Origin of the sequence: Terribium retamae (assembly GCF_022347545.1) — a bacterium.
GTDB classification, from domain to species: Bacteria; Pseudomonadota; Alphaproteobacteria; order Rhizobiales; family Rhizobiaceae; genus Mesorhizobium; species Mesorhizobium retamae.
Genome location: NZ_JAKREW010000023.1, coordinates 1 through 56,240, shown reverse-complemented (window position 1 = coordinate 56,240; position 56,240 = coordinate 1). Strand labels below are relative to the sequence as shown.

Sequence of the window (56,240 nt, the reverse complement as noted above, 5' to 3'; positions counted from 1 at the left end):
ACATAACAGAGATCGAAAGCTTTCACGCAGCGGCCAAGGCAGCAGGCGTACCATTCACGGCAGCGCCAGCCATGGTGCACCATGACGTCAACGGCCTATTCGGAGCCGCCGGCGAAAGCGAATGGATGGCCTTCCTGAAGGATCCGGCCGGTAACACCATCGGCTTGGTGGAACGCAAGACAAGCTAGCTGCCATCGGCTACGGTTTCCCCGTTTAGATAAATGCGTGGCAACAGTTCGATCCCAATCGAAACATTGCATAGTTGGAACGGGCTAGAGGACGGTGAAACGTCACAGGGAACCGCCACCACCGCTATGCCCGTCAAGACCGCTCCCGTCACCGAACTTGCACTGCTTATGCTCCTTTCGACGCTGTGGGGCGCCTCATACACCTTCATCAAGGTGGGCGTGGAGACGATCCCGCCGATAACGCTGATTGCGACGCGAACCTTGATCGCCGGGTTAATCCTTCTGGGCGTGCTCCATTTGCGAGGCCTGAAACTGCCAATGAATGTCGTTATGTGGGGCCGCTTCGTGCTGCAGGCGGTTCTGAACAGCGCTGTGCCCTTCACATTGATCGCCTGGGCCGAACGCTCGATCGATGCAGGGCTCGCCGTCATCCTCAACTCATTGACGCCGATCTTCGCATTCCTTCTCACGGCGCTGGTCACCAGGCACGAACGGGTAACGAGCCGCAAGCTGTTTGGCGTGACAGCTGGCCTTGCCGGGGCATGCCTGATCATCGGAATACAGGCACTCGATGGGCTGGGCGCACAATTGTGGGCGCAGCTTGCCATGGTGGCGGCAACAGTCTGTTACGGCGCCGCCGCCATTACCGGCAAAGGTTTCAAAGGAATGGACCCGATGGTTCCAGCTGCCGGTTCGCTGATCGCGGGAGCGATGATGCTCATGCCGTTCAGCGTCATCGTCGATCGCCCTTGGACGCTGACGCCCTCGACGCAGTCCTTGCTGGCGCTTCTCGGCCTCTCGGCCTTTTCAACCGCGCTTGCCTTCGCAATCTACTTCCGGCTGCTGCAAACACTGGGTTCCGTCGGCGCCACAGCCCAAGCCTATCTCAGGGTTCCCATCGGTGTGGCGATCGGCGTCATCTTCCTCGGCGAGACCGTCACCCCAACCGCAGCTACCGGCCTGATTGCCGTCATCGCCGGCGTGATTGCAATGACGCTGCCAGGACGAAAAGCGGTAGCGAGTGTATGACGCGGCTGAAAACGCAACGCGGAACGGTCTGCCCCGGCGTCTTAATTGGGTATTCGCTGTCCCATCTGTGGGCCGCGCCGGCCGAGATAGGTGATCAACGGATCTTCCGACGCATTGCTTGCCAATGCTACCGCATCGATGAACAGTGAAAACAGCGCGGTCTGGGAAGAAATATCGAGTTTCGCGTATAGATTGCGGCGATGCAGCTTCACCGTGGCAGGCGAAATGCCGAGCCGTGCCGCAGCGCCCTTCACCGAAAAGCCCCGCAGGATCAGTTGAGCGATTTCGCATTCACGCGCAGTAAGCACGCTGCGCCCGAAATTTTTCAACGCATGCGCCAGGGTGCTCTGCAGCAATGATCCTTGATCTTCAATAGCTTCAGGCCGCAAGTCGCGGTAGTGCCTGAGCACGGCCTGACTCAATAACGGTGCGGCCGTCTGCAGGAACTTGGCATCCGCGCCACTGAAGATTTCATGCGACCTGCGGCGAGCCAACGAGATCGCCACCTTGGTATCGGTATCAAGAGTGACGAAAATGTTGAACTCGTCATGCAGTCCGGAATGCCGATAATATTCGCGATAATATTGTGAGCGGTCGAGCGACGGCTCGATCTGGTTCAGCCGGTAGAGCCCGTCATCGCCATTATCCAGCGCAAGCCGATAGAACGGATCCAACCTATAGGAACCCTGCAGATAGTTGCGGATGTCCGACAGGCCTTTGTCGGTGCACCAGTCGTTGAAGAGTATTTTCGGTGCCGTATCCCGCCGATAAAGCAGGATCAGGCCGGCGTCGACTTTGACGTGCCGTTTGAGCGATAGCGCAAGCCGTTCCTGGAAATCCCTTGCGCCGACCCCTGCCAACAATGACAGCGCAAGGTCTGCTGTCGCCGATGCTCTACGATCGCTCTGCGCGGCGACGCCGTCCATTTGAAATCTCCTGTACCACGCGCAGGGTATGACAACGGCAAAATGGCAGCAAGCAATCGAGAACGGTCGCGCGAGCGATCAGGCCACAACAGCACCCTAGCCCGAAGGCGTATTTTGCATTTCCCAGCACAGCCCCAAGATGCCGATGCACCGGCGCCGCCGAGTTGCGCCCAAAGCTGCAATCGAGGGGATCCATGAAAAACGAATATCCGGGGAAACTGCTTTTGACGTCATGCCTGGTGGCATTCGTCTCAACCGTCTGCTCGGCCAACGCGGCCGCGGATCTCATCATCGTCAATGGCGACGTGCGCACGGTCGATCTTAAAAAGCCCAAAGTGCAAGCCTTCGCCATAGACGACGGCAAATTCGCCGCCATCGGCAGCAATGACGAGATCAGGGCGCTGGCTGACAGCGAAACCAAGATCATCGACGCCGGCGGCAAGACGGTGACGCCGGGTTTCATCGACGGACATACACACTTAACTTCCGGCACCGACATGGTCGTCGGGGTCGATCTCTCCTACATTCCCGACAAGAAGACCTGGCTCGAAAAGATCAAGGAAGCCGACGCGCGTCTTCCGAAAGGCGCGTGGTTGACCGGCGGCGGCTGGGATTACACGCTGGGCGAAGGAAAGCTGCCCACCAAGGAAGACCTCGACGCCGTGGTTCCGGACCGGGTGGTCATCTTGCGCGACATCGATTTTCATTCGGTCTGGGTCAACTCCAAAGCGCTCGAAGTGGGCGCTGTCACTGCCAAGTCGAAGGTGAAGGAAGGTGGCCAGGTCCTCCTCAACGACAAAGGCGAGCCGAGCGGCATTCTGCTGGAAGGCGCGGGAGACTTGGTCGAAAAGCACCGACCGGTTGCCACCGACAGCGAACGGCGTGAAGGCCTCCTGGAGACGCTGAAATTCGCGAACAGTGTCGGCATTACAGCCGTCAACGACATGTCCGATCTTGGCGCTGTGCATGACTATGCGGCACTGGTCGCGGACAAGAAGATGTCGCTGCGTGTCTGGTACGGCTTCTTCGAAGGCGATCCCAAGAAGATTGCCGCGGCTGTCGCTGATCGAGACACCGTGGACAAGATCTCCGCCGATTCAGGCGAGCAGGAGAAAAAAGGGCCGCTGCTGAAGCTCGGCTACACCAAATCGGTGATGGACGGCGTTCTTTCCACCCGCACCGCTTACCTGCATGAAGATTATTCAGACCAGAAGGGTTGGAAAGGCAAACCGTTCGAGACCAAGGAGCAGCTCGCCGCGGCCATCCGCGCTTCGAACGAAAACGGCTTCCCGACCGCCGTGCATGCCATCGGAGACGGCAGCGTCGGCTTGGTGCTCGACGCCTTTGCTGAGGCCTCGGTTGCACGTGCGCAGCCGAACCGGATAGAGCATATCGAAGTCGTGGAGACCTCTGACATCAAGCGCTTCAAGGATCTCGGCGTCGTCGCCTCCATGCAGCCAAACCACGCCACCGGCACGATCGGCAAATACATCACCGAGCGTATCGGCGAAAACCGCGAACCCAGAGCTTATGTCTGGCACTCCATGCTGCAGGCCGGCGTGCCGCTGGTGTTCGGCTCGGACTGGCCGACCTCGCCGCTGAGCCCCCTCACCCAGATCAACGACGCCGTCTTCCGCGAAAGTCCCTTTGGGCTCGGCAACGGATCGTGGCACCCGGAACAGGCCGTGAGTTTCGATCAGGCGTTGTTTTCCTACACCCAGGCTGGCGCCAATATGACGCCGTGGGGCGATCAGATCGGGTCGATCAGCGTCGGCAAATGGGCTGACTTCGTTATTGTCGACGGCACGCTGCCGGACCCGCTCGATCGCTCAATCCGCCAGCGCAAGGTCGAGGCGACCTATCTCGCCGGTAAAGAGGTGTATCGCAAACCCTGACGACAGATGATCCTCCCGATCCAGCACATCGGGAGGATCGCTGGCGAAAAAGCGGCCAGCCGCTACTTTGCTACCCGCGGCAGCTTCAAGATCTGTTCGGTCGTGAGGATGTCGCCGAACGTATCGTCGATCGAGGCAAGCGCAGCGCGATGCAGCGTATCGTGACCGATGGTCTGACCATTGCCGATATCGAGATCGCGTGTCGCGCAGGCATCCTCCGCCACGATCACATTGTAACCCAGCGGAACCGCATCACGCGCGGCGCCGGCAACGCAGGCATGCGTCATGAGGCCGGTGATGATCAGCGTATCGACCCCGGACTGTTTCAGGCGCTGATCGATATCCGTCGTCGGAAACACGCTCACCGACGATTTGCGCAGAATCGCGTGATGCGCCGCAGGCTGGCTGCCGCGGTGGAAGGCTGAGGTCTCGCTGTCTTCAGCGAAAACCGGGCTACCTGCCGGTGTGACATGTTGAATGTGGTAGACCTTGGAGCCTTCTGCATCAGCGCGCTCGATCAGGCGGTTGGCGTTGACCAGTGCCCTTTCTCCATTGGGGATCGGCATCCTGCCGCCAAAATACTCGTTCTGGAAATCGATCACCAGCAGGGCCGTCCTGGCAGGATCGAGGTGCTGAGGTGCCGGGGCACCTGCTATGGCGCGGATGGTTGGGTGCTGTGCCATGGGAACTTCCTTGTTTGCATTTTCCGATGACACTTGGTCACAAGATCGGCAGGACGGCGAAAGTGGCCTGAATGACAATATGTGATAGGTTCTGGCCAACCCTGTCACTTGAAGTCATCCTGCATGCACACAATTGCCGTCATCGCCTTCGAAGGCATCAGTCCTTTTCACCTCTCGGTGCCGTGCATCGTATTCGGAGACGATCTGCTAAAGCTGGGCGCACCGCGCTATCGCTTGCTGATCTGCGGCGAGCATATCGGACCGGTTGCTACCATGTCCGGCTTCCGGATCGATGTAGAGTACGATCTGACCAGCCTGGCGAAGGCAGATACGGTGATTATCCCCGCCTGGCGCGATCCAAACGAGCGACCATCCGAAGCCCTCTTGCAAGCTCTCCGGGCGGCGCATGAGCGCGGGGCGCGCGTGGTCGGCCTGTGCCTTGGCACGTTCGTCCTCGCTGAAGCGGGTCTGCTCGATGGGCGCACGGTGTCCACGCATTGGGCCTGGGCCGACGAATTCGAGCGAAGTCATCCCCATGTCGCCTTGAACCAGAACGCACTCTACATCGATGACGGCGATATCCTGACATCGGCCGGGACGGCCGCCGCTCTCGATTGCTGCCTGCATATCGTGCGCCGCGATCACGGTGCGGAGATCGCCAACCGTGTCGCCCGACGTCTGGTGGTCGCGCCGCATCGCCATGGCGGCCAGGCGCAATACATCGAAAAGCCGTTAACGAGGGGCGGCGACAAGGATCAGATCGGCGCGGCAATCGGCTGGGCGATCGAACATCTCGACGAGCCTTTGAGCCTCGATCAGCTCGCTGCACGAGCAGGCATGAGCCTGCGCAGCTTTACCCGGCATTTCCGCAACAAGACCGGCACGACCTTCACGCAATGGCTGCTAAACCATCGCCTTGCCACAGCTCAGCGCCTGCTGGAGACCGGATCCTGTTCGATCGACCATATCGCTGAAATGGCGGGCTTTGGTTCGACCGTTTCACTGCGGCAGCATTTCACGCGAGCCTTTTCGGTATCGCCAGCCAGCTATCGCCGTCAGTTCCAGAAGAAACCAGCCCTGGAAGACGCACGATAGGAACGGTCTGCGGCACTTCGTAGATCTGTCTTTCGCCGCGACGCGCCGGCACCATCCTCTGGCTGCTCCGCCGGTCTAGACTGGCGCCTTGACTTGGATAGCTCTGTCGTTTGTTGATGCGGACGGGCGGATTTTAAGACGAAATCGACGGGAGGTATGCGCTTCAAATGAAACGTTTCATCACAATCTTCTTGGCCGCCGCGGGCTCTTTCATGGTGTCCCTCGCCAATGCCGCGCCGGAGAAAGTCATAATCGACACCGACTTCAGTACCATCGGCGACGATGGCCAGACGCTCATCATGGCGGCGCAACTCCAGAAGGACGGCGTTATCGACCTTCTCGGCCTCACGATCGTGACCGGCAACAACTGGCTCAAACAAGAAGTCGCAGACGCTTTGCGCGCGGTCGAACGCCTGGGGATCGAGGAAAAAGTTGGAGTGTATGCGGGAGCAAACCTCCCCTTGGTCCATGATCCGCGCAGCTTCGAACATGAGCGTGCCCTGTTCGGCTTCGGGGAAAGCTACAAGACCTCGTTCCATCGCCCGCAACCGACCGACAAGGGCCTTATCGCTCCGCCGGATGGCTTCGCTACCAAGGCAAAACTGCGCCAGGAAAACGCAGTCGACTTCATCATCGATACCGTTAAGGCAAACCCCGGCGAAGTATCGCTGCTGGTCATTGGTCCGGCCACAAATATTGCTCTTGCCATTCGCAAAAATCCGGAGATCGTGCCTTTGATCAAGCGGATCGTCTACATGGCGGGCGCGGTGGACGTTAAGGGCAACACCACCCCCGCTGCCGAGATGAATGTCTGGATCGATCCGGAGGCCGCCCGTATCGTCATGCGCGAGCCGATTCCGCAAGCCCTCATCCCGCTCGACGTCACCGACATCACCCAGATCGGAAAGGCGGAATTCGACCGTATCGTCGCCAAGGAAGGTCCGGTGCAGAAACTGCTCAGCGAGAGCTGGATGGCCGAGCGCTTCGCCAAGGATGCCAAGGCCAAGGCAAGCGTGTTCGATACGTTGGCTCTTGCCTATCTCGTCGACCCGACATTCGCGACCAGGGTTGAAGACCTCTATATCGATGTGGATGTCACCTTCGGTCCCGGCTACGGCCGCACCCTCGGCTATTGGCAAGACCAGCCGACACCACTGTTGCAGAAGATGAAGGTGGTCAAGGAATTCGACAACAAACGTTTCAACGACTTCTATGTCGATATGCTGACCAGACCGGTGCCGGTAGCGAAGGACTAGCCCCTTAAGTCCGACGGAAGGCCGCTGTCCAGGCGGCCTTTTAGCGCCGGGTTGCATCCACAGTCAGGAGGGATTTGGCAAGATGATGTCCCCATCGTCGGTCATATAGGGGCGTTCGGGTTCCCTTCCTGCGATGGATAATGCAGGATCGAATCGAAACATGAATTGCCTATTCTTGATTGCTTGAACTCGTCGCGGGACTTTCATGAAAATCGTCACCTGGAACATCAACGGCGTGCGCGCTCGTATCGAGAATCTCATCCATTGGCTGCGCGAGAGCCAGCCCGACATCGTCTGCCTGCAGGAGATCAAGACCGTAGACGACCAGTTCCCTCGTTTCGAGGTGGAGGCGCTCGGCTACCATGTGGAGACGCACGGCCAAAAAGGCTTCAACGGCGTCGCCATCCTGTCGAAGCTGCGTTTCGACGAAGTCAATCGCGGCTTGCCCGGCGATGCTGCCGACGAGCAAGCCCGTTTCATCGAAGGGGTGTTCTCCACCGACAAAGGCGCATTGCGTGTCGTGTCGCTCTATCTGCCGAACGGCAATCCAATCCATGATCCGGTGAAGTTTCCTTACAAACTCTCCTGGATGGCGCGGCTGGAGCGGTGGGCTAAGGCGCGACTGGCACTGGAAGAGGCGCTCATCCTGGCTGGCGACTACAACGTCATCCCCGACCCCATCGACGCCAGATATCCGGAAGCCTGGCTGGGCGACGCCCTGTTCCAGCCTGAAACCCGGCAGGCTTTTCGGCGCTTGGAGAATCTGGGCTTCACCGAAGCCGTGCGCTCCGTCAGCGACGCCCCGGATGTCTATACCTTCTGGGACTACCAGGCCGGCGCGTGGCAGAAAAACAACGGCATCCGTATCGACCACCTGCTGTTATCGCCTGAAGCGGCCAACCGCTTCACAGCCGCGTCGATCGAAAAGCACGTGCGGGCATGGGAAAAGCCGTCCGATCACGTACCGGTCGCGGTGGAACTCGCTCTCGAAGCCGCCTGATGGTGGCGGTGAGAGGGGCTTGCGGCTATTACTGCTCTGCGCCGGTGACGCCTTTGGCCAACATGTCGTCAGCCAGCGAAATCGCGGTGCGGCGGTCGGCTTCGCCTGAGACAGCGAAGGCCTCTTCCTGCATGGATCGTATCCACGGTTGATCGGCCGGCGTAGCGCGCGAAAGCGCGGCGGTCATCATGGCTAGCCCGCGAACCACTTTTCCGCTTTGGAACAAAAGGTTGCCAAGCGTAGCTTGCGCCCCTGCATGACCCTTTTCGGCGGCAAGCTGCAGCCAGCGGCCGGCCTGCCTGACGCTGGCCTTCACACCGCCCTCGCCTTTCAGGAACATCTTGCCCATCTCATACTGGGCGTTCGGATTGCGGTAATTGGCGGCCGCGCGCATGAAGTATTCCTGCGCGGCGACCGGGTCGGCGTTTACCGGACTGCCGGGAATGCCCTGCTTGAGGTAATCACCCAACGCAACAAGCGCGTCAGAGACATAGCTTTCCTCCGGAGAACCCGGCTCCACATCCTGGTCGGCAATTTCGGAGAAGAACTTGTAGGCGGCATAATCATCCTGGGCTACGCCATCGCCTTCAGCATACATGCGTGCCAGCTTCCAGGTCGCACCGATCTGGCCATTCTCGGCAGCATATTTATAAGCCTCGACGGCCTGTTCCTTGTGACCGTTCTTGTAGGCCGAGAAACCGAACTGGAAAACTTCCCATGGGCTAGACTTCGGCTTCACGCCGGTCTTGTCGTCGAAGATTTTTTCATCGAAGGCAAAAGCTTGGCCTGCGGCACCCAGGGTCGCTACCGCGACCAGGACCGTCAAAACCGATGACCGTGCCAACTCACCGACCCGCATGGCAGTGCATTTCTTCCGCATCGTCCATGCGGACGATCAAACCCTTACAAGCCAACGATCTCGCGGTTGCGCTTTTGCGCGATGCGTTACGCAGCGACTCACATTTCAACGAATTCTGCCACGCATTTCCGGCCAAACTACGGTTGAAACCGCGCGGCGATATGGCAATCGCGCTGCGTTTCCCCTGGCTGGCATTGATAAACACGTTAGCGTTCATTTCGGTTCCTGCCGCGGCCTTGCGGCCCACCCCTCGCCTGACCTGCTGAGGTCTTGCCGGGGCCCTACCGAGGTGCTCCGGGTTTATGGCGGGAAATGGGCATCGCGCCCGCTGCCGCTTCTTAGCCGATGGCTTGTTTCGAAACTGTTGCCGAAACGTCACAATTATGAATGAGGCCGTTGATGTTGCATTTACGGCACGCGGAACGCGTCCCGCCAGAGGGAATGCTCGGCTTGGCCGCGCGATCTCCACGCAATAAAAAAGCCGGGCGTTGGCCCGGCTTTTTTAGATCAGAAAGAATAGCTTACCACTTGACGCTGTAGCCGCCGTTGAAGGCAAAAGCATAGCCCGATTTGACAGCCTGGTTGGTGCCGGGGGCGTATTGCGTCTCTTCCCCCGAACCGAGATAGCTGAAGCCGATCCCGCCACGGAATTCGCCGCCCATGCCGTCCTTGTAGGAACCGCCAACCGCCAGCGTATAAGTGTCACCGATGATGTCCCAACCGGTGCCAACGCCTTGATCCCAGGTCAGGCTGGCAAAACCAGAAAGCTGATCGTTAAAGGCATGGCCAACGCCGCCGGTGACTGTCCAGCCATCCTTCCAGAAATACTTGTCCGAAGAAACTGTCACATCGCCAATCTTGGAGCGAACGTCCAACGTGGTAAGCTGGCTCCAGTCGGTCCACTTGACGCTACCGAACGCCAGCCAACCCGGTGCTACGCCCGTCTGCAGTTTGAACTCAACGCTCTGTGGCAGGTTGCCGACACCGATGGCGTCGACTGGAACTGGCGCGTTCGGACCGGCCTGCTGAATAATCTGCAGGAATCGCGCTTGGAGCGGCGTGCCTGCCGTTGCCTTGGCCAACACAGCTGCCGGCGCCGTCAAACCGCCATCCGCGCCATACTTCGTGCCCGAGCGGTACATAACCTGTCCACGCAACGCGATGTCCGGAATCTCATAGGCAGCTCCAAGGCGGTAGCCATATTCCTGGCCTTCCAGATCCAAAGTGGCGTTACCCAGCCCCAATGCCGCGTAAGAATTTACGCGACTATAGTCGAACTTCTCCATGAAGCCGCCGCCAAGCACCCAAAGCCTGCCCTTGCCGACATCAAACCCGACGCCGCAGGTCAACGCAGATTCATAAGTCGTAAACTCTTCGGATATCTTGCCGCTCAGCGTTGGGGACTCGTACTTCGCATTACCGCCGTTGTTATTTACGAGCGTGCCAGCACAACGAAGGTTGTCGGTCAGGTTGAACTTTACCGCAGCCGAAGGGATGACGTAGTCCTCGGCATAATCGGTACCGACCAATGCCGGATTGCCATTCTTGCTGAACTTACGCTTCGGCGTCACATAGGTGACGCTCGTGCGCATGTTGAAGTTGCCCTGTTCGAAGATGATGTCCGTATCGGCCGAGCCGCGCGAGAAGCCGCCGGCATTTGCCGTGCCGATCAGCGCCAGCGACATGCACCCTGCCCCCAGGAGCGCCTTGATACGTAGATTGGTCATGAAATCCTCTCCCCGGAAATTCGTGCACCAAGCTAGAACCAATTCGCGTTAATGAGGCAATAACGAATTTTTGGTTGTACAAGTACAGATTTTCACGGTGGCCACTAATACATTTGGTCTAGCGGCCGCAGCACTTGCGCAGACACCAAAAAGCCATCGTTTTTGAGAGCCTGCGCAACAAAAATGCACTGAAATGTCCGGAAAACGCGCGAAAAAGCCTCATTTTGCGAGGCTAAGCTCGCAATTGTTACATTATGGCAACAATGCGTTCAAAAGTTTCCGTTTACGTCAATTGTGACGCAACGGAATGCCTATTAAATAGGCTTCGAATGGTCTCCCACGGCCTTCGAAGGCCCTCAGGAATCAGCGTTCCGCCACCGCACCAAGGCTGGCAGAACGCGATCTGGAATAGCTTGATGGGTTAGCCGGCGTCGCGCACGCGGGTAAGCGCTGCAGAGAGCTTCGCCTGCTGTTCATTGTATTCGGTGAGCTTCTCGCGCTCTACTTCAACCACCTCTTCGGGAGCGTTTGCGACGAACTTCTCGTTCGACAGCTTCTTGTGCAGGCGAGCGATTTCTTCGGTCACCTTGGCCAGTTCCTTCTGCAGGCGCGCCGCTTCGGCCGCGAGATCGATCAGGCTGCCAAGCGGCAGACATACCGTTGCCTCACCAAGCACGATCTGTGCGGACCCGTTCGGGGCGGTATCGCCATGCGAAATCTCGCCGACCCGCGCCAGCCGCTTGATCGCCGCTTCGTGATGGACCAATCGTTCCTTGGTCACAGCATTTGCACCGATAACCACCAACGGCGCGATCGCAGACGGCGGCACATTCATTTCTGAACGCACCGAGCGAATGCCGGTCACGAGATCAATCAACCAATTGATGTCGTCAGCCGATTCCACGTCCTCGAAGTCTGGCGCCGGCCAGGCGGCATGGCACAGCAGGGAGGGACGTTCCGTGCCCTCGCCCGCAGTCTCAGCCCACAGCTCTTCCGTCATGAATGGCATCAGGGGATGAAGCAACTTGTAGATCTCGTCCAACACGAAGGCGACGCAGGCGCGGCTCTCGGCCTTGGCGGCCTCGTCCTCGCCCATGAAAACCGGCTTCAGCAGTTCCAGATACCAGTCGCAGAACAGGTTCCAGACAAAGCGATAGGCCGCACCGGCCGCCTCGTTGAAGCGATAGGAGGTGATTGCATCGGTGATCTCGCGCGCCGCGCGGGTCAGCTCGGTCAGGATCCAGCGGTTCACCGCGAGCTTGGCATCGTGCAACCAGAATGAGTCATCCCGGGCGACGCCGTTCATTTCGGCGAAGCGTGTCGCATTCCACAGCTTGGTGCCGAAGTTGCGGTAGCCGGCAATACGCGCCGGGTCGAGCTTCACGTCGCGCCCCTGCGCTGCCATGATCGCCAGCGTGAAGCGCAGGGCATCGGCACCATATTCATCGATAAGCTCGAGCGGATCGATGACGTTGCCTTTCGACTTCGACATCTTCTGCCCGTTCTTGTCGCGCACCAGTGCGTGCACATAGACCGTGTGGAACGGCTCTTCATCCATGAAGTGCAGTCCCATCATCATCATGCGGGCGACCCAGAAGAAGATGATGTCGAAGCCGGTTACCAGCACATCGGTCTGGTAGTAGGTCTTCAGCTCCGGCGTCTTGTCCGGCCAGCCAAGCGTCGAGAACGGCCACAGAGCGGATGAGAACCAGGTATCGAGAACGTCTTCGTCACGGGTCAGGATCTCACCGGGCTGGAAGTTCTCCAGCTTCTCCTCGACCCATGCCTTCCAGGGACCTTCGTGGGCCAGATAGTGCTGAATCGCAGCCTCGAGCGCCTCTTCCTCGGTCTTCTCGACAAAGATGTGCCCATCCGGTCCATACCACGCCGGTATCTGGTGTCCCCACCAGAGTTGGCGTGAAATACACCAGGGTTCGATGTTCTCCATCCAGTCGTAATAGGTCTTTTCCCAGTTCTTCGGCACGAATTTGGTGCGCCCTTCGCGCACCGAAGCCAGCGCCGGTTTTGCCAGCACCTTGGCATCGAGGAACCACTGGTCGGTCAACATCGGCTCGATCACAACATTCGACCGATCGCCGAAAGGCTGCATGAGCTTCTTCTTTTCCACGAAAGGAATGTCATTGCCTTCCGCGTCCTTGACCGTGACGGCGAGCCCTTCCGCGGTAATCGCCTCGACGATCAGCTTGCGGGCAGCATAACGATCAAGACCTCGATATTCGTCCGGAACCAGATTGATCGCGTCGACTTCAGCTTCGCTCGGCACATTTCCGGTTCGCGCGATTTCCAGTGCCTGCGCAGCATAGTCGGCATACGGCTCGCCATCGGCGCGCATGGCGGCCCGCGTGTCCATCAGCCGATAAAGCGGAATGTTGTTGCGGCGCGCAACCTGATAGTCGTTGAAGTCATGCGCACCGGTGATCTTCACCGCACCGGAGCCAAAGGCCGGGTCGGGATATTCGTCGGTGATGATAGGGATCAGGCGCCGGTGCTCCTTCGGGCCGACCGGGATTTCGCAAAGCTTGCCGACGATTGGCGCGTAACGTTCGTCTGAGGGATGAACGGCCACAGCGCCGTCACCCAGCATGGTTTCCGGCCGGGTGGTCGCAATCGAAATGTAATTGCGCTCTTCCTTCAGGGTGACGTTCCCGTCCGCGTCTTTCTCGACGTAGGTGTAGGTCTCGCCGCCGGCCAGCGGGTACTTGAAGTGCCACATATGGCCGTCGGCTTCCTTGTTCTCGACTTCGAGGTCGGAGATCGCGGTCTCGAACTGCGGATCCCAGTTCACCAGCCGCTTGCCGCGGTAGATCAGGCCTTCCTTATGCAGCGTGACGAAGACTTCGAGCACGGCCTTTGAAAGGCCCTCATCCATAGTGAAGCGTTCACGCGACCAATCTGCCGAGGCACCCAGCCGCTTGAGCTGATTGAAGATGGCGCCACCGGACTCATCCTTCCATTCCCAGACCTTTTCGACGAACTGCTCCCGGGTCAGGTCGCGGCGATGGATTTGCCTTTCCATTAGCTTGCGCTCGACCACCATCTGGGTGGCGATACCTGCATGATCCATGCCGGGCTGCCAGAGCACGTTCTTGCCGCGCATGCGCTCGAAGCGCACCAGGATGTCCTGCAGCGTGTTGTTGAGCGCGTGGCCCATATGCAGCGAACCGGTGACATTGGGCGGCGGGATCACGATCGAGAAAGGCTCTGCCCCTTCCTCGGCTCCCGCACCGGCCCTGAAGGCATCCGCCTCCTCCCAAATCTTGGCGATCTTCGGCTCGACGCTCTTTGCGTCATAGGTTTTTTCAAGCATGGGAAAGGCGTCCGGACTGTCGGGATTTGCTGGTGACGGTAAATCGGAAGGGCAAGGCCAAGTCAACCACGCGAAGACCTGCCATCTGACAGATAAGAGCGCACGATCGTCGAACCAAGGTGTAGCCCGCGCTGTCATGCGCCTGAGCGCGGCTTAGCCCTGCTAAGCTGCTGTAGGGTCCGCCGGTTGGGCCGAATAGGCGCTGTGCTTTACGCCACCTCCACCCGGAATGCGCCAAGCGCTATCTCAAACAGCATCGAGAAACCCCTTATCCAGCATCTGGCGAAAGATAGAGCGGCTTGATCACTCGCGGCAGAGCCGCTGGCAAATCCTCGGCGATGAGACCCGGACCGAGCTGGCTGCCCGCTTCCGCGTGCAGCCATACGGCTGCGCATGCCGCTTCGAAAGGCGGCATGCGCTGTGCGATCAGGCCCGCAACGATGCCGGCCAGCACATCCCCCGAGCCCGCCGTCGCCAGCCAGGGCGCGCCATTGCTGTTGATGGCGGTGCGACCGTCGGGCGCCGCGATCACCGTATCGGCTCCCTTGTAGATGATGACCGCATGCGCCGCCTCGGCTGCCGCCCGTGCCTTCCCAAGCTTCGATAGGTCTTCCTTGCCTGCGATCTCCGGAAACAGTCGCACGAATTCGCCTTCATGTGGCGTCAACACCAGCGCTGGCGCCTCCGCCCGGGCAGCGGCTTCAAACAACCATTGTGGCGCGTCGCGAAAGGCGGTGATGCCGTCGGCGTCGAGCACAAGCCCTTCCGCTCCGGCTTCGGCGAGACGACCACCGGCAGCCAATATGGCAAGCGCGAAATCGCGAGCCTTTTCACCGACACCGAATCCCGGACCCAGCACGAAGGCAGAGGACCTGCCCTCGCCGAGCACCGCGGCAAGTTCCGCGATATCGTCGACTTTTCGCAACATGATCGAGGTCAGGTGCATGGCGTTGACCGCAAGGGCATTGCCTGGGGAAAATACCGTGACGGCCCCTGCCCCGGCGCGCGCGGCTGCCAATGCGGAGAGCCTTGCGGCGCCGGTCGTAGTCGGCCCGCCGGAAAAGATGCCGGCATGGCCGCGCCGGTACTTATGCGTGTCGACTGCCGGCTTGGGAAAGACGTCACGCCAAAGCGGCGGCTTGTTCTCGAAAATCCGACCGGCAACCGTATCGAGAACGCTTGATCGGATGCCAATGTCGGCAACGATCAGGTCTCCACACAAATCCCGCCCAGGCAGCAGAAGATGGCCTGGCTTCTTGCACGCAAAGGTTACCGTCACCGCCGCGCGAAAAGCGCTTCCGAGCACCTTGCCACTTTCGCCCGATACACCGGACGGCAAGTCGACGGCGACAACCTTCAGTTTCTTTTCGGTGATCAGCGTGACTGCGCGGGCAGCGTCGCCGGAAAGTGGTTTCGAGAGCCCCGCGCCGTAAAGCGCATCGACGACAACAGCGCCGGCTGCCGCTTCGAACTCCGCAAGCGGTGATGCGGTCAGGGGGCATTCCTCGGCAGCGATTGCCGCATCGCTCCCCTCGCGCGGTGTGCCCGATGCCCACAGCGAAACGGCGATGCCACTTTCCTGCAGGATCCTGGCCGCCACATAACCATCGCCGCCATTGTTGCCCGGACCAACCAAAACCTGCACGTGCGCCGCAGCCGGGAAACGCTCCAGCACCACGTCCGCCACCGCCCTTCCGGCATTTCGCATCAGCCCGATACCGTCGAAGGGCCCCTCAGCGATCGCCAGCCGATCGGCATCGGCCATTTCAGCGGGTGTGAGCAGTTCAAGCCTCATCTGTCTTCTCCACCTGGTGCCAACGGACATTCGGACAGTTTGAGGCCGCAGGCAAATGCTCAACTTGTGCGCAGACCGCCTAAAATTTGGGCAGACAGTGAAAAAGTCGAGCTCGCGGAGCTTTGCGAGCATGACGTGATCATAGGCCAGTGACGAGTGCAAAGCTGTTCCGCCATGTGTCTTTCCTGAAAATTCGCGACGATGTCCCTTTCGCGAAGCCAGTTGGCACACTTCATGCTTGAAGGAAGCGCGAGCGGGACTGACAACCCGTTTTACTGGCAGTGGAGGCCCCATATCGACATGAAAAAGATCGAAGCGATCATCAAGCCGTTCAAACTGGATGAAGTGAAAGAAGCGCTTCAGGAAGCCGGGCTGCAAGGCATCACCGTTACCGAGGCCAAGGGTTTCGGCAGACAGAAAGGTCATACAGAACTCTATCGCGGCGCTGAATATGTCGTCGACTTCCTGCCCAAGGTGAAGATCGAGGTCGTTCTCGGTGACGACGCGGTGGAGACTGCCATCGAGGCCATCCGCAAGGCCGCTCAGACCGGACGAATCGGCGACGGCAAGATCTTTGTCTCCAACATCGAGGAAGTCGTGCGCATCCGTACCGGCGAGACCGGACCGGACGCCATCTGACGACCCCCCACTTTTCAGTTCTCAAGTTTCAACGTCATCACACAGGAAAGAGACATGACGACAGCCAAAGACATCTTGAAGCAGATCAAGGACAACGACGTGAAATTCGTCGACCTGCGCTTCACGGACCCCAAGGGCAAGCTCCAGCACGTCACCATGGACGTGGCCGAAGTCGAAGAGGAAATGTTCGCCGACGGCGTCATGTTCGACGGCTCCTCGATCGCCGGCTGGAAAGCCATCAACGAGTCCGACATGGTGCTGATGCCGGATACCGATACGGTCCACATGGACCCGTTCTTCGCACAGTCGACCATGGTCATCCTCTGCGACATCCTCGATCCGGTCTCCGGCGAAGCCTACAACCGCGACCCGCGCGGCACCGCCAAGAAGGCCGAAGCCTACATGAAAGCGGAAGGTATCGGCGACACCATCTATGTCGGTCCCGAAGCCGAATTCTTCGTGTTCGATGACGTCAAGTACAAGGCTGACCCCTACAACACCGGCTTCAAGCTGGATTCCTCGGAACTGCCGTCCAACGACGACACCGACTACGAAACTGGCAATCTCGGCCACCGTCCGCGCGTCAAGGGTGGCTACTTCCCGGTTCCGCCGATCGACTCCTGCCAGGACATGCGCTCGGAAATGCTTACCGTGCTGACCGACATGGGCGTGCGCGTCGAGAAGCATCACCATGAAGTCGCAGCTGCCCAGCACGAACTTGGCATCAAGTTCGACACCTTGGTGCGCAACGCCGACAAGATGTTGCTCTACAAGTATGTCGTGCACCAGGTCGCCAACGCCTATGGCAAGACGGCCACCTTCATGCCGAAGCCGATCTTCGGCGACAACGGCTCGGGCATGCACGTCCACATGTCGATCTGGAAGAACGGCAAGCCGACCTTCGCAGGCAATGAATATGCCGGCCTGTCGGAAAACTGCCTCTACTTCATCGGCGGCGTCATCAAGCACGCCAAGGCGGTGAACGCCTTCACCAACCCGCTCACCAACTCCTACAAGCGTCTGGTGCCGGGCTATGAAGCTCCTGTTCTGCTTGCCTATTCGGCTCGCAATCGTTCGGCGTCCTGCCGCATTCCGTTCGGCAATTCACCGAAGTCGAAGCGTGTCGAGGTTCGCTTCCCGGATCCGGGCGCGAACCCGTACCTCGGCTTCGCAGCCCTGCTGATGGCCGGCCTCGACGGCATCAAGAACAAGATCCATCCCGGCCAGCCGATGGACAAGGATCTGTACGACCTGCCGCCGAAGGAGCTGAAGAAGATCCCGACTGTCTGCGGCAGCTTGCGCGAAGCCTTGCAGAGCCTCGACAAGGATCGCGGCTTCCTGAAGGCCGGCGGCGTCTTCGACGATGACCAGATCGACGCCTTCATCGAGCTTAAGATGGCTGAGGTGATGCGCTTTGAAATGACCCCGCATCCGGTCGAGTTCGACATGTACTATTCAGTCTAAGCGTTTCTCATCTCTGGATAAAAAGCCCCGGCCGCAAGGTCGGGGTTTTCTTTTGGCGACCACCTGTGCGATCCGCCGAGAGTTGCGTCACAGGTCCCCGTAACGGCTGCGAAATAATGCATAAAAAGACCCCGGCCTCGCGGCCGGGGTATTGCCAGGCTTGTCGAAGGAGGACGACTTACCCGGCAATCTCTTCGATTTCTCCAGGTGCATGCAGCGTCCAGTCGGTGCGCCGTGCCAAGAACACGGCGTAGTAGACCGCCGCGATCGCCATGATAGCCAGCGTCGCCATCAGGCTCGGCCGCCCGAAAGCCACGTCGAGCCAGTTCTGATAGCCGACATACGCGAGCGCTAGGAAGGCCAGGATCGGCGGCAGCGGGAACAATGGCATTCGATAATGCCCGTCCGCGGTGGCGCCGCTGCGGCGCCCGGCGACTGCCGCCACGCAGAGCAGTGCGTAGATGACGACCAGCGACGTGCCAGAAACCACCAGCAGCAGGCTCAGGTCAATAAAACAGGCAACTGCTGCAGCGACCGACACCACGATGGTGGCGATCCAGGGCGAAGCATAGGTGCCGTGCACAGAGGCAATCGCGTTGTTGATCGGCCCGAACCAGGTCTTGTCGCGACCCGACGAGAAAAGCAGCCGCGAGGCCTGCAGCACGATGGCAATGACGGCATTGAAGATCGCAATTGCGATCGCCAGACTGACCACCACCGTCAGCGTATGCCCGCCACGCGCCTCCAGGAAATATTCAATCTTGGCGGGGGCGGCGAGCAAGGCGGCCAGATCGGGAGAACCGAGCAGAACCGCGGTCAGAGGAATAAGTTCCGCGGCAACCGTTATGATGAGCGCCCAAAGGACGACCTTGCCGATGCTGCGCTTGGCGTCCTGTGTCTCCTCACCGAAATAGGCGGCGGCACCATAGCCATTATAGGCGAAAATCGCGACTGCGGTGGCCGCCAGGATCAGTCCGGTCGAGGCCGGCACCAGGGAGTTGGTCGCGGCATCGAGGACCTGGGGTGCGGTGAACAGACTGGAAAGCGGCCGCTCGACGTTGATGAAGCCGAGCACGACCAGGATCAGCAGCGCCAGCATCTCGATGCCCAGGAATATCCCGGTGACGAAGGCGTTGAGCTTGATGCGCAGCGCCGCCACGATACCCGCCAGGATAATCGTTGCCACGCCGACCCATTGCGCACTGAGATTGGGTAACAGCACACCCAGATAGGTGCCGACGCCCAGCGCCACCACCGCGATGATCAGGACGATCGAGATAAAGACGAGGACCAGGGTGACAAAGCCCCAGAAACGGCCAAGGGTGCGGCCGATCATGGTGTATTCGCCGCCGGCTGTCGGATACGCCGATGAGAGTTCCGCATAAACGAAGGCCATGAACAGACCGATGATGGCGGCAAAGAGAAAGGACAGGAACGAGCCGGTACCGGCGAGCGCTATGACGCCCGGCACGATGATGAAAACCGATGAGGCCGGCGTAACTGCCGACAGCACGATCATCAGAGTGCCCAGTCCGTTGAGTGCACGATCAAGCCCGCCGCTTGACGGCGTATCCTGCGATGACATCCAACCCTCCAATTTTTACGCTGTTAAAATAACGTTCCCAGGAAAACGCTACGCCTGACTCGTCATCACGTCAATAAATCTCGGCAAAAATCACTTGCCACCATCATGATATCGATTTTAATTTGAATTCCGTTCAGGAGAAAAAATGAGCAGACCCGTCTCCCAGGCCGAACGCCGCCTCGTCTTGATCAGCGCAGCCGAGGCGATGATCGCCAAGCACGGCCTCGCCGGCGTGACCTTGCGCGCCGTTGCAAACGAGGCTGGGATGACTTCAAGTGCGGCGCTCTACTACTATCCCGGCCTGAAAGACCTTCTGGACGACGTGCAGAAGCAGGCTGTCGAGCGGTTCTGCACGCTCAGGGCAGCGGCAATCGCGGAGATCTCAGACCCGCGCGAGCGCATGAAGGCGATGATCCGCACCGGTATCCCGGAAGATCCCGGCGACCGGCTTTGCCGGCTTTTGATGGAGCTTGGCGCTTACGCCCGCTCCGATGCCGCCTATGCCGCGCGCCACATCACTTTGTTCGAACGCCAGGTCGCCATCTATATCGGCATCCTTGAAGCCGGTGCGATCACCGGTGTCTTCAAGCTGTCCGATGCCAGCGATACACTGGCGCGCAGCCTCGTCATCCTCGAAGATGGCCTCGGCCTCCACCTTCTCAACGTCGTACCCGCGGTCGACTATCCGACCGCACTCGGCATCCTCACAGCCTACGCCGAGACCGCGACCGGTTGCCGGCTTTCCTGACCCTTCTTCAGAGTACCATTTCAAGGACGGATCGCATGAGTGAGACTTTGCTTGTCACGCCCGCCGGCAAACCGCGTGCAAGGGCGCTTGGCATTCCCTTCACCGGCAATCCGGGCCGCTTCAATGCAATAACCGACGTGCCGGGGGTCGAGGTCGGCTACACCACGCTTATCTCAGGCGACGGCAAGATGGAAATCGGCAAAGGGCCGGTGCGTACCGGCGTCACTGCCATCCTGCCGCTCGGGCGCGAAGGGGCGGGGCAAGCAATCGCGGCCGGCCACCATTCTTTCAACGGCAACGGCGAAATGACCGGCGTGTCGTGGCTGGAAGAATCCGGTGCGCTCAACATGCCGATCCTGATCTCCAACACGCACGCGGTCGGGCCCTGCCATCGCGGAACGATCGACTGGATGGTCCGCAACAAGCCGGATGTGGCCAACCAGTGGATGCTGCCTGTGGCAGCAGAGACCTGGGACGGCTATCTGAATGACATCAACGGACCGCATGTAACCAGCGCCCATGCCGTCGCAGCGCTCGACGCGGCCAGGAACGGCGCGATCGAGGAAGGCTCTGTCGGTGGCGGTACCGGCATGAACTGTTACGCCTTCAAGGGGGGCAACGGTACAGCTTCGCGTGTCGTCAACTATGGCCATCGCGACTATACAGTCGGTGTTTTCCTGCAGGCCAATTTCGGGTCCCGCAAGGAATTGACCATCGCCGGCGTGCCGCTCGGTGCGAAACTGGCCGACGACAATCCGATCGAAGCGTTTGCGGCCAACCTGCCGGCCGGTGCCGGCTCCTGCATCGGCATCATCGCCACCGACGCCCCTCTCCTGCCCGGTCAATGCAAGGCCCTGGCCCGTCGCGTTCCCCTCGGGCTAGCGCGTACCGGCACGGCGGGCTCGCATTTCTCAGGTGACATATTCCTGGCTTTCTCTACCGCCAACCGCGATGCGCTGAATGGCCGTTTCCCGAAAGGCGAGCCGGATGCCGGCGCCTACGGCCACATAGATTTCATCCCCTGGGGCCGCATGGACGATTTCTACACCGCCGTGGTGCAGGCGGCAGAAGAAGCGGTGGTGAACGCATTGGTGGCGAATGCCGAAATGATCGGTCGTGACGGCCACCGCAGTCCTAACCTGCCCCATGACAGGGTGGTGAACGCGCTCAAAACCCGGGGCGTCATAGCAAGTTAGCATCGGGCTAACTGTGTCAAACGGCGTGCCGGCGCGGCCCACCCAAGGAGAACACCTCTTCCCCCTGCGGAGTGCTTCGAGCTTCCGCGACAAGCCTCCGGCATTCTGCTAGCTTGCCGGGCGCGGCGTCCGCCTGAAAATTTGAACTTAAAAGGTTCCGGGAAGGGATTCTTAGCTCTCCTGTGCTAGGGAGAGCCAGCTTGGGGACTATTCCATGAACAATAGCGATCCCGTACGCCGCTTCTCAGCCGACGCCGTGCGCAAGTTCGAAACTCCAGCCGGAGACAACGCAGCGTCCGGCGGCCTGAGCGAACTTGCCCAGCAAGTCGCCGCGCAGTATCGCCGCGACACGATGTCCCCGGTCATGGTCATCGGCTCGCTGCGCCTGATCGAATTTTCGCTGCTGTTCCTGTCCGGCCTTGGGCTTTATGTCTTCTACGAAGGTTTCTTCCGCAATCTCGGCTGGCAATACGCGGTGACCTTCGGGGCAGCCTCGCTGCTGGCGATCATCCTGCTCGAAGTCGCTGACTGCTATCAGGTCCCCCGGTTGCGGAGACCCGTCGCCAATTTCGGCCGCCTTCTGTCAGTGTGGGCCGGCACCTTTGCCGGTCTGGCCGTGGCCGCCTTCTTCCTGAAGATCTCAGAAGACTATTCGCGCCTCCTGTTCGGCACCTGGTTCATCGTCGGCTTCGCGCTGGTCTTCCTGGAGCGCGTTGTGACAGCCCGTCTGTTGCGCCGCTGGGCGCGGGACGGACGGATGGAGCGCCGCGCCGTCATTGTCGGCGGCGGCAAGGCTGCCGAAACCCTCATCCGCTCTATCGAAAAGCAGCCGGATAACGATATCCGCATCTGCGGTATCTTCGACGATCGTGACGACAGTCGCTCGCCTCCCGTGGTGGCCGGTTATCCCAAGCTCGGTACGATTGCAGAACTCATCGAATTTGCCCGTGTCGCCCGCATCGACATGCTGATCGTGTCGCTGCCGATCTCAGCGGAAGCACGCGTGCTGCAGTTGTTGAAGAAACTCTGGGTGCTGCCGGTGGACATCCGGCTTTCGGCTCACAACAATCAGTTGCAGTTCAGGCCACGTTCTTACTCCTATATCGGCTCCGTGCCGCTGCTCGACATCTTCGACAAGCCGATCAACGACTGGGATTCCGTCGCCAAGCGAGGCTTTGACATCATCTTTTCGATCATCGGTATCGTCTTGTTCTCGCCGATCATGCTGGTGACGGCGATCGCCATCAAACTCGACAGCAAGGGCCCTGTCCTCTTCAAACAGAAGCGACACGGTTTCAACAACGAGGAAATCGAGGTCTACAAGTTCCGCTCCATGTATGCGGACAAGTCCGATCCCAGCGCCAAGAAAACGGTGACCAAGAACGACCCGCGCGTCACCCGCGTCGGCCGCTTCATCCGCAAGACTTCGATCGACGAACTGCCGCAGTTCTTCAATTCATTGTTCGGCACGTTGTCGCTGGTCGGCCCGCGTCCGCACGCAGTGGCCGCACAATCGCACAACCTGCTCTACAACGAAGTCGTCGACGGCTATTTCGCCCGCCACCGCGTCAAACCAGGTGTGACCGGCTGGGCCCAGATCAATGGCTGGCGCGGTGAAATGGATACCAACGAAAAGATCCGCATGCGTACCGAGTATGATCTTTATTATATCGAGAACTGGTCGATGCTGTTCGACCTGAAGATCCTGCTGTTGACGCCGGTGCGCCTGCTCAACACGGAAAATGCCTATTGAGCACCCAGACCTATGAGCTGCCGCGGCAGGCGGTCAATGCAAAGCTGATCGCGCTCCTCTCATCGGGCGCGATCGTTCTCGGCATCCTGCTTTCCGGCTTCGTCATTGAGGAGCCGGCTCCTTACGAACTCTACATGGCCGCACTGATCGGCATTTGGGCGCTGTTTGGCTTGTATATCTCGCGCGCAGTCGTGCCGCTGCTCGTCCTGCTGGTGACCATGAACATTGGCGGCATGATCGCCATGACGCAGATGGCGGATCTGTCCTGGACGCCACTTTACCTCGCGGTGTCGTTATTCCTTGCCTTCACTGCTGTGTTCTTCGCTTCGGTGATCGAACGCCAGCCTGGTCTCTATCGGCCGATCTTCCTGGCCTATGTTACTGCCGCAGTCGTCACCTCGATCCTCGGTATCGCCGGTTACTTCAAGCTGTTTCCGGGCGCGGAGATCTTCACCAAATATGAGCGCGCCGCCGGTGCGTTCCAGGATCCGAACGTATTCGGTCCTTTTCTGGCCTTGCCGGGCATCTACTTGTTCTATCGGCTGCTGACCGGCCCCGTGCAGCGCATGCCACTGATAGCGGTTCCTTTGCTGATCGTTGTAGGCGGCATTTTCCTGTCCTTCTCGCGTGGCGCCTGGGGGTTATTCGGGGTTGCTGTGATCCTGACCACAGGCCTGGTATTCCTACAGAACACCAGCGGCCGCTTCCGCTTGCGCGTGATCGTGATGACGCTTGCGACAATGGTGCTTCTGTTGGTTGCCATGATCGTCATCCTGCAAATCCCCGGCGTGGCCGAAATGCTGACCACCCGCGCTCAACTGGCGCAAAGTTATGACACTGCGCGGTTCGGACGCTTCGCACGCTACGCGATCGGCTTCATGCTGGCTCTCGAGAAGCCCTTCGGCATCGGTGCACTCGTATTCGGCAAGATCTATGGCGAGGACACGCACAACATCTGGCTGAAGACGCTGATGGACTATGGCTGGCTGGGTTTCGTGTCCTACCTGATACTTACCATATGGACGCTTGTGGGCGGTTTCAGGCTGCTTCTGCGCAACCGGCCCTGGCAGCCTTATGTGCTTTGCGCCTATGTCGTGTATGTCGGCCATATCGGATTGGGCAGCGTCATCGACACCGATCATTGGCGCCATTTCTATCTGCTGCTCGGCCTGATTTGGGGCGGCATCGCGCTGGAGTATCGTTATCAACGCCGTCTGCTGGTGCTGCCGTCAACAGGCTCCACGCCGTCAGGCGAGCCGGGGACAGCCAAAATTATGCTGGTTCCCGCGCAACCTACTGCAAAGCCAAAGCGGTCCGTATCGCTTCTATCTCTGGCAGCGGTGAAGTAACCTTCTCAAATGAGGTCCTAAAGCCCTGACGCACAACAGCTGGACGCTCGCCGCCAGGGAAGCGAGTTTGGTTTGGGGACAGAAACATCCCACCTACAGATTCCCTGCGAAACAGGTTGACCGGCGAATGCCTATCACGTACATCGCGACCGGCTCGGAGTGTAGCGCAGCCCGGTAGCGCACTTGACTGGGGGTCAAGGGGTCGTGGGTTCGAATCCCGCCACTCCGACCATTCTTCCCGATAGATCGACTTGACCCCAAACGGCATCCAGCATGCCGTTCGACTTCTACCGCCCGGGACTTCAAAGCGTTTCCGTTTTTCACGGAAACGCGGCAACGCTCTAAGTTTTTGTTTTCGTCGCATTTTTGTAACGCCAAGTGATTCCACTTGGCTACAAAATGCTCTAGCGCACCTGATCGAGCAGACGCTTGCATTCCAGCAGGTCGAACAGCGCTTCCTGTAGCAATGCTCGGTTGTCGCGTGAAAGCTTGCCTGAACCGGCCTGCACCGGCCCCTCGTCATCTGCCTTGCCAAGGCCGAAGAAGCGGCGATTGGGCTTGGCAGTTGGTTGGCCTACCAGCAATTCGTCTTCAGCGCGCGGTTGCGCACCAGGCGTCAACGGCACTTCTTCCGCCTGCTTGCGCTGGGCAATCGCTTCAACGGCCGCAACGTCGCCGTGGCCAACAGCGATCAAGAACTGGTTCCCGTTCTCGCGCAGAAGCTTCTGCACGCCCTTGATCGTATAACCCTGGTCATAGAGCATATGACGAATGCCCTTGATCAGCTCGACGTCCTGCGGCCGGTAATAGCGGCGGCCGCCGCCGCGTTTCATCGGCTTGATCTGGGTGAAACGCGTTTCCCAGAAGCGCAGCACGTGCTGCGGCAGATCAAGGTCTTCTGCAACCTCGGAAATGGTGCGGAAGGCGTCGGGGCTCTTGTCCATGGGCGGATCCTCGCGCTGGGCATCGGATCGGACGCGTCGTCGCGTGCGCCGGGTCAATCCAATGCGCAAAGAACAGACGAACCGAAGATTCGACACATCTATGTCGAATCGAGGTTTATTTCAGCGGTTTATCGCCTGATTTTCAAGCCTGGCCTGAGGCTACGGCCGGTTTTCAACCGGCTAGTCGGCTATTTGCCTTTGGTCTTGGCCTGATGCGAGCGCAGGATTCGACTCTTCAACACGTTCGAAGCCTTGAAGGTCATCACCCGGCGCGGCAGAATCGGCACTTCTTCGCCGGTCTTAGGATTGCGACCGATGCGCTCGTTCTTGGAGCGCACATGGAAAGTCGCGAAGGACGACAGCTTGACCGTCTCTCCGCGCACGATCGCCTCGCAGATTTCGTCAAGCACCGCTTCGACCAGTTCGGCCGACTCCGTGCGGGACAAGCCGACTTTTCGATAAACGGCCTCTGCAAGGTCAGCACGTGTAAGCGTCTTTCCCCCCATCAGACCGTCCTATCAGCTTTTGCTCAAATGTATCGACTAAACGAGGGCGGAGCCTAAGTAATTGACTCGACAAGGTCAAGAACCGAACCGTGCGGTTCGCCTCACCATCTGACGAGAACCGCACCCCAGGTGAAACCACCACCCATCGCCTCGAGAAGAACGAGGTCGCCGCGCTTGATGCGACCATCGACGGCAGCGATCGAAAGCGCCAACGGCACCGAGGCGGCCGAGGTGTTGCCGTGCTTGTCGACCGTGATCACCACTTTCTCTTCCGCAATGCCGAGCTTCTTGGCGGAGGCGTCGATGATGCGTTTGTTTGCCTGGTGCGGCACGAACCAGTCGAGGTCTTCGGCCGTGATACCCGCCTGCGAAAACGTCGCCTCGATGACGTCGGTGATCATGCCGACGGCATGCTTGAACACTTCCCGGCCTTCCATCCTGAGATGACCGACCGTTCCCGTGGTCGACGGTCCGCCATCGACGTAGAGCTTTTCCTTGTGCGTGCCGTCGGAACGCAGGCTGGCTGCCAGCACACCACGATCGGCGATCGTGCCCGCCCCTTCTGTCGCCTCCAGCACCAGCGCACCGGCGCCGTCCCCGAAAAGCACGCAGGTGGAGCGGTCATTCCAGTCGAGAATTCGCGAGAACGTCTCGGAGCCGATGACCAGAACGCGCTTGGCCAGCCCCGCACGGATGTAAGCATCAGCCGTGGTGACCGCATAGACAAAGCCGGAGCACACAGCCTGCATGTCAAATGCATAGCCATGGCGCATGCCCAGCCGCTGTTGGATCTCGACCGCTGTGGCCGGGAACGTATTGTTGGGCGTGGAGGTCGCCAGCACAATCAGGTCGATATCGTCAGGCGTCAGACCGCCATTGGCAAGCGCGGCACGCGCCGCAGCCTCGCCGAGCGAAGCAGTCGTTTCGTCATCCGAAGCGATATGCCGCTGGCGGATACCGGTACGCTGGACGATCCATTCGTCCGACGTCTCGACCATGCCCTCGAAATCGGCATTCTTCATGATGCGGCGGGGCAACGCCTGGCCCGTACCGCGCACGACTGATCTGATCAAGCTAGTCTATCCTTCTTCGTCGACCGCGACGTCGGGCCTTCTCGAGGCCGGAGACTGAGGGTTGCGCGCGTGAAACAGATCGAGATCCGCCTCAATACGATCAAGCAACCGGTTGCGCACCATGTCGTAGGCCAGTTCCACCGCCGCTGCAAACCCTGCCGAATCGGCACCGCCGTGGCTTTTTACCACGACACCGTCCAATCCGAGGAAAACACCGCCATTGGAACGGCTGACGTCCATTTTTTCGCGCAAAAGGTCGAAAGCGCCTTTGGCGAACAGATAGCCAATGCGTGCCATCAGGGTTCGGCCCATGGCCGCGCGTAAATACCCGCCGATCTGGCGCGCTGTGCCTTCCGCGGTCTTCAAAGCGATATTGCCGGCAAAGCCCTCCGTCACCACGACGTCAACGGTGCCCTTTCCGATGTCGTCGCCCTCGACAAAGCCGTGGTAGGTGAGTGAATTCATGTCAGCCTCGCGCAGCATGCGCCCGGCCTCCTTGACCACTTCCTGGCCCTTGATCTCTTCGACACCAACATTGAGCAGGCCGACAGTCGGCCGCTCCACACCGAAGACGGCGCGTGCCATGCCGGTGCCAAGAATGGCGAAATCGACCAGCTGGTGGGCGTCGGCGCCGATGGTTGCACCGACATCCAGCACCACGCTTTCGCCACGCATGGTCGGCCAAATGGCCGCAATCGCAGGCCGATCGATGGTTGCCATCGTGCGCAGGCAGAATTTCGACATCGCCATAAGCGCGCCGGTATTTCCTGCGGACACGCATGCATCGGCAGAATTGCTTTTTACCGCTTCGATCGCCTTCCACATCGACGATTTCCAGCGGCCATGACGCAATGCCTGGCTTGGCTTGTCGTCCATGCGGACAGCCACATCGCAGTGGAAGAATTCGCTCTTCTCGGCGAGGCCGGGAAATTTCGCCAATTCAGGCCGTACCACTTCCTCGCGACCGTAGATGACGAAACGGATGTCCGGACGGCGGGTGGCGACAGTATGGAGCGCCGGAATGACCACGCCGGGACCGTGGTCGCCGCCCATGGCATCAATGGAGATTTTTATCACGCGTTATTCATCTCGTGGGGTTGGCTTGGGACCATCGTGACTTTCCGGCGAAAATAGCGGTTTTGAATCCCCGCACAACCGGCTTTTGTCGTCAGTCCATGGCTTTCAGGATTTTCCTAGCAGGGATTTCAGCTTTCTCTGGAATTCGCTTTCCTCTGCCGGTTCTTGCGAGGCGATGTCGATCGTCACACCAAGCTTGCGCGGATAAGGGTCGATCGCCAGGCCAAAGAACTGTTCGGCCAAAGCACCGACATCGACGGTATCGCCGCTGAAGGTTTCCGGACTGTCTGGCCCTTCCGCATCGAGCATGATCTCGCCACCGCCTTCGAATCCCTGGCGACCAAGTTTCGAATCCTCGGGAAGAAAAAGGCCCTCCACCTCTTCGTCGATATGGGCAGTGACAGGCTCCAGCGTTACCACGCAGGCCTGGGTGATGTCTGCTTCGACGCGGCCGGTCACTTTGACGCCATGGCGCTTCCACGGAGCGACCAGAAGCTCGGCGACATAACGCTCGACCGAGAGCAAATCATGGTCCTTGGCCAGAGCTTCACGCTGAGCCGGATCCGCTTCGATGCGTACCGGCATACCGTTTTGCGGCAAGCGCGAAACATGTGCGTCGAACGAGACGGAACTCGTGGACTCTTCCTGGTGCTTCATCGTTATTACCCTTCAGCCTGCGGCGGCCGGATAGGAAAGCTCACCCAGACAGATCGCCTGCGACGACTGTCCGGCGAGCGCGTCTCTGGCCCGCATTACATAAGTCGCCATCTGAGCCGCCTCCTTCCAGACCGCGACTTCAGGGCGAACGTTGCGGGATAAGGCGGCTGCAAGATCGCCCTCGTCATTACGTTCCAACGCATCCGCATAGGCGGCGGTTCGCCCATAATACATCTTTGCCAGCTTCTTCATGCGTTTCGGCACGCCGACATCGCTGATGCCGAGCTCCCGCAGCGAATGGTCTACATCGGTGAAGAACTCGTCGATCAGCGTCTGGGCCAATTCCCCTGCCACGCCGCTCTCACCATGTAGCCGGTGCTGGAACAGGAACATGTGCAGCGACAGCATCTCGAAACGACCGAGCGGCGTGTCGGGCACATTCCAGTCCGAATAAAAGAAAGTTTGCCGCGCCGCCGCCACGATTTGCCCGTACAGGGCCTCGATTATGGCGCGGTTGGCTTGACGTTGGCGGCCGAACAGGCGCTGAAACATGGGGACGGTCTCCCGGGGACCTGTTTGTTAAGGCACAATTGTTGCATCGGCGGCTAAGCTGGTTTACCGGTTTTGCCGCCTCGCGCAAGCCGGTGCCCGAGAGTGGACTATGGAGTTGTCGTTGCGCGCATTGAAATTCAAGTCGACCGCCTTGCTGGCAGGTCCTGCTTCCGTCGCCTCGATGCTTGTCATTGCGACGGCGCTGAGCGGTTGCAATTCGTCCAAGATGTTCGGGGACCTCACTCCCGGCGAAACCCTTACCCAAGGCTACATCGTCGACCAGCAGACGCTGGATTCGGTTCCGGTGGGCTCCAGCCGCGAACAGGTCCTGCTTGCGCTCGGCACCCCCTCCACGACCGCGACCTTTGACAATGAGGTCTTCTACTACATCTCCCAGACACGCCGCCGTTCGGTTGCCTTTGCCAATCCGCGCGTTGTCGACCAGAAAGTGCTGGCGGTTTATTTCGGACAGGACGGTCGTGTTGAACGTCTTGCCAATTACGGGCTGAAGGACGGCAAGGTGTTCGACTTCATCTCACGCACGACGCCGACCGGCGGCAAGGATCAGAATTTCCTCGGCCAGATCATCTCCGGCGCCGGCAAGCTCAAGCCCAATCCGGCGGCAGCGCTCTAATCCATCGGCAGTGCGGCCAGCAACGGCCGAACGCATGAAACGAAAGAACCCGCGGGAGCGATCCCGCGGGTTCTTGGTTTTCGGACCGAATTCAGACAGGCTTAGCTGTGAGCCAGTACAGCCAGCAGCAGCAGCGCGACGATGTTGGTGATTTTGATGGCCGGATTGACGGCCGGACCGGCGGTATCCTTGTAGGGATCGCCGACCGTATCACCGGTTACGGAAGCCTTGTGGGCTTCCGAGCCCTTCAGATGCTTCACACCATCCTTGTCGACAAAACCGTCCTCGAACGACTTCTTGGCGTTGTCCCATGCGCCGCCACCGGAGGTCATCGAAATGGCCACGAACAGGCCGTTGACGATGACGCCAAGCAGCGACGCTCCAAGGGCCGCGAAAGCCGACGCCTTGGAGCCGGAGATCAAAAGCACGCCATAGTAGACAACCAGCGGCGCAAGCACCGGCAACAGCGAGGGAATGATCATTTCCTTGATTGCTGCCTTGGTCAGAAGGTCGACCGCGCGTGCATAGTTGGGCTTGGACGTGCCTTTCATGATGCCCGGATCTTCGCGGAACTGGCGGCGCACCTCTTCCACGATGGAGCCGGCCGCCCGGCCGACCGCCGTCATGGCAATGCCGCCGAAGAGATATGGGATGAGACCGCCGAAGATCAGGCCGGCGACCACATAGGGGTTCGACAGGTCGAAGGAGACCGTGCCGAGATCGGAGAAGTACGGATATTGCGCGGCGTTGGCTGCGAAATATTGCAGGTCGTTCGAATAAGCGGCGAACAGGACCAGCGCGCCGAGGCCGGCCGAACCGATGGCGTAGCCCTTGGTGACGGCCTTGGTCGTGTTGCCGACGGCGTCCAATGCGTCGGTCGAATGGCGCACTTCGCTCGGCAGGCCCGACATTTCGGCGATACCGCCGGCATTGTCGGTTACCGGGCCGAAGGCGTCGAGCGCCACGATCATCCCAGCGAGACCCAGCATGGTGGTGACGGCGATCGCCGTACCGAACAGGCCTGCCAGTTGGAAGGTGGCGATAATGCCGCCGACGATGACAATGGCCGGTAGCGCCGTGGATTCCAGCGAGACCGCGAGGCCCTGGATGACGTTGGTACCGTGACCTGTCACGGATGCCTGGGCGATCGAATTGACCGGGCGCTTGTTGGTACCGGTATAATATTCGGTGATCACCACGATCAGTGCCGTCACCAGCAAGCCGATCAGGCCGCAGATGAACAGGTTCGTGCCGGTCACGACATGCGCGCCGGTACCGATCGTCCCCCAGCCTATGGTCATGGAGGTTGCGGCGCCCAATCCGACGATCGACAGGATGCCGGTGACGATCAGGCCCTTGTAGAGCGCGCCCATGATTGAACCGTTGGCGCCGAGCTTCACGAAGAACGTGCCGACTATGGACGTGATGATGCAGGCGCCGCAGATGACGAGCGGATAAAGCATCATGCTGGACAGAACATCGGTGCCGGCAAAGAAGATGGCGGCCAGGACCATGGTGGCGACCACGGTCACGGCATAGGTCTCGAACAGGTCGGCAGCCATGCCCGCGCAGTCGCCGACATTGTCGCCGACATTGTCAGCGATGGTAGCGGGATTGCGTGGATCATCCTCCGGGATGCCGGCTTCCACCTTGCCGACGAGATCACCGCCGACGTCGGCACCCTTGGTGAAGATGCCGCCGCCGAGACGCGCGAAGATCGAAATCAACGAAGCGCCGAAGCCCAAAGCCACCAGCGAGTCGATAACGGTACGGTCGCCGGGAGCCAGGCCCAGCGGACCGGTCAGTACCCAGTAGTAGACGGAGACGCCGAGCAGCGCCAAACCTGCGACCAGCATGCCGGTGATGGCACCCGATTTGAAGGCGATGTCGAGGCCGGCCGAAAGGCTGTTCGACGCGGCCTGCGCCGTGCGCACATTGGCGCGCACCGAAACGTGCATGCCTATGAAGCCTGCCGCGCCCGAAAGCACAGCACCGATCAGGAAGCCGATGGCAGCGGTACCCGACAGCAGCCACCAGGCCAGCAGGAACACGACGACCCCGACGATGGCGATGGTGGTGTATTGGCGCGCCAGATAGGCCTGCGCACCCTCGCGGATAGCCGCGGCGATTTCCTGCATGCGCGCGTTGCCCTGGTCGGACGCCAGCACGGACTGTGTAGCCCAGATGGCATAGACGACCGAAAGCACGCCGCAGAGGATGACGACATAAAGCATGGTCATTTGCGGATTATTCCTCGATCTATGGCCCGGCAGACCTCCTCCCCAGGCCGTGGAACCGAACCGAGACTCCCGAGCGGAATCCCGACCCCTCGATCGATTTATGCAAAGCCGTGGTCCAGACCGTCAAGCCGGCGTGCGACATTTGCCCGCATTTGCCTGCGACAGTTTACCGCGCCCCGGCAAACCAACCGGCCGCTCAGCCCGCGCATCACTGATTAGGACAAGGTTTTTCAGTCGGACACGCAACGCCGTCTATAACGCCGCTACTGCTGGAGATCGCTGTCTGGTTGCATGATGTAGATCAGAACGACAAGCATGGTCATGTAGAACTTGAAGGCGGCTTCCTGACCGTTCCAGGTTTGCGATTGCCACATTGCGAACCATTCGCCGCCAACGACCATGAAGCCGAAGTACCAGACCAGGAAGCCCATGGTGGTGGCGATGATGGCGAATTTCTTGGCATCGTTGAATGTTTGACCGCTCGCCTTGCGGGCACTCCACAGGTTCCAGGCAGCGATCAGGAAGAGCACGCAGGTCAGCGCCTCGCCGAAGATGATCAGCCAATAACCTGCAGTCCAAAGCGCAGGATTGGTGATCGAACGGTACATCAGCGCATTGCCCGGAAAGGTTGTATCCATGGAAAGCACATGCTGGACAAAGGCAAAGTTCGAGCCATAGTCGGTGATGTTGCCAAAGGCGACGAGGAAGGCGAACGCCGCCAGACACAGGCACATGATGATCTTGGAGAGACGTGACGTCATGGCAAAAGCCCCTTCTGCTTTCGATGATTCTGGTCACGGCAAAGCAAGATCACCGAGTCCCGTCGAACACGCAAGAAATGCAACGACGATTGTCTTGACCACGAGTGCGGAACGTCACGCGCAGGCTCACGATCTGACGGAACTGGTTTCACTGCGGCTACCGGAAAGCTGCGCGGCCGGCGATCTTGTGTCGTTGGAGGCCGGCAGCGGCGTGCGCCACGACTTTTCCATCATCCGCCGCCGGTGGATGGCCAGCGGGACTTCTGCAAAATTGGAAATCACGCTCGACTACCCGGCAACGTCCGCAAGGCGCTGAAAAAGCACCGGTAATGGTGGCCGTGGCTAGCTGACCGTTTGACCCATACGTCTTGCAGCGACACGTTCCAGCGCCATCAACCCGTCATAGATGAAGACGGCAAGGCCAGCGACAATGAGGCCGCCCTGGACGACAAAGGCGAGGTTGTTGGAGATAAGCCCCGCAATGATGACCTCGCCCAGGGTCTTGGCCGCAACCGTGGATCCGATGGTAGCCGTGGCCAGACTAATCACCACCGACAGTCGGATTCCGGCAAGGATGACGGGCAAACTCAACGGCAATTCCACTCTGAGCAACTTCTGCCGGTTGGTCATGCCGGCGCCACGCGCAGCCTCCACGACATTGGCGGGCAGCGTGGTGAGCCCGGTCAGCGCGTTTTCGAAGATCGGCAACAAGCCGTAGAGGAACAGGGCGATCAGCGTCGGCTTTTCACCGAAGCCCACCGCCGGTACGGCCAGTGCCAGCACCGCCACCGGCGGAAAGGTCTGTCCGATATTGACCAGCGAGCGCGACAACGGCAGGAATTCGGCGCCGAAGGGCCGGGTCACCAGAATGGCAAGGCTGATAGCCACTACGATCGCGGCGATGGTTGCTACAGCCACAGTGCCGAGATGTTGCAGCGTCAGCGACAACAGGCTGCCCTGATTGTAGATGGCCGGCGCATTGTTTTCCGTAAGTGGTTTGAACAAAGGTTCAAACCAGCCCGGATAGACGATGAACGCCACCAGGAGGACCAGCAGGACAATACGCAATGCTGCCGGCAGGAAAACCTTCATGCCGGCCTCGCCGCGAGCTTCACCAGGCCGTCGACGGTGACACGGCCAAGCGCCTTGCCGTCGGTGTCCTTGACCGGCAACGCCGGCTTGCCGGTCCAAAGCAGCTCGGCCAGTGCGTCGCGCTGGCTGGCATCTGCGGGAATGGCCTCGCCTTCCGCACTGCCCTTCTCCACCGCATCCCCGACACGGCCGAGTGAGAGGAGCCGAAATGGCCGCTCGGACGAGCCTACCAGCGTCTCGACGAAAGAACTTGCGGGTTTTGCCAAGATTTCGGCAGGCCTGGCGTATTGCACCAACTTGCCGCCGTCCATGACGGCGATCTTGTGGCCGAGATGCACGGCTTCTTCCATATCGTGCGTGACCAGTATGATCGTGGTGCCGAAATGCTTCTGGATGGCGAGCAGGTCTTCCTGTGCCTTGGTGCGGATGATCGGATCGAGCGCACCGAACGGCTCATCCATCAACAGCACATTGGGCTTGGCAGCGAGTGCGCGCGCGACGCCGACGCGCTGCTGCTGGCCACCTGACAATTCGTGCGGATAGCGCGGGCCGAAATCGGCAGGATCGAGCTGGAAAAGCTTCAACAATTCATCGACGCGCTCGTCGATACGCTCCCTGTCCCAGCCGAGCAGCAACGGTACGGTGGCAATATTTTGCGCCACGGTACGATGCGGAAACAGACCATGTCCCTGGATCGCATAACCGATGGAGCGACGCAGCTCGTAGTCGGGCAGCGAATGGTTGTCGACACCATCGAGCTTGATCGTGCCGGAGGTTGGTTCGACTAGGCGGTTGATCATGCGAAGCAGTGTTGTCTTGCCCGAGCCGGAGGTGCCGACGATCGCCGCAATCGTGCGCGGTTCGACCACCATCGAGACGTCATTGACGACGGTCTGCTTGTCGTAGCGCTTGGTGATGTTTTCGATTTCGATCATGCGACCGCTTCCTTGCGCCTGGCTGTTGCGGTGAGTTCGATGATGGCATCGAGCACGATGCCCGCCGCGAAGGCCAGCGCCACGGTCGGCACAGCACCGAGCAGCACCAGATCCATCGCCGTCTGGCCAACACCCTGAAAGACGAAGACGCCGAAGCCGCCTCCGCCGATGAGAGCGGCAATGGTGGCAAGACCGATATTCTGCACCAGCACGATACGGATGCCGGTCAGAATCACCGGGAAGGCGAGCGGGAACTCTACGCCAGACAGGCGTTGCCAATCCGTCATGCCCATGCCGCGCGCAGCCTCGTTGGCCGCCTTCGGTACACCGGCAAGGCCTACCACCGTGTTCGCAACCACCGGCAGCAGCGAATAGAGGAACAATGCCACGAAGGCCGGAGCTGTGCCGATGCCACGAATACCGATCGCGGATGCTCCCGGCACATGCAGCGCCACCCAGCCAAGCGGACCGATCAGCATGCCGAACAGTGCGATCGAAGGGATGGTCTGGATGATGTTGAGCACATTGAGCACCCCTGCCCGCAGCGCCTCGACCCTGTGGCAGAGAATGCCGAGCGGCAAGCCGACGACCACCGCAGCCAGCAACGATCCCAGCGCCAGTGTCACGTGCTTGCGCGCCTCCGCCCAAAAGGTGTCGGCACGATTCGCATATTCCTTGAGAATGGAAAGGCTGTCCCAGGCTCCGGAAGCCAACAGCATACCGACCGCCACCGCAGCGATCAAAAGGACGGCGAGACGTACAAATGGCGAGAGTTCGAGCCGTGTCAGCACGTCTGCCAGCAGCAGCGTGAAAGCGAAGATCAGCAACCAGAAGCCGGAAGCTGGCGAAACGCGGGCGAAGGTGTTGCCAGGCGGCGTAAGAAACCCGCCCGCCATGCCGATGGCGAGAGCGAGCGCCACCAGCAAAACAACACTGACGACCAGCCGCCAAGCCAGCGGCGTCTTCAGCAACGCCACGACGATTGCGACGACGACAAGCGCCAGCAACAATGGCCCGCTGACCGCTGGAAGCGCGTCGAGGATAAGACGTCCCTCGCCGGGCACGATGCGGTTGGCGCGGAAGGTGGCGAAGGGAGCCAGGAAGGCCGCATAGGCGGCAATCGCGGCAATCACCACACCCAGCTTGTCGAAGCGAATGGCCACGATCCTGTTTCCTTCAGGTCCGGCGCGCGGGGCCGCGCGCGCCGGAACCGCTCCCTATTTGAGGAAGCCGTTCTTCTTCAGGAAGTCTTCCGCGACGGCCTTGGCCGGCTCACCGCCAACCTGCACGCGACCGTTCAGCTCCTGTAGCGTAACGAGGTCGAGCTTCTCGAAAACCGGCTTCAGCACTTCTTCGATCTTCGGGTTCTCCTTGAGCACCGCTTCGCGGATGATCGGCGCCGGCTGGTAGACGGGCTGCACATTCTTGTCGTCGGTCAGCACCACAAGGCCGGATGGTTGAATGCCACCGTCGGTGCCGTAGACCATCGCTGCATTGGCGCCATTGGTCTGGTTCGCGGCGGCCGCAATGGTGGCAGCCGTGTCACCGCCCGAAAGCGTGATGAGCTGATCCGGCTTCAATGTGAAGCCATAGGTGGTCTGGAAGGCAGGCAGAGCAGCCGCCGAATTGACGAACTCGGAAGAAGCCGCCAACACGACCTTGCCACCGCCCGACACGTATTTGCCAAAGTCCGACAGCGAGGCCAGCTTGTTGGCGTCGGTGACATCCTTGCGCAACGCGATCGCCCACGTGTTGTTAGCCGGCGATGGCGTCAGCCAGACGACCTTGTTGGCGTCGTAATCGAGCTTCTTGGCCTCGGCATAACCCTTCGCGGCGTCCTTCCAGACAGGATCGTCGGCCTTCTCAAAGAAGAAGGCGGCGTTGCCGGTATATTCGGGATAGATATCGATCTCCCCCGCGATGATCGCCTTGCGGACCACCGGTGTTGCGCCAAGCTGGATACGATCGACGGTCTTGATACCGTTGGCGTTCAAAACCGACTGGATGATGTTGCCCAGTACGCCGCCCTCGGTATCGATCTTCGAAGAGACGACGACATCGGCAGCGTTTGCGGAAGCAATGGAAAGGCCGAGTGCCACAAGCGCACCGGCTAAAAATCTGGTTGAAGACATGACGGCAAACCCCTGTGATGAAACCAAAGCGATCCTGCTATTGCACGACCCGAACGGACAGTCGGGGCATACGGTTTCATAAGATGGCGGGGGAGCGCAATATTTTTATCCGGAACAGACGTTCAACCCGCGCCTATCCTGACAATCGATGCACCGCGTCGGCGTCGATCGATTTGGGTCCAACCCGAGCGAGCGCCATTTCAACCGGCCAAAGTTGGCGTCGCTCCCTTTATCGTTCAGCCCCGGCGTTCAACGCCCCTGCCCAGCAGGAGGGTCAGATAAACCCCGCCCAACAGCGAGGCGAACAGACCTACGGGAAGCTGATACGGAAAGAAGAGCATCCGCGACAGCCAGTCGGACACCATCATCAGCAACGCGCCGAGGATGACTGCGCCTGCCAGTTGCGGTCGGGTACGGTCGAGCCCCATCATCCGCGCCAGATGTGGCGCGATCAGGCCGGCAAAGCTGAGCGGGCCGACAAACTGGGCGGCAAGAGCGCTGGCGAATGCTGCTATCAGGATCAGCGTGTTGCGCGCCAGGCGAACTGAAAGCCCGACGGAAAGGGCCGTGCCAGCGCCAAGAGGCAGGATCGCCAGCCAACGGGCAGCCACCAGAAGAGGGACTGTGATCAGGACAAGACCGATCGCGGCGACCGACGCCTCTAGGAAGGTTGCCTGGATGGTGGAGCCCGTAAGCCACCCCAGCAACCTGTAGGATTGCGCATTACCGAGCGCGACGACGGCGGCAAGAACTGCGCTGCACAGCGCGTTCATCGCAATACCGGCGAACAGCAGGCGTTCGGGACCAAGGTTTCCGCGCGCGGCAATGACCAGGATCACCGTCAGCGTTACCAGTGCCCCAGTGCTGGAGCCGGCCAGCTGCCAGCCAAGCCCGGCGCTTCCCGCAAACAACAGAACAGCCGCCAGCCCCGCGCCCGCGCCGGCGCCGATACCCAACACCTCGGGGCTCGCCAGCGGGTTGGAAGTCACCCGCTGAATGACCACGCCTGCCGCCGCGAGCATGCCGCCGCAGGTAGCGGCGACGATAACGCGTGGCAGGCGCCACGCCACCAGATCGGCCAACATCTCACCATCGCTGGCAAGCGACCATCCTTGCAGCCCCCGGCCTAGCAACAGGGCAATCGCCAGTGTGACGATGCCCGCCGCGCCAAGCACGGCGATGCGCAGCCAGGGCCGGGCGACACGCTTCGGCGTGTGGGCAGGCCGATCCAGCGAGGGCCATTCGAACAGGCGCAGGCGCGGCAGCAGCCACAAAAGCAGCGGCCCGCCCAGCAAGGCGGTGGCGGCACCTGTCGGCACCCTTTCGCCGCCCGCCCCGGCAGCGAGTTGCACCAGGCCATCCGTCAGCCAAAGCAGCACCGCGCCGATCAGCGGGGCCGCGACCAGTTTCTGTTTCAGCGAACGCGCGCCGGACAGCGTCGCAAGCACCGGTGCGGCGAGGCCGACGAAACCGATGATGCCGACTTCAGCCACGACCGTGGCCGCCAGCCATACCGCCAATGCAATCAGCAGGAACCGGCTGGCATTAAGCGACAGGCCGAGCCCCCGCGCCGCAACATCGTCAAGGCCGAGAATGGCGAGAGGTCGCATCAGCAAGACGGCGGCACCAAGCCCGAGCGCCAGGCGCCAGCCGATGGCGATGGCGGGATCCCAGCCCTGCTGGACGAGCGAGCCGCCACCCCAGATGAACAGGGAAAACAGGTAGTCGCCATTGGCCAGGATCAGGGCGGCGCCGGCGGCATTGGCGGTCAGCGCCACCATCATGCCAGCCAGAACGACCGACACAGGTTCCAGTCCGCGTCGCCAGGTCAGGGCAAGGATCAGCGCGACGGCAACGAGGCCGCCGGCGAAGGCCACCGCGGTGGACGACCGCTCGACAATGGAAGGCACGTAGAGTGTTGCCAGCCCCAACGCCAGCTGCGCGCCTGCGGAGATGCCCAGCGTCGAAGGTTCGGCCAGTGGATTGCGCAATATGCGCTGCAGAAGCAGGCCCGAGAGCCCGAGCGCAGCCCCGGCAAGCAAGGCAACGGCAGCCCTCGGCAGCAGGCCGTAAACCAGGATGACGCGGTCGAGATCCACGACCTCCCCTGATTGCAGTCCTGACCACTGCACGGCGAGCTTGCGGCCGAAAAGCGCGCAGGCGAAAAGCCCGAGCCCGCTCCAAAGCAGAATCGGCAACGGGATGCGCCTAGCCATGATTCGGCTCCCGTGCCACCGCATCGGCGAGCAGGCGCGCAAAGCGGCGTGCCGATGGCAGACCGCCGAAATGGTTGACCGGTTCGAGCACCGCGACACGTCCCTCGCGCACGGCCGGCAAGGCATTCCACAGCGCATTGTCGGGCAGGCCGCGGCTGACCTCCGCAGGCAATGGCGCAAGGACGATGATCGAGGCTTCAGGCACGCGGGCAAGCGCCTCGATGCCGACGGGCGCCGCCGCGCTGTAGCTGGTGTCGTCGTGCCAGGCGTTGGTGATGCCCAGCCGCGCCAGCACGTCGCCGGGCATGGAATCCGCGCCGAAGGCACGGAAATGACGGGCGTCGCCGAGGCTGATCAGGAAGGCAGGGCGCGACGCGAAACGGCGCAAGGCCAAACGCCGTTCTTCCAGTTCAGCGCCCGTCTCGGCGGCGTAGCGGTCGGCGTCTGCTCCGCGGCCGGTGCGCTCGCCCAGCGCCAGAAGCGATGATTGCGCAAGCGGATAAGGCGGCCGGCCGGCTTCGTAGATCGGAAGCGCCAGCACCGGTGCAATGCGCTCCAGCGAGGGACGTTGATACTCGTAGAAGCCGGAAATGAGGATCAGGTCGGGGGCAAGCATGCGCAGCAGTTCATAATTTGGCGAGCCCCTCAGGCCAAGGTCGACGACGCTTGCGGGTATGGCCGGCTCCACCGCGATGCGAGCGAACTGCCTGAGCTCCGTCGCGGCGGCCGGCACGACCCCGATCGCCAGCGCCGTTTCGAGCAACCCCCAGTCGATGATGGCGATCCGAGGCTGTGCGGCAGATGCCAGCCGCGGCAGAAGGGCCGAGGCAGCCAATGCCAGGAAAGCTCGCCTGTCGAGACTGGGCGAACCCGATAAGCATGCCAGGTGACCGTCGCGCCTAAAGGACATAACTGATCGGCGCACCGGTTTGCGGATGCCTGGTTATACCCATGGGCAGGCCATAGATGCTGTCGAGCACCGTGGGTTCCAAGATGAGTTCGGGCGCGCCACGTGCGACGATGCGGCCGTCGCGAAGCGCGATCAGTTCGTCGCAGAACGATGCCGCCATGTTGATGTCGTGCAGGACCGCGACAATGGTGAGTCCCTGTTTGTGGCTGAGTTTGCGCACCAGCGCCAGGATCTCGACCTGATGCGCGAGATCGAGCGCCGAGGTCGGCTCGTCGAGCAGCAGGCAGCGCGTGTCCTGCGCCAGCATCATGGCAAGCCAGGCGCGCTGCCGCTCGCCGCCGGACAGGCTGTCGACCATACGTTCGGCCAGTGCCGTGAGTGAGGTCTGTGCCAGAGCGCGGGTGACCTTGTCCTCGTCTTCGGCGCTGAAACGGCCGAGCGCGCCGTGCCAGGGAAAGCGGCCGAGGCCGGCAAGTTCGCGCACGTTCATGCCTTCGGCGGGTGGCGTGAATTGCGGCATGTAGGCGACGCAGCGGGCGAAATCGCGCGTGCCGTAGCTGTCGAGCGGCCTGCCCGAAAACCGGATCGAGCCGGCAGCCGGCTCCTGCTGGCGCGCCAGCAGCTTCAAAAGCGTGCTCTTGCCCGAACCGTTCGGCCCGACCAGGCCGTAGAACCGCCCCGGCTCCAGCGCCATGGTCAGCGGCGGCAGGATGGTACGGCCGCCGACGGCAAAGGACGCTGCTTCGACATCGTAGAGATGCAGGTCGGGTTTCTTTGCTGCATCCATCACGGTCGTTCCTTCGAGACAGCCGGCAGCTACCAGCTGGTATGGGCCTTCAGCTTGAAGGCGCGGCCCTCGCCATAGCTGCAGACCAGGGCGCCCTGGCAGCTCGCCGCATAGGCCTTGTCGAACACATTGGTCACATTGAGGTCTATACCCCAATTGTCCTTCTCATAGCCGAGCTTCAGGTCGACGAGGGTCGCCGCCGGAACCTTCAGCGTGTTCTGGTTGTCGGCCCAGGACGAGCCGACATAACGCAGACCGCCCCCGACGGAAATGCCGTCATACCAGTCGCCGCGGAAGGTGTAGTCGGCTTTCGCCGAGGCCATCACCTCCGGCACGATGAAGGGCCGCTTGCCGATGATGGTCTTGTCCTCGTCCTTGGTGACCTCGATGTTGTAGGCGGTCAGCGCGGCGGTGACCTTGAGGTCCTCGGTGACGTTGACCTTGCCTTCCAGCTCGACGCCGCGCGAACGCAGCTCGCCGGTCTGGACATAGGTGAAGGGAGTCAGGTTGGACTGCACGTTGCGCCGGGTCAGGTCGAACACCGACAGCGTGAACAGGCCATCGACGAAGCTCGGCGCGTATTTGATGCCGGCTTCGTACTGGATGCCGTCTTCCGGCTCGAACAGCTTGCCGGAGGCGTTGGTACCGATGAGCGGATTGAAGAAGGTGGCAACGCTGGCATAGGGGGTCAGGCCGTTGTCGAATTCATAAGCGAGGCCGGCACGCCCCGAGAAGGAACCATCGCTGCGCTTCTGGGTGGCATCCAGTGTCGGCTGGTAGAAGTTCGGCCGGTCGTGCACGCTCAGCCAGCCGCGGTCGTAGCGGCCGTTCAGGGTGGCGATCCAGCCGCCGCCGAAGCGCAGCTGGTCCTGCACGTAAAGGCCGAGCTGCTGCTGGCTGAGATCCTGGTTGAGATAGCTGACCCGCGGCGTCAGCGGCACACCATAAACGGGATTGAAGGCGTCGATGGGCGGCGTGGTGCCGAACAGCGCCGACGACTGCACCTGATCGATGTTGTAGAATTTGTAGTCGATGCCCGCCAGCAGCCGGTGTTCGATACCGCCGGTGTCGAACTTGCCCTCGACCTGGTTGTCGAGCAGGAACGTCGTCACATCGCTGTCGTGGCCGAAATTGATGCGGTCGAGCGTTGTCGGGCCGGCCCAGCCATTCGGATAGATGCTGATCTCCCTGACATTGGCTGCGCCGAAGCGGGCGTTGGAGCGGATGGTCCAGTCGCTGTCGAATGTGTGCTCGAACTCATAGCCGAGCGAACCCTGCCGGCGCTGGTAGGTGTCGACATCGGGCTCGGTGTAGTTGGCGTCACGCGGGATGCGGCCATGGTTGATGCCGCCAACGATGCGGTCGACGACGGTGCCCTCATAAGGCAGGAAGGAACCGCCATTGTGGTTCTCGTCGATATGGCTGTAGTTGGCCAGGATGGTCAGGCTGGTCTGTTCGTCCGGCTTCCAGGTCAGGCTCGGCGAGATGAAACCGCGCCAGCCGTCCTGGAGATCGGAATAGGTGTTGCCGCCGGCGACCTTGCCGAGCACCCGGTAGCTCAGCACCTTGTTGTCCGAGATGCCGCCGAGGTCGACGCCGAGATAGGCGTTGCCGGCATCATTGATGCCTGTTTCGACATAGCGCCGCGTCTCGAAGTCGGGACGCTTGCTGACATAGTTGATGACGCCGCCGGGGTTCGAGCCGCCGTAAAGCACGGAGGCTGGGCCCTTCAGCACCTCGATGCGTTCCAGGCTGAACGGATCGACATAGAAGCCGCCGAAGGCATGGCTGAACAGCTGCAGGCCGTCCATATAGGTTCCGGTCGCCGTTGCCTGGAAACCGCGGATGAACATCCAGTTGGTGTCACTGTCGGGCCCGAAAGGCTGCGCGAACACGCCAGCGGTGTAGCGCAGTGCCTCATCAGCCTTCTGCGCGCCCTGTTCGTCGATCTCCTCGCGGCCGATGACCGACACCGACTGCGGAATGTCCTTGATGTCGGTGGCCGTCTTGGACCCGGTCGTGGTCGCCTTGGCGACGACACCCTTGACCTTGCCGACGGCGGCCGAACGATCACCCGTTCGTTCGCCGGCCTGCCCCTCGATGACGATCTTGTCCAGCACCGTGGCCTGCTGGGCATGGACCGGCGCCAGCGAGGCAAGGATCGCCACGCCGGAAACACCAAGCAATCTGAGCGGAACACGTGTCATGCGACATCCCCGAGCCACCTCGCCTTTCCCATCCGAAAGGCCGTTCAATAAGTTGAGCTATTAACTCATCTTATTCGACAGTGGCTTGGACCTTCTTGCTGCGAATTGTCGGTTCTTGACGGAAAACACCGGCGCGCCCGATCGGCGATCATCAATCCGCGGCATGGCGGCGCCACTCGGCCGGCGTCAGCCCCACCACGGCCTTGAACACGCGCGTGAAATGCGCCTGATCAGAGAAGCCGGCAGCGAGCGCGACCTCGCTCAGCGTCGCCGTCTCGCGGCGCAGCCTCTCCTGCACCTTGCGGATCCGCGCCCGCATCTGCCAGCGATGCGGCGGCAGCCCGGTCGAGGCCTTGAAAGCGTGGCTGAGATGCGTTTCCGACAGATCGACCAGCGCGGCCAGCTCGCCGAGCCGGATCGGCCTGAAACAATTGGCCTCGATGAATTCGGTCACCAGGCGCAGCTGCCCGCGCGACAGGCCGGACTTGCGCTGCCCGTCCTCGTGGATGTCGAAAAGCAGCGCCAGCAGCGCGTTGACCAGGCCGGCGCCAAACAGGCCGTGCATGGCAACAGGGTTCGTGCATTCGTCGGCAATCGCCCTGGCCAGCGGCGCCATGCGGGGGTCGCGAAACTGGAAGCGCGGCATCGACAGGCGCGCCGGATCGACGGTCCGGCCAAAGCGCCGCGTCACCGCGGCTTCCGAAAAATGCAGGTCGAGATGCTTGATCCGCCGCAGCCTTTCGCCGCGACCGCTGATCGGCATGCCGGCCGGCACATAGCTCATGGTTTCGGCGGCGTCGTGGCGACCAGCTGGCCGCGCGCCCGGATGGTCGAAAACGAAGACCCCACCGGGATTGAGATCGAGCATGACGAACAGGCGCGGGTCGGGCGAGATATAGTCGCCCTGCGCGTCCTGCGCGCACTGGGCGCGCCAGACATCGGCGACGACGTCGTCCCAGGCACGCCATTTGAGATTGTCGACCACGGCAAAGCCGTGGGTCATGGCATGCATCTTCGGGCGGAAGTTCAAACCTGCCCCCATCCTTCAGTTCGTTGGGGATGAGCAGATTCATGAGTACATTACTCATATTTTTACGGCAAGCTGGTTTCGCCTGCTCTTGCATGACTTTCCCACCGTCTGAACCGGAAAGATCGGCTGCGTTGCCTGGGAACGACATTGCCTCGTCAGGCGGCTCGACGCACGGCGGTCATGCGCAGTGCGCCGAGCGCCACCAGACAGACGATCGAAACCGGAAAGACCACCCAGGCCAGCATCGCCCAACCCCAGGCGTTGTAGACCGCCCCTGACATCAGCGAGGCAAAAGCCACGGAGCCAAACAGGATAAGATCGTGGAATCCCTGGATCGTGCCCTTCTCTTCGGGCCGATAGCTTTCCGTCACCATCGCGGTGGCACCGATGAAGCCGAAATTCCAGCCGAGACCGAGCAGGATCAGGGCCGACCAGAACTGCCACAACTGGATGCCAGACAGTGCGACCACCGCGCAGCCGATGAGCAACGCGAAGCCGACCGCGACAATCGCCGGCGCGCCGAAACGATGGATGAGACGGCCGGTGAAGAAACTCGGGCCGAACATCGCCATAACGTGCCACGAAATGCCGAGGGTTGCCTGGTCGGAAGAAAAGCCGCAGCCAACCATGGCGAGCGGCGCGCCGGTCATGACAAATGTCATCAGCGTGTAGGAACCCACTGCGCACAAAAGCGCGATGAAGAAACGCGGCTGGCTGACGATTTCGGCCAAGGGCCTGCCGCCATGAGCCGCCGCATGTTCGGCCCCCGAAGGCTCTCGCGTGCGCAGGAAGAGCAAGATCGCACCGCCCACGGCCGACAGGCCAAGAATGGCAGCGAACGCGCCGGCGAAAGGAACGGGTGCAAGCAGGTCTTTTGTGAAGATCACCACCTGCGGCCCAAGAATGGCAGTAATGATGCCGCCGGCCAGCACGAAGGAAATGGCACGTGCCTTGAATTCCGAGGGAGCATTGTCGGCTGCAGCAAAACGGAACTGCTGAACGAAGGCGGCCCCCACACCAACCACCAGCAGGCCGAATACGAATAGCCAGAAGCTCGACTGGAACAACGCAAGGGTGGCGATCAGCCCTCCCAAAGCAGATACCCCGGTGCCGACAAGGAAACCATCACGATGGCCGAGCCGGCGGATCAGCGACGCCGATGGCAACGCCCCCACTGCAAGGCCAACGGAAAAGCCGGTCAGCGGCGCAGTCGCAAGCGACTTGTCAGGTCCCAGAAGGAATTCTCCTGCCAACGCGCCAAGCGCGAAGCAGATCGGCCCGGCCGAACCCAGCACTGCCTGGGCGGCGGAAAGGATGAAGGCGGTGCGGCGCGCCTCGTTCTCAGCGGCGGCCGTCACAACACTCATCTCGCATCCTTCCCCTTGCCCTCACCGCGTACGCGGCGCGCAACGCGGTCGAGGACGGCATTGACCAGTTTCGGTTCGTCCTCGGAATAGAACGCCTTGGCGATGTCGACATATTCGGAGACGATCACCGCAACCGGCACGTCCTCACGCTTCATCAATTCATAGACGCCGGCACGCAGGATGGCACGCAGTGTCGAATCCAGGCGCGACAGCGGCCAGTCCTCGGTAAGCGACTGACGGATCACCGGATCGACCGTCTTCTGATTTTCAACGACGCCGGCCAGGATGGCGCGGAACCACTGCGCATCCGCCTCGCGATAGAGTGCGCCGTCGACTTCCTTGCCGAGCCGGAACGCCTCGTATTCGGCCGTGATCTCAAGCAGGCCGGAGCCGGCGACGTCCATCTGGTAGAGCGCCTGCACAGCAGCTAGCCGTGCGGCACCTCGTTTGTTGGCCTGACGCGGGGCGGAACCGGACGGTTCGGTCACGATTGCGCTCCCAATTTTTCCTTGAGTGCGATCATGGTCAATGCAGCGCGCGCGGCGAAACCGCCTTTGTCGCCTTCGCTCTTCTTGGCTCGCACCCAGGCCTGTTCCTCATTTTCAGTGGTGAGGATGCCGTTGCCGATGGCGATCGATTCCTGCACAGAAAGGTCCATCAGCGCACGGCTCGACTCGTTCGCCACGATGTCGAAATGATACGTATCGCCACGGATGACGGTGCCGAGCGCAACAAAGCCGTCATAGACCTTGCCGCCCTCGGCCATGCCGTCGAGCGCGAAAGCGATGACACCCGGAATTTCGAGCGAGCCGGGAACGGTCACCACGTCGTAGGTAGCGTCCGCTTCATCGAGCGCGCTCGTGGCGCCGTCCAGCAACGCGTCGGCGAGGTCGTCGTGGAACCGCGCTTCGATGATAAGAAGGTGAGCGTTCTTCTTTGGCCGAATGAACGCCTTGCCGTGTTGGGATGTGCCAGCCATGAAGGTCTCCGGGATTGTCGGTGACTTAGGCCGAAGCGGCGGCGGGTGCAAGCGACGTTTGCGGGTCCTTGTCGAACAGTGCGTTTCATCGGCCTATTGCGGCAATCCCGCTCGCCCCGGCCAAAGCGACTCGTTATTCCTTTAGGGATAAAATATAATCCACTGCGGGAAAGCCGCGATGAATGGCGACATTGGATGACACCGCTATCAGGAAGCTGGGAAACTGCAGGTCCACGACGCCCTGGGCTGGACGAGATCGAGGCCGCGCGGGGCCGATTGGCTCCTTACATGCTCCGCACGCCACTGGTTCACCTTGATCTTGGCTTGCCTGACCAGCGCATCTTTCTCAAGCTGGAAACACTTTCCCCCACTGGCGCCTTCAAGCTGAGGCCGGCGCTGAATGCACTGCTGTCGCGCGACATCGCTACCTTGCGCAACGGCGTAGCAACCGCAAGCTCCGGCAATATGGCCTACGGAGTGGCCTGGGCCGCCAATCGGCTCGGCGTACCGATGGCTGCCTACATGTATTCGGGAGCCCCGCAGACCAAGATCGACGGCGTGCGCAAGCTGGGCGGTGAGGTGCGCTTCATCTCCATGGAGACCTGGTGGCGCTATATCGTCGGTGCAGAGCGACCCGACCTCAAGGAACTTCTGATCAATCCGGTCACCGATCAGGCCGTGCTGACAGGTAACGGCACCATCGGCCTCGAAATCGTCGAGGACCTCCCCGAAGTCGATGTCGTGGTGACGCCCTTCGGCGGCGGCAGTCTGACGACAGGTGTTGCAAGCGCCGTCAAGGCGTCGCGTCCGCAGGCGAAGGTCATTGCGGCCGAGGATGAGAACGCCGCACCCGTTACTGCCGCCCTGGCTGCCGGTAGCATCGTCGAGATCGAAACACGACCATCCTTCGTGAAGAGTATCGGAGGACCATCGCTAGTGCCGCAGCTGTGGCCTGTCGTCAGCCAATTGATCGACGGTGCAGTCGCCGTTAGCCTCGACCAGATCACGGACGCGATGCGCTTGCTGTTTTCAAAGGGGAAAGTCGTGGCGGAGGGCGCCGGTGCCGCCTCGCTTGCGGCTGCCCTGGCCAGCGACCAGATAAGAGGCAATGTCGTCTGCGTCATCTCCGGCGGCAACATCGATGCGATGGCTTATTCGCAAGCGCTTGCGGGCACCATTCCGGATCCATGAGGCTGGCCGCGCGGCGATGTGATGGCCGTGCGGGTCAGCGCTGTGCCGGTTGAACTCTCATATCGATGGAAATCGTATCGCCTGCGGTCACGTTGAGCTTTTGCCGCACCTTGGCCTTAAGCGGCAGAAGATAGACGCCGTCCTTCGGAAACAGCGACGTTGAAAACGTGAGAACGTCGATCGTGGTCTCGACCGGTATCATCCCCCAGCCATAAGTGACAAACGTTGAGAGCTGTCTTATCTCGTCGCTGCAGCGCGTGGGTACCGGCGCAAAGAAAAACGGCGAAGGCCCTCGCCAATGGATCACCGTCGCCTCAAATTGAAATTCGAGCACCGCACCTCCCAAGGGTGACTTCAGAGCCCCTCTTTCGCCGCTTCTGCCAACCGCGCCGCATAGCGCGCCATGGTGTCGATCTCGATATTGATGCGATCACCGACCTGACGGTCAGCCCAGGTGGTGACCTGCAGCGAGTGGTGGATCAAAAGCACATCGAAATGCGTGCCTTCCACCTTGTTGACGGTGAGCGAGGTGCCGTCCAACGCAACAGAACCCTTCGGTGCGATAAATTTCGCCAGCTCACGCGGAGCCTCGAGGGTGAAGCGGACGGCGTCCCCCTCATCTTCGCGTGCCACGATCAATGCGGTGCCGTCGACATGGCCCGAAACGATGTGTCCACCCAATTCATCACCGATTTTCAGCGCCCGCTCCAGATTGATCCGGGTGCCGGCCTTCCAGTCTGCCGCTGTCGTAAGCCTCAACGCCTCTTCCCAGGCCTCGACTTCGAACCAGCGCGCATTGGAACCCTGCTCCGGCAATGCTGTCACGGTGAGACAGACACCCCCACAGGAGATCGACGCCCCAATGTCGATGGTCGCCGGGTCATAGCCGGTGTCGATGCGCAGGCCGACGCCTTCCTTGCGCGGACTCACGGCAGCGACGGTGCCGATATCGGTAACGATGCCAGTGAACATCAGACTAAATCCCTTATCCATTCGACAGCGCGGTCTTCGCCGAAGCGGGTTTCACGCAACTTGCGGAAGCCTGGCGGGACGCTGTCCGCATCGATGGGCGACATGATCCCGCCCTCGCCGATCGCTTCCGGTCCGGTGAATAGGATGATGCGGTCGACCAATCCTTCTTCGAGAAAAGCCCTCGCGACCTCCGCGCCGCCCTCGACCAACACGCTAGCCATTCCGAGCGCGGCCAGATCCTCCATCATCTCCGGCAAGGCTATGCGGCCATCGACCGTTTCAGTGCCGATGAAACGCACGCCGCGCCGTTCCAGCGCGGCCCTGCGCTGTTGATCTGCATCGGCACAGGCAGCGATATACAGCGGTATGCGGTCGGCCTCGCTTACCAGCTTGGCGGTCTCTGGAAGCCGGATATGGCGATCGAGCACGATGCGTGCGGGCGAACGTCCTTCCAGCCCCGGCAGCCGAACAGTCAGCGCAGGGTCGTCTTCCAAGGCGGTGCCGATGCCGATCAGCACCGCATCCGCTTCAGCGCGGATCAAGTGGACTTCGCGCCGCGCCGCGTCGCCGGTGATAGAAACCTGGCCGGCGCCCTTGCGACCGATCATTCCGTCGGCTGAAAGCGCAAGTTTCAGAATTACTTCGGGCCGCTTCCTGAGAGAGCGTATCAGATAGCCGGCCATCTGCTCGGCAGCCCCTTTTGCGAGCACGCGCTCGACCACCTCGACGCCCGCTGCGCGCAGGATCGCATAACCCTTGCCCGACACGCGCGGATCGGGATCGCTGGCGGCGCCTACGACCCGTTGGATCCCCGCGGAAACCAGCGCGTTGGCGCAAGGCGGTGTACGGCCGTGATGGGCGCAAGGCTCAAGCGTTACATAAGCCGTAGCCCCCCTTGCCAACGGACCCGCTTCGGCCAATGCTTCGGTTTCGGCATGCGGGCGCCCGCCGACCGCGGTCACGCCCGTGCCGACGATCATCGGACCTGAACCGTCATCGCGCACGATGATGGTGCCGACGGACGGGTTGGTGGCTGTGCGACCGAGATTGCGCCGCGACAACCTTATCGCCGCCGCCATGAAACGACGATCAAGGGCCTGCTGTTCGCGACTGCTGTTCGATACCACGTGTCTACCCGGCGTCCTCGTCGCCTTTCAGTTCGCCAAGCACGTCGTGGAAATCCTTGGCTTCGCGGAAGTTGCGATAGACCGAGGCAAATCGGACATAAGCGACATCATCCAGCGACTTCAGCGCGTCCATTACCAGGCGGCCGACTTCCGCAGAGGGGATTTCAGTCTCACCCGAACTTTCCAACTGGCGCACGATGCCGGAGACAGCGCGTTCTATGCGCTCGGGATCGACATTGCGCTTGCGTACTGCCGTCTCAACCGAGCGTGCGAGCTTGTCGCGGTCGAACGGCACTTTACGGCCGGACTTCTTGACGACGACGAGATCGCGCAACTGCACCCGCTCGAATGTGGTGAAACGACCGCCGCAATCGGGGCAGACGCGCCGCCGACGGATGGCGGCGCCATCCTCGGCGGGACGCGAGTCCTTCACCTGTGTGTCTTCGGACTGGCAATAGGGGCAGCGCATGGCGGGCCTTGGCTAACGATTCTGATTGCGCGCGAGGCTAGAGGGTTTCCGACAAAGTAGGAAGCGCGGAAGCGGATTCCAACGTCATCGGCCTCATCCATTTTCTTCACGGCGCCAGATGCTCTGGAACCACGTCTTTTATCGGATTTGCATCTACCTACAGCCGCTTGAGGGCAGATCAAAGCCGGCGGTTTCCATGAGGAAAACAGTCACCATCGACTATCCAGGCCGTGGATCAGCGACGCCCTCGGCAATGCGCTGGGCAATCTCGTCATAGCCCCGTTGGCGCGCATGCTGAAGCGCGCTGAGACCATCATTGTCCGGAATATCCCTGGCACCGGCGTCGACCAGCAAACCCACGATCTTCTGCTGCACGGCTCCGCCATCTCCGAGGATCACCGCTTCCATCAAGGCTGTCCAGCCGAGATCGTTGACATGGTCGATGTCGATGTCGGTTTCGAGCAGAATGGCCACCGTCTCAGGAAAACCGTGGTCGGCCGCCGGAATCAAAGCTGTACCACCGAAGCGATTGGTGTCCTTGAGATTGGCCTTTCCGCTCGCCAGGATTGCTTTGAGGATTTCGTTGCGGCCTTCCGCGCCTGCGTAGAGGAACGGAGTGTCCTGGATGTCGTCCTTGGCGTTGACGTCGGCACCTGCCGCGATCAACAACTTTGCTGCTTCGAGGTTGTCAGCATGCGTGGCGAGGAGCAACGCGGTGCGGCCCTTATCGTCGCGCTGTTCCAGTTCTGCGCCGCGCACGATCGCGGCCTTGATTGCTGGGATATCGCCTGCGGCGACAGCTTCAATCAGCATGAGAGGCGCCTCCTTGGCCTCGGCGGCAATGTTGCCGCTGGTGACCAAGCCAATCAGGAACATGAACACTCGAAGCATTTTCGGGAGCATTTTCTGCGACCTTTCCATCAGCCGCAGCACATGTGGTGGTCACACAGCAAAAAGGGACCCTCGGGGTCCCTTAATGTCTTTCAAAAAAGTGCGAAGGGCTTAGGCGGCTTCGGTTTCGCCCGCTTCGGCCTCGACGCGAGCACGATCGCCAGCGCCCTTGGCCGAGGTATCGCGATCAACGAACTCGATCACCGCCATGGCGGCATTGTCGCCCTTGCGGAAGCCCGCCTTCATGATGCGCAGATAGCCGCCGTTGCGCTGCGCATAACGCGGCGCGATGGTGTCGAACAGGCGCTTCACGACCGGCTCATTGCCGATCTGGGCGATGACCTGACGACGGGCATGCAGGTCGCCGCGCTTGCCGAGCGTGACGAGCTTCTCGACGATCGGACGCAGGTCCTTCGCCTTCGGCAGGGTGGTGACGATCTGCTCGTGCTCGATCAGAGACACGGCGAGGTTGGCGAACATCGACTTGCGGTGGCTTACGCTGCGGGCGAAGCGACGGCCTTTGAAACCGTGGCGCATGGCTCTTTCCTTCTTCAGTTGTTCAAGAGGCCACGGCCTCTGATGGTTTTCCGCATGACCGTCGGATCGAGCGGCTCACGCCGCCGATCCTTGGAATTCATGCTCAATATTGGTCTTCGTAACGCTTGGCGAGATCTTCGATGTTTTCCGGCGGCCAGTCCGGCACTTCCATGCCGAGATGCAGGCCCATTGCAGCCAGAACTTCCTTGATCTCGTTCAGCGACTTGCGGCCGAAGTTCGGAGTGCGCAGCATCTCTGCTTCCGTCTTCTGGATCAGGTCGCCGATATAGACGATGTTGTCGTTCTTCAGGCAGTTGGCCGAACGCACCGAAAGCTCCAGCTCGTCGACCTTCTTGAGCAACGACGGGTTGAAAGCAAGTTCGGTAACGGCCTCGGCCGCGACTTCCTTTTGCGGCTCGTCGAAGTTGACGAACAGCGAAAGCTGGTCCTGCAGGATGCGGGCTGCGAAGGCCACCGCATCTTCACCAGTGACCGAACCATCGGTCTCCAGGGTCATGGTCAGCTTGTCCTTGTCGAGTTCTTCGCCGTGGCGGGTGTTCTCAACCTTGTAGGAGACCTTCTTGACCGGCGAATAAAGCGAGTCGACCGGAATGAGGCCGATCGGCGCATCTTCGGCACGGTTACGCTCGGCAGGCACATAGCCCTTGCCGGTGTCGACGGTGAACTCCATGCGGATTTCCGCACCCTCGTCGAGGGTGCAAATGACGTGATCCGGGTTCAGGATCTCGACATCGCCTACGGTCTGGATGTCGCCGGCGGTGACGGCGCCCGGACCCTGCTTGCGCACGACCATGCGCTTAGGGCCATCGCCTTCCATCTTGATGGCGATTTCCTTGATGTTGAGCACGATGTCGGTCACGTCCTCACGCACGCCTGCGATGGACGAGAATTCATGCAGCACGCCGTCGATCTGCACAGCGGTTACCGCCGCACCACGCAACGACGACAAGAGCACGCGACGCAGCGCGTTGCCCAGCGTGAGGCCAAAGCCGCGCTCAAGCGGTTCGGCGACCAGCGTCGTCAGCGTCTTGCCCTTCGACGAAAAGTCGATCTTGTTGGGCTTGATCAATTCCTGCCAGTTCTTCTGGATCATTTTCTGTCCTTCCGTTTCCCCACCACCATCCAATCGTGGCGGGCGACCTGGAAACCATTCGGGAACGCACAAGGCGTTCCCGGCGGCATTCGAAAAGCTGTTAGACGCGACGCTTCTTGCGCGGGCGGCAGCCATTGTGAGGGATCGGCGTCACATCACGGATCGAGGTGATGGTGAAGCCGGCAGCCTGCAACGCGCGAAGTGCCGATTCACGACCCGAACCCGGACCGCAAACCTCGACCTCGAGCATACGCATGCCGTGTTCCTGTGCCTTCTTGGCGACGTCTTCGGCTGCCATCTGGGCAGCGAACGGGGTCGATTTACGCGAACCCTTGAAGCCCTGGGCGCCAGCCGACGACCAGGCAATCGCGTTGCCCTGTGCGTCGGAAATGGTGATCATGGTGTTGTTGAAGGTCGAGTTGACGTGAGCGACACCCGACGAAATGTTCTTGCGTTCGCGGCGACGGACGCGTGCGGCTTCCTTGGCCATGGTAGTCCTTTCAGTTGATCTCTACACCGCCGTAATGCCAGCGGCTACACCGGAGCGAGTAGTAGATAGCGAATAGCGAGTAGGTTTCCCTATTCGCCACTCACTATTCGCTATTCGCTCAATTACTTCTTCTTGCCAGCGATCGCCTTCGCCGGACCCTTGCGGGTGCGGGCGTTGGTGTGGGTACGCTGACCGCGCACCGGCAGCGAACGACGGTGACGCAGGCCGCGGTAGCAGCCAAGATCCATCAGACGCTTGATGTTCATCGAGACTTCGCGACGCAGGTCGCCCTCGACCTGATAGTCACGGTCGATCGTCTCGCGAATCTGCAGCACTTCGGCGTCGGTCAGCTGGTTGACGCGGCGCTCGGCCGGGATGCCGACCTTGTCGACGATTTCCTGGGCGAACTTCTTGCCGATGCCGTGAATGTACTGAAGCGCGATAACAACGCGCTTGTTGGTCGGAATGTTAACGCCGGCTATACGAGCCATGACTTCTCTTTCTCCATTTGGGCCGGACGAACCGGCGCTTTTGCGTGATCCCGCGTCCGGTGGAGGCCGGCCCTTGCGGGAGTTCCTGTTTCAAAGCGGCTGCCTTGTCCTCGCGGACAAGCAAAGCTTATGCCTGATAGGGAGACGGGCCGCCATACTCCAGCGGCCTGTCTTAGTCAAGCCTAATTGTTCAATTTTGGACAGCAGCGGCCAAAACGGTCTCAATCTGCTTCGTCACAGCATCAATTTCAGCCATGCCATCGACACCTTTGAGCAGACCCTTGGCGTGGTAGTAGCCGATCAGCGGGGCGGTCTTTTTGTAGTATTCGCGCAGACGCTCTTCGAAAACTTCCGCGTTGTCGTCCTTACGCACGGGCTGGCCTGCTGCCGCAGCTTCCTGAGCGCGTTTGACAATACGGCCGACCAGGATCTTGTCGTCGACGACAAGTTCCACGACGGCATCCAACTTGAGCTCGCGCTCAGCCAGCATCGCTTCGACTGCGTCGGCCTGGGCCAATGTCCGCGGGTAGCCATCGAGGATGAACCCGCTGGCACAATCAGCCTGGTCGATACGTTCTGCGACGATGGCGTTGACGATGGCGTCCGATACCAGTTCGCCCGCATCCATGACAGCCTTGGCCTTCAGACCGACCGGTGTTTCGGCCTTGACCGCAGCACGCAACATGTCCCCGGTGGAGAGTTGCGGAATGCCGTGTTTTTCAACCAGTCGCTGCGCCTGCGTCCCCTTGCCCGCACCAGGCGGGCCAAGCAATATCAACCTCATTTACCCCTCTTACCTCCGCGCAGCTTCGACTTCTTGATCAGCCCCTCGTACTGATGCGCGATCAGGTGACCCTGAATCTGCGCAACGGTATCGAGCGTTACACTGACTACGATCAGAAGCGAAGTGCCACCAAGGTAGAACGGTACGCCAGTGGCCGAGATCAGGAATTCCGGCATCAAGCAGATCACGACCAAGTAAATCGCGCCGATCACGGTGATGCGGGTAAGCACGTAATCGATGTAATCGGCCGTACGCTCGCCCGGCCGGTAGCCGGGAATGAAACCCGAATGCTTCTTGAGCTGATCGGCCGTATCCTTCGGATTGAACACGATCGCCGTATAGAAGAAGGCGAAGAACACGATCATGGCCGCATAAAAGGCCATGTAGAGCGGCTGGCCATGTCCCAACGAAGCGAGAACCGTGTTCACCCAGGCCGGCAGGTTGGTCGTGTTCGAGAATCCTGCAACGGTCGCGGGCAGGAGCAGCAGCGACGAAGCGAAGATCGGCGGGATGACACCCGCGGTGTTGAGCTTCAGCGGCAGGTGCGAGGTGTCGCCCTGGAACATGCGATTGCCGACCTGACGCTTCGGATATTGGATCAGGAGCCGGCGCTGAGCGCGCTCGAAGAAGACAATCAATGCAATGACGACAACGGCCAGAACAATGATTGCCAGAATCAGCGGCGTCGACAGCGCACCGGTGCGGCCGAGTTCCAGCGTGCCGGAAATGGCGTGAGGCAAGCCTGCGACGATACCGGCGAAGATGATCAGCGAAATACCGTTACCAATGCCGCGCGCGGTGATCTGCTCGCCCAGCCACATCAGGAACATGGTGCCGCCGACCAACGTGATGACGGTCGAGATGCGGAAGAACATGCCGGGATCGGTTACGATGCCGTTGCCGTTCTCAAGTCCGACCGAAATGCCATAGGCCTGCACGATACCAAGAAGCACCGTGCCGTAGCGCGTGTACTGGTTGATAACCTTGCGCCCCTGCTCGCCCTCTTTCTTCAGCGCTTCCAGCGACGGGATGACCGAGGTCATCAACTGCATGATGATGGAGGCCGAAATGTAAGGCATGATGCCCAGCGCAAAGATTGCCATACGCTCGACGGCACCGCCGGCGAACATGTTGAACATGCCGAGCACGCCCTTGGATTGCGACTGGAAAGCCTGAGCGAATGCGCCTGGTTCGATACCAGGAAGCGGAATGTAAGTGCCAAGGCGGTAAACGAGGAGAGCGCCGATCGTGAACCAGATGCGCTTCTTGAGATCCTCGGCCTTGGCGAAAGCCGCGAAATTGAGATTAGAGGCTAATTGTTCTGCAGCCGAAGCCATGGAAATTTCTCCGCCAGATGACGCGGGAGCGCCCGCTTCGGGCAGCGCCTATCACCGAGCACCGGACATAGGCTCGGCTGTGCCAAGATGCAAGCGGCCCCGGCGCGACCCGGGCGCTGAGCTCCACCGCGGGGCTGGTGCCGAGCTGGGCAGGAGTTTCGGGGGGGTGGTGCGGGGCCCCCAGCAAGGGCTCTAAGGCGGCCCGGGGCACCAGACCGCCCGC

Annotated in this window: 54 protein-coding genes and 1 tRNA gene (1 of these 55 running past the window's edge); 17 read left to right on the top strand and 38 right to left on the bottom strand. The window is 60.8% G+C overall.

The features are described from left to right. Positions 1 to 188 carry the 3' end of a VOC family protein gene (locus L4923_RS20245; RefSeq protein WP_239368444.1) on the top strand. The gene continues 196 nt to the left of window position 1, outside the view, so the window shows 188 of its 384 coding nt (coding positions 197-384); its start codon lies off the left edge, out of view; its stop codon occupies positions 186 to 188. A 126-nt stretch (positions 189 to 314) separates the two neighbouring features. Next, complete coding sequence (locus tag L4923_RS20240) at positions 315 to 1,217, top strand: DMT family transporter (RefSeq protein ID WP_239368442.1); 903 nt, start codon at positions 315 to 317, stop codon at positions 1,215 to 1,217. Positions 1,218 to 1,258: 41 nt separating this feature from the next. On the opposite strand, the gene L4923_RS20235 is transcribed toward L4923_RS20240, so the two are convergent. After that, complete coding sequence (locus L4923_RS20235; RefSeq protein ID WP_239368440.1) at positions 1,259 to 2,143, bottom strand: helix-turn-helix transcriptional regulator; 885 nt, start codon at positions 2,141 to 2,143, stop codon at positions 1,259 to 1,261. Positions 2,144 to 2,337: 194 nt separating this feature from the next. Here L4923_RS20235 and L4923_RS20230 point away from each other — a divergent pair, with 194 nt between their 5' ends. Continuing rightward, on the top strand, positions 2,338 to 4,038 hold the full coding sequence (locus L4923_RS20230; RefSeq protein ID WP_239368438.1) for an amidohydrolase: 1,701 nt from the start codon (positions 2,338 to 2,340) through the stop codon (positions 4,036 to 4,038). Positions 4,039 to 4,100: 62 nt separating this feature from the next. Here L4923_RS20230 and L4923_RS20225 read toward each other — a convergent pair whose 3' ends face one another. Beyond that, entirely contained in the window at positions 4,101 to 4,721 is a 621-nt protein-coding gene (locus tag L4923_RS20225) for a cysteine hydrolase family protein (RefSeq protein WP_239368436.1), read from the bottom strand. A gap of 123 nt (positions 4,722 to 4,844) precedes the next feature. On the opposite strand from L4923_RS20225, the gene L4923_RS20220 reads away from it, so the two are divergent. The 3 genes from L4923_RS20220 to xth all read left to right on the top strand — a co-directional run bounded on the left by L4923_RS20220 (position 4,845) and on the right by xth (position 8,072). After that, positions 4,845 to 5,816 (top strand): GlxA family transcriptional regulator, encoded by a 972-nt coding sequence (locus L4923_RS20220; protein WP_239368434.1) that lies wholly within the window; start codon positions 4,845 to 4,847, stop codon positions 5,814 to 5,816. Positions 5,817 to 5,983: 167 nt separating this feature from the next. Beyond that, the gene (locus L4923_RS20215; RefSeq protein WP_239368432.1) at positions 5,984 to 7,072 is read left to right on the top strand and encodes a nucleoside hydrolase; all 1,089 of its coding nucleotides are present in this window, start codon (positions 5,984 to 5,986) and stop codon (positions 7,070 to 7,072) included. Positions 7,073 to 7,277: 205 nt separating this feature from the next. Then, complete coding sequence (gene xth / locus L4923_RS20210; RefSeq protein ID WP_239368430.1) at positions 7,278 to 8,072, top strand: exodeoxyribonuclease III; 795 nt, start codon at positions 7,278 to 7,280, stop codon at positions 8,070 to 8,072. A gap of 28 nt (positions 8,073 to 8,100) precedes the next feature. On the opposite strand, the gene L4923_RS20205 is transcribed toward xth, so the two are convergent. Continuing rightward, positions 8,101 to 8,931, bottom strand: coding sequence for a tetratricopeptide repeat protein (locus L4923_RS20205; protein ID WP_239368504.1), 831 nt, complete (start codon positions 8,929 to 8,931; stop codon positions 8,101 to 8,103). Between the two features lie 26 nt (positions 8,932 to 8,957). Between L4923_RS20205 and L4923_RS20200 the strand changes: the two genes are divergently transcribed. Beyond that, the gene (locus L4923_RS20200; RefSeq protein ID WP_239368428.1) at positions 8,958 to 9,197 is read left to right on the top strand and encodes a hypothetical protein; all 240 of its coding nucleotides are present in this window, start codon (positions 8,958 to 8,960) and stop codon (positions 9,195 to 9,197) included. A 255-nt stretch (positions 9,198 to 9,452) separates the two neighbouring features. On the opposite strand, the gene L4923_RS20195 is transcribed toward L4923_RS20200, so the two are convergent. The 3 genes from L4923_RS20195 to L4923_RS20185 all read right to left on the bottom strand — a co-directional run bounded on the left by L4923_RS20195 (position 9,453) and on the right by L4923_RS20185 (position 15,781). Continuing rightward, complete coding sequence (locus tag L4923_RS20195; RefSeq protein WP_239368426.1) at positions 9,453 to 10,658, bottom strand: outer membrane protein transport protein; 1,206 nt, start codon at positions 10,656 to 10,658, stop codon at positions 9,453 to 9,455. A 421-nt stretch (positions 10,659 to 11,079) separates the two neighbouring features. Beyond that, positions 11,080 to 13,986: a valine--tRNA ligase gene (locus tag L4923_RS20190; RefSeq protein ID WP_239368424.1), complete on the bottom strand. Its 2,907-nt coding sequence runs from the start codon at positions 13,984 to 13,986 to the stop codon at positions 11,080 to 11,082. Positions 13,987 to 14,254: 268 nt separating this feature from the next. Further along, complete coding sequence (locus L4923_RS20185) at positions 14,255 to 15,781, bottom strand: NAD(P)H-hydrate dehydratase (RefSeq protein WP_239368422.1); 1,527 nt, start codon at positions 15,779 to 15,781, stop codon at positions 14,255 to 14,257. Positions 15,782 to 16,081: 300 nt separating this feature from the next. Here L4923_RS20185 and L4923_RS20180 point away from each other — a divergent pair, with 300 nt between their 5' ends. Then, positions 16,082 to 16,420, top strand: coding sequence for a P-II family nitrogen regulator (locus L4923_RS20180; RefSeq protein WP_239368420.1), 339 nt, complete (start codon positions 16,082 to 16,084; stop codon positions 16,418 to 16,420). 54 nt (positions 16,421 to 16,474) lie between these two features. After that, entirely contained in the window at positions 16,475 to 17,884 is a 1,410-nt protein-coding gene (gene glnA, locus L4923_RS20175) for a type I glutamate--ammonia ligase (protein ID WP_239368418.1), read from the top strand. Positions 17,885 to 18,062: 178 nt separating this feature from the next. On the opposite strand, the gene L4923_RS20170 is transcribed toward glnA, so the two are convergent. Then, positions 18,063 to 19,469, bottom strand: a complete 1,407-nt coding sequence (locus tag L4923_RS20170; RefSeq protein ID WP_239368416.1) for an APC family permease — start codon at positions 19,467 to 19,469, stop codon at positions 18,063 to 18,065. Positions 19,470 to 19,614: 145 nt separating this feature from the next. On the opposite strand from L4923_RS20170, the gene L4923_RS20165 reads away from it, so the two are divergent. The 5 genes from L4923_RS20165 to L4923_RS20145 all read left to right on the top strand — a co-directional run bounded on the left by L4923_RS20165 (position 19,615) and on the right by L4923_RS20145 (position 24,747). Beyond that, positions 19,615 to 20,217 (top strand): TetR/AcrR family transcriptional regulator, encoded by a 603-nt coding sequence (locus tag L4923_RS20165; protein ID WP_239368414.1) that lies wholly within the window; start codon positions 19,615 to 19,617, stop codon positions 20,215 to 20,217. Between the two features lie 35 nt (positions 20,218 to 20,252). Next, a complete protein-coding gene (locus tag L4923_RS20160) occupies positions 20,253 to 21,413 on the top strand; it encodes a DmpA family aminopeptidase (RefSeq protein ID WP_239368412.1) in 1,161 nt (386 codons plus the stop codon). A 214-nt stretch (positions 21,414 to 21,627) separates the two neighbouring features. Beyond that, positions 21,628 to 23,166, top strand: a complete 1,539-nt coding sequence (locus L4923_RS20155) for an undecaprenyl-phosphate glucose phosphotransferase (protein ID WP_239368410.1) — start codon at positions 21,628 to 21,630, stop codon at positions 23,164 to 23,166. Then, on the top strand, positions 23,163 to 24,515 hold the full coding sequence (locus L4923_RS20150; protein ID WP_239368408.1) for an O-antigen ligase family protein: 1,353 nt from the start codon (positions 23,163 to 23,165) through the stop codon (positions 24,513 to 24,515). Before L4923_RS20155 ends, L4923_RS20150 begins: the two co-directional genes overlap by 4 nt. Positions 24,516 to 24,670: 155 nt before the next feature. Next, positions 24,671 to 24,747, top strand: a tRNA-Pro gene (locus L4923_RS20145). A 172-nt stretch (positions 24,748 to 24,919) separates the two neighbouring features. On the opposite strand, the gene L4923_RS20140 is transcribed toward L4923_RS20145, so the two are convergent. The 6 genes from L4923_RS20140 to L4923_RS20115 form a co-directional block, all read right to left on the bottom strand. Then, complete coding sequence (locus tag L4923_RS20140) at positions 24,920 to 25,459, bottom strand: MerR family transcriptional regulator (RefSeq protein WP_239368406.1); 540 nt, start codon at positions 25,457 to 25,459, stop codon at positions 24,920 to 24,922. Positions 25,460 to 25,647: 188 nt separating this feature from the next. Then, positions 25,648 to 25,965: an integration host factor subunit alpha gene (locus L4923_RS20135; protein ID WP_239368404.1), complete on the bottom strand. Its 318-nt coding sequence runs from the start codon at positions 25,963 to 25,965 to the stop codon at positions 25,648 to 25,650. Positions 25,966 to 26,066: 101 nt separating this feature from the next. Then, on the bottom strand, positions 26,067 to 27,038 hold the full coding sequence (locus L4923_RS20130; protein WP_239368402.1) for a beta-ketoacyl-ACP synthase III: 972 nt from the start codon (positions 27,036 to 27,038) through the stop codon (positions 26,067 to 26,069). 6 nt (positions 27,039 to 27,044) lie between these two features. Beyond that, positions 27,045 to 28,115, bottom strand: coding sequence for a phosphate acyltransferase PlsX (gene plsX / locus L4923_RS20125; protein ID WP_239368400.1), 1,071 nt, complete (start codon positions 28,113 to 28,115; stop codon positions 27,045 to 27,047). A gap of 105 nt (positions 28,116 to 28,220) precedes the next feature. After that, positions 28,221 to 28,772: a YceD family protein gene (locus L4923_RS20120; RefSeq protein WP_239368398.1), complete on the bottom strand. Its 552-nt coding sequence runs from the start codon at positions 28,770 to 28,772 to the stop codon at positions 28,221 to 28,223. Between the two features lie 12 nt (positions 28,773 to 28,784). Continuing rightward, positions 28,785 to 29,324 carry a ubiquinol-cytochrome C chaperone family protein gene (locus L4923_RS20115; RefSeq protein WP_239368396.1) on the bottom strand — a complete coding sequence of 180 codons (540 nt, stop codon included), beginning with the start codon at positions 29,322 to 29,324 and terminating at the stop codon, positions 28,785 to 28,787. Between the two features lie 121 nt (positions 29,325 to 29,445). Here L4923_RS20115 and L4923_RS20110 point away from each other — a divergent pair, with 121 nt between their 5' ends. Then, positions 29,446 to 29,958, top strand: a complete 513-nt coding sequence (locus tag L4923_RS20110) for an outer membrane protein assembly factor BamE (RefSeq protein WP_425530980.1) — start codon at positions 29,446 to 29,448, stop codon at positions 29,956 to 29,958. A gap of 101 nt (positions 29,959 to 30,059) precedes the next feature. On the opposite strand, the gene L4923_RS20105 is transcribed toward L4923_RS20110, so the two are convergent. Both L4923_RS20105 and L4923_RS20100 read right to left on the bottom strand, forming a co-directional pair. Next, complete coding sequence (locus tag L4923_RS20105; protein ID WP_239368392.1) at positions 30,060 to 32,198, bottom strand: sodium-translocating pyrophosphatase; 2,139 nt, start codon at positions 32,196 to 32,198, stop codon at positions 30,060 to 30,062. Between the two features lie 263 nt (positions 32,199 to 32,461). Then, a complete protein-coding gene (locus L4923_RS20100; RefSeq protein WP_239368390.1) occupies positions 32,462 to 32,959 on the bottom strand; it encodes a DUF2165 family protein in 498 nt (165 codons plus the stop codon). Between L4923_RS20100 and L4923_RS20095 the strand changes: the two genes are divergently transcribed. Next, on the top strand, positions 32,958 to 33,275 hold the full coding sequence (locus L4923_RS20095) for a hypothetical protein (protein WP_239368388.1): 318 nt from the start codon (positions 32,958 to 32,960) through the stop codon (positions 33,273 to 33,275). The two genes, L4923_RS20100 and L4923_RS20095, sit on opposite strands and share 2 nt — an antisense overlap. Positions 33,276 to 33,301: 26 nt before the next feature. Here L4923_RS20095 and L4923_RS20090 read toward each other — a convergent pair whose 3' ends face one another. The 12 genes from L4923_RS20090 to ribH all read right to left on the bottom strand — a co-directional run bounded on the left by L4923_RS20090 (position 33,302) and on the right by ribH (position 46,614). Further along, positions 33,302 to 34,051 carry an ABC transporter permease gene (locus tag L4923_RS20090; RefSeq protein WP_239368386.1) on the bottom strand — a complete coding sequence of 250 codons (750 nt, stop codon included), beginning with the start codon at positions 34,049 to 34,051 and terminating at the stop codon, positions 33,302 to 33,304. Further along, entirely contained in the window at positions 34,048 to 34,986 is a 939-nt protein-coding gene (locus L4923_RS20085) for an ABC transporter ATP-binding protein (protein WP_239368384.1), read from the bottom strand. The genes L4923_RS20090 and L4923_RS20085 overlap by 4 nt, the downstream gene beginning before the upstream one ends. Further along, the gene (locus L4923_RS20080; RefSeq protein WP_239368382.1) at positions 34,983 to 36,149 is read right to left on the bottom strand and encodes an ABC transporter permease; all 1,167 of its coding nucleotides are present in this window, start codon (positions 36,147 to 36,149) and stop codon (positions 34,983 to 34,985) included. The genes L4923_RS20085 and L4923_RS20080 overlap by 4 nt, the downstream gene beginning before the upstream one ends. Positions 36,150 to 36,203: 54 nt before the next feature. Then, a complete protein-coding gene (gene osmF / locus L4923_RS20075; RefSeq protein ID WP_239368380.1) occupies positions 36,204 to 37,118 on the bottom strand; it encodes a glycine betaine ABC transporter substrate-binding protein OsmF in 915 nt (304 codons plus the stop codon). Between the two features lie 236 nt (positions 37,119 to 37,354). Further along, positions 37,355 to 39,334, bottom strand: a complete 1,980-nt coding sequence (fhuB, locus tag L4923_RS20070) for a Fe(3+)-hydroxamate ABC transporter permease FhuB (RefSeq protein WP_239368378.1) — start codon at positions 39,332 to 39,334, stop codon at positions 37,355 to 37,357. Then, a complete protein-coding gene (locus L4923_RS20065) occupies positions 39,327 to 40,244 on the bottom strand; it encodes an ABC transporter substrate-binding protein (protein ID WP_239368376.1) in 918 nt (305 codons plus the stop codon). Before L4923_RS20065 ends, fhuB begins: the two co-directional genes overlap by 8 nt. Next, complete coding sequence (locus tag L4923_RS20060; RefSeq protein WP_239368374.1) at positions 40,234 to 41,031, bottom strand: ATP-binding cassette domain-containing protein; 798 nt, start codon at positions 41,029 to 41,031, stop codon at positions 40,234 to 40,236. The genes L4923_RS20065 and L4923_RS20060 overlap by 11 nt, the downstream gene beginning before the upstream one ends. Positions 41,032 to 41,060: 29 nt before the next feature. Further along, the gene (locus L4923_RS20055; protein WP_239368372.1) at positions 41,061 to 43,238 is read right to left on the bottom strand and encodes a TonB-dependent siderophore receptor; all 2,178 of its coding nucleotides are present in this window, start codon (positions 43,236 to 43,238) and stop codon (positions 41,061 to 41,063) included. A 151-nt stretch (positions 43,239 to 43,389) separates the two neighbouring features. Then, on the bottom strand, positions 43,390 to 44,223 hold the full coding sequence (locus L4923_RS20050; protein WP_239368370.1) for a helix-turn-helix domain-containing protein: 834 nt from the start codon (positions 44,221 to 44,223) through the stop codon (positions 43,390 to 43,392). A 200-nt stretch (positions 44,224 to 44,423) separates the two neighbouring features. Then, entirely contained in the window at positions 44,424 to 45,635 is a 1,212-nt protein-coding gene (locus tag L4923_RS20045; RefSeq protein WP_239368368.1) for an MFS transporter, read from the bottom strand. Next, positions 45,632 to 46,123 (bottom strand): transcription antitermination factor NusB, encoded by a 492-nt coding sequence (nusB, locus tag L4923_RS20040; protein WP_343303722.1) that lies wholly within the window; start codon positions 46,121 to 46,123, stop codon positions 45,632 to 45,634. Before nusB ends, L4923_RS20045 begins: the two co-directional genes overlap by 4 nt. Next, a complete protein-coding gene (gene ribH / locus L4923_RS20035; RefSeq protein ID WP_239368366.1) occupies positions 46,120 to 46,614 on the bottom strand; it encodes a 6,7-dimethyl-8-ribityllumazine synthase in 495 nt (164 codons plus the stop codon). The genes nusB and ribH overlap by 4 nt, the downstream gene beginning before the upstream one ends. Before the next feature lie 195 nt (positions 46,615 to 46,809). On the opposite strand from ribH, the gene L4923_RS20030 reads away from it, so the two are divergent. After that, positions 46,810 to 47,805, top strand: coding sequence for a pyridoxal-phosphate dependent enzyme (locus tag L4923_RS20030; protein WP_239368365.1), 996 nt, complete (start codon positions 46,810 to 46,812; stop codon positions 47,803 to 47,805). Positions 47,806 to 47,839: 34 nt separating this feature from the next. Here the strand turns inward: L4923_RS20030 and L4923_RS20025 are convergent, their stop codons facing one another. The 11 genes from L4923_RS20025 to secY form a co-directional block, all read right to left on the bottom strand. Next, complete coding sequence (locus L4923_RS20025) at positions 47,840 to 48,139, bottom strand: DUF1905 domain-containing protein (RefSeq protein WP_239368363.1); 300 nt, start codon at positions 48,137 to 48,139, stop codon at positions 47,840 to 47,842. A gap of 20 nt (positions 48,140 to 48,159) precedes the next feature. Beyond that, a complete protein-coding gene (locus L4923_RS20020; protein WP_239368361.1) occupies positions 48,160 to 48,777 on the bottom strand; it encodes a riboflavin synthase in 618 nt (205 codons plus the stop codon). Further along, a complete protein-coding gene (gene ribD / locus L4923_RS20015; RefSeq protein WP_239368500.1) occupies positions 48,777 to 49,856 on the bottom strand; it encodes a bifunctional diaminohydroxyphosphoribosylaminopyrimidine deaminase/5-amino-6-(5-phosphoribosylamino)uracil reductase RibD in 1,080 nt (359 codons plus the stop codon). Before ribD ends, L4923_RS20020 begins: the two co-directional genes overlap by 1 nt. Positions 49,857 to 49,908: 52 nt before the next feature. Beyond that, positions 49,909 to 50,373: a transcriptional regulator NrdR gene (gene nrdR / locus L4923_RS20010; protein WP_239368359.1), complete on the bottom strand. Its 465-nt coding sequence runs from the start codon at positions 50,371 to 50,373 to the stop codon at positions 49,909 to 49,911. A gap of 219 nt (positions 50,374 to 50,592) precedes the next feature. Next, positions 50,593 to 51,264 (bottom strand): ankyrin repeat domain-containing protein, encoded by a 672-nt coding sequence (locus L4923_RS20005; RefSeq protein ID WP_239368357.1) that lies wholly within the window; start codon positions 51,262 to 51,264, stop codon positions 50,593 to 50,595. A gap of 111 nt (positions 51,265 to 51,375) precedes the next feature. Further along, on the bottom strand, positions 51,376 to 51,801 hold the full coding sequence (rplQ, locus tag L4923_RS20000) for a 50S ribosomal protein L17 (protein WP_239368355.1): 426 nt from the start codon (positions 51,799 to 51,801) through the stop codon (positions 51,376 to 51,378). Between the two features lie 103 nt (positions 51,802 to 51,904). Next, positions 51,905 to 52,915: a DNA-directed RNA polymerase subunit alpha gene (locus L4923_RS19995; protein WP_239368353.1), complete on the bottom strand. Its 1,011-nt coding sequence runs from the start codon at positions 52,913 to 52,915 to the stop codon at positions 51,905 to 51,907. Between the two features lie 100 nt (positions 52,916 to 53,015). Beyond that, on the bottom strand, positions 53,016 to 53,405 hold the full coding sequence (gene rpsK / locus L4923_RS19990) for a 30S ribosomal protein S11 (RefSeq protein WP_024924781.1): 390 nt from the start codon (positions 53,403 to 53,405) through the stop codon (positions 53,016 to 53,018). Positions 53,406 to 53,527: 122 nt separating this feature from the next. After that, positions 53,528 to 53,896, bottom strand: a complete 369-nt coding sequence (rpsM, locus tag L4923_RS19985) for a 30S ribosomal protein S13 (protein ID WP_024924780.1) — start codon at positions 53,894 to 53,896, stop codon at positions 53,528 to 53,530. Between the two features lie 190 nt (positions 53,897 to 54,086). After that, positions 54,087 to 54,680: an adenylate kinase gene (locus L4923_RS19980; RefSeq protein ID WP_239368351.1), complete on the bottom strand. Its 594-nt coding sequence runs from the start codon at positions 54,678 to 54,680 to the stop codon at positions 54,087 to 54,089. Beyond that, positions 54,677 to 56,017 (bottom strand): preprotein translocase subunit SecY, encoded by a 1,341-nt coding sequence (secY, locus tag L4923_RS19975; RefSeq protein WP_239368349.1) that lies wholly within the window; start codon positions 56,015 to 56,017, stop codon positions 54,677 to 54,679. Before secY ends, L4923_RS19980 begins: the two co-directional genes overlap by 4 nt. Positions 56,018 to 56,240 lie beyond the last annotated feature (223 nt).

What these genes read in the sequence shown, in the direction of transcription:
- L4923_RS20240 (WP_239368442.1), top strand. Translation starts at nt 315, where the DNA reads ATGCCCGTCAAGACCGCTCCCGTCACCGAACTTGCACTGCTTATGCTC.
- L4923_RS20235 (WP_239368440.1), bottom strand. Translation starts at nt 2,143, where the DNA reads ATGGACGGCGTCGCCGCGCAGAGCGATCGTAGAGCATCGGCGACAGCA.
- L4923_RS20230 (WP_239368438.1), top strand. Translation starts at nt 2,338, where the DNA reads ATGAAAAACGAATATCCGGGGAAACTGCTTTTGACGTCATGCCTGGTG.
- L4923_RS20225 (WP_239368436.1), bottom strand. Translation starts at nt 4,721, where the DNA reads ATGGCACAGCACCCAACCATCCGCGCCATAGCAGGTGCCCCGGCACCT.
- L4923_RS20220 (WP_239368434.1), top strand. Translation starts at nt 4,845, where the DNA reads ATGCACACAATTGCCGTCATCGCCTTCGAAGGCATCAGTCCTTTTCAC.
- L4923_RS20215 (WP_239368432.1), top strand. Translation starts at nt 5,984, where the DNA reads ATGAAACGTTTCATCACAATCTTCTTGGCCGCCGCGGGCTCTTTCATG.
- xth (WP_239368430.1), top strand. Translation starts at nt 7,278, where the DNA reads ATGAAAATCGTCACCTGGAACATCAACGGCGTGCGCGCTCGTATCGAG.
- L4923_RS20205 (WP_239368504.1), bottom strand. Translation starts at nt 8,931, where the DNA reads ATGCGGGTCGGTGAGTTGGCACGGTCATCGGTTTTGACGGTCCTGGTC.
- L4923_RS20200 (WP_239368428.1), top strand. Translation starts at nt 8,958, where the DNA reads ATGCGGACGATCAAACCCTTACAAGCCAACGATCTCGCGGTTGCGCTT.
- L4923_RS20195 (WP_239368426.1), bottom strand. Translation starts at nt 10,658, where the DNA reads ATGACCAATCTACGTATCAAGGCGCTCCTGGGGGCAGGGTGCATGTCG.
- L4923_RS20190 (WP_239368424.1), bottom strand. Translation starts at nt 13,986, where the DNA reads ATGCTTGAAAAAACCTATGACGCAAAGAGCGTCGAGCCGAAGATCGCC.
- L4923_RS20185 (WP_239368422.1), bottom strand. Translation starts at nt 15,781, where the DNA reads ATGAGGCTTGAACTGCTCACACCCGCTGAAATGGCCGATGCCGATCGG.
- L4923_RS20180 (WP_239368420.1), top strand. Translation starts at nt 16,082, where the DNA reads ATGAAAAAGATCGAAGCGATCATCAAGCCGTTCAAACTGGATGAAGTG.
- glnA (WP_239368418.1), top strand. Translation starts at nt 16,475, where the DNA reads ATGACGACAGCCAAAGACATCTTGAAGCAGATCAAGGACAACGACGTG.
- L4923_RS20170 (WP_239368416.1), bottom strand. Translation starts at nt 19,469, where the DNA reads ATGTCATCGCAGGATACGCCGTCAAGCGGCGGGCTTGATCGTGCACTC.
- L4923_RS20165 (WP_239368414.1), top strand. Translation starts at nt 19,615, where the DNA reads ATGAGCAGACCCGTCTCCCAGGCCGAACGCCGCCTCGTCTTGATCAGC.
- L4923_RS20160 (WP_239368412.1), top strand. Translation starts at nt 20,253, where the DNA reads ATGAGTGAGACTTTGCTTGTCACGCCCGCCGGCAAACCGCGTGCAAGG.
- L4923_RS20155 (WP_239368410.1), top strand. Translation starts at nt 21,628, where the DNA reads ATGAACAATAGCGATCCCGTACGCCGCTTCTCAGCCGACGCCGTGCGC.
- L4923_RS20140 (WP_239368406.1), bottom strand. Translation starts at nt 25,459, where the DNA reads ATGGACAAGAGCCCCGACGCCTTCCGCACCATTTCCGAGGTTGCAGAA.
- L4923_RS20135 (WP_239368404.1), bottom strand. Translation starts at nt 25,965, where the DNA reads ATGGGGGGAAAGACGCTTACACGTGCTGACCTTGCAGAGGCCGTTTAT.
- L4923_RS20120 (WP_239368398.1), bottom strand. Translation starts at nt 28,772, where the DNA reads ATGAAGCACCAGGAAGAGTCCACGAGTTCCGTCTCGTTCGACGCACAT.
- L4923_RS20115 (WP_239368396.1), bottom strand. Translation starts at nt 29,324, where the DNA reads ATGTTTCAGCGCCTGTTCGGCCGCCAACGTCAAGCCAACCGCGCCATA.
- L4923_RS20105 (WP_239368392.1), bottom strand. Translation starts at nt 32,198, where the DNA reads ATGACCATGCTTTATGTCGTCATCCTCTGCGGCGTGCTTTCGGTCGTC.
- L4923_RS20095 (WP_239368388.1), top strand. Translation starts at nt 32,958, where the DNA reads ATGGCAAAAGCCCCTTCTGCTTTCGATGATTCTGGTCACGGCAAAGCA.
- L4923_RS20100 (WP_239368390.1), bottom strand. Translation starts at nt 32,959, where the DNA reads ATGACGTCACGTCTCTCCAAGATCATCATGTGCCTGTGTCTGGCGGCG.
- L4923_RS20090 (WP_239368386.1), bottom strand. Translation starts at nt 34,051, where the DNA reads ATGAAGGTTTTCCTGCCGGCAGCATTGCGTATTGTCCTGCTGGTCCTC.
- L4923_RS20085 (WP_239368384.1), bottom strand. Translation starts at nt 34,986, where the DNA reads ATGATCGAAATCGAAAACATCACCAAGCGCTACGACAAGCAGACCGTC.
- osmF (WP_239368380.1), bottom strand. Translation starts at nt 37,118, where the DNA reads ATGTCTTCAACCAGATTTTTAGCCGGTGCGCTTGTGGCACTCGGCCTT.
- fhuB (WP_239368378.1), bottom strand. Translation starts at nt 39,334, where the DNA reads ATGGCTAGGCGCATCCCGTTGCCGATTCTGCTTTGGAGCGGGCTCGGG.
- L4923_RS20065 (WP_239368376.1), bottom strand. Translation starts at nt 40,244, where the DNA reads ATGTCCTTTAGGCGCGACGGTCACCTGGCATGCTTATCGGGTTCGCCC.
- L4923_RS20060 (WP_239368374.1), bottom strand. Translation starts at nt 41,031, where the DNA reads ATGGATGCAGCAAAGAAACCCGACCTGCATCTCTACGATGTCGAAGCA.
- L4923_RS20055 (WP_239368372.1), bottom strand. Translation starts at nt 43,238, where the DNA reads ATGACACGTGTTCCGCTCAGATTGCTTGGTGTTTCCGGCGTGGCGATC.
- L4923_RS20045 (WP_239368368.1), bottom strand. Translation starts at nt 45,635, where the DNA reads ATGAGTGTTGTGACGGCCGCCGCTGAGAACGAGGCGCGCCGCACCGCC.
- ribH (WP_239368366.1), bottom strand. Translation starts at nt 46,614, where the DNA reads ATGGCTGGCACATCCCAACACGGCAAGGCGTTCATTCGGCCAAAGAAG.
- L4923_RS20030 (WP_239368365.1), top strand. Translation starts at nt 46,810, where the DNA reads ATGACACCGCTATCAGGAAGCTGGGAAACTGCAGGTCCACGACGCCCT.
- L4923_RS20020 (WP_239368361.1), bottom strand. Translation starts at nt 48,777, where the DNA reads ATGTTCACTGGCATCGTTACCGATATCGGCACCGTCGCTGCCGTGAGT.
- ribD (WP_239368500.1), bottom strand. Translation starts at nt 49,856, where the DNA reads ATGGCGGCGGCGATAAGGTTGTCGCGGCGCAATCTCGGTCGCACAGCC.
- nrdR (WP_239368359.1), bottom strand. Translation starts at nt 50,373, where the DNA reads ATGCGCTGCCCCTATTGCCAGTCCGAAGACACACAGGTGAAGGACTCG.
- L4923_RS20005 (WP_239368357.1), bottom strand. Translation starts at nt 51,264, where the DNA reads ATGCTTCGAGTGTTCATGTTCCTGATTGGCTTGGTCACCAGCGGCAAC.
- rplQ (WP_239368355.1), bottom strand. Translation starts at nt 51,801, where the DNA reads ATGCGCCACGGTTTCAAAGGCCGTCGCTTCGCCCGCAGCGTAAGCCAC.
- L4923_RS19995 (WP_239368353.1), bottom strand. Translation starts at nt 52,915, where the DNA reads ATGATCCAGAAGAACTGGCAGGAATTGATCAAGCCCAACAAGATCGAC.
- rpsK (WP_024924781.1), bottom strand. Translation starts at nt 53,405, where the DNA reads ATGGCCAAGGAAGCCGCACGCGTCCGTCGCCGCGAACGCAAGAACATT.
- rpsM (WP_024924780.1), bottom strand. Translation starts at nt 53,896, where the DNA reads ATGGCTCGTATAGCCGGCGTTAACATTCCGACCAACAAGCGCGTTGTT.
- L4923_RS19980 (WP_239368351.1), bottom strand. Translation starts at nt 54,680, where the DNA reads ATGAGGTTGATATTGCTTGGCCCGCCTGGTGCGGGCAAGGGGACGCAG.
- secY (WP_239368349.1), bottom strand. Translation starts at nt 56,017, where the DNA reads ATGGCTTCGGCTGCAGAACAATTAGCCTCTAATCTCAATTTCGCGGCT.